General features: G+C 66.7%; 51 protein-coding genes (1 of these 51 cut by a window edge). 17 read left to right on the top strand and 34 right to left on the bottom strand.

The window, feature by feature from the left end:
* The 19 genes from U9J39_RS23560 to U9J39_RS23650 all read right to left on the bottom strand — a co-directional run.
* Window positions 1-109, bottom strand: a 109-nt coding sequence (locus U9J39_RS23560) for a hypothetical protein (RefSeq protein ID WP_326348282.1), incomplete at its 3' end; no start/stop codon positions are given.
* Between the two features lie 16 nt (window positions 110-125).
* A complete protein-coding gene (locus U9J39_RS23565; protein WP_326348220.1) occupies window positions 126-905 on the bottom strand; it encodes an SDR family NAD(P)-dependent oxidoreductase in 780 nt (259 codons plus the stop codon).
* A 28-nt stretch (window positions 906-933) separates the two neighbouring features.
* Window positions 934-2,010, bottom strand: coding sequence for a phosphotransferase (locus tag U9J39_RS23570; protein WP_326348221.1), 1,077 nt, complete (start codon window positions 2,008-2,010; stop codon window positions 934-936).
* 14 nt (window positions 2,011-2,024) lie between these two features.
* Window positions 2,025-2,693 carry a hypothetical protein gene (locus U9J39_RS23575; RefSeq protein WP_326348222.1) on the bottom strand — a complete coding sequence of 223 codons (669 nt, stop codon included), beginning with the start codon at window positions 2,691-2,693 and terminating at the stop codon, window positions 2,025-2,027.
* Window positions 2,694-2,727: 34 nt separating this feature from the next.
* Entirely contained in the window at window positions 2,728-3,384 is a 657-nt protein-coding gene (locus U9J39_RS23580; RefSeq protein ID WP_326348223.1) for a c-type cytochrome, read from the bottom strand.
* 9 nt (window positions 3,385-3,393) lie between these two features.
* A complete protein-coding gene (locus tag U9J39_RS23585; protein ID WP_326348224.1) occupies window positions 3,394-4,866 on the bottom strand; it encodes a flavin monoamine oxidase family protein in 1,473 nt (490 codons plus the stop codon).
* Between the two features lie 4 nt (window positions 4,867-4,870).
* Window positions 4,871-5,239: a hypothetical protein gene (locus tag U9J39_RS23590; protein WP_211983453.1), complete on the bottom strand. Its 369-nt coding sequence runs from the start codon at window positions 5,237-5,239 to the stop codon at window positions 4,871-4,873.
* Window positions 5,240-5,337: 98 nt separating this feature from the next.
* Window positions 5,338-6,627, bottom strand: coding sequence for an acyl-CoA dehydrogenase family protein (locus tag U9J39_RS23595; protein ID WP_326348225.1), 1,290 nt, complete (start codon window positions 6,625-6,627; stop codon window positions 5,338-5,340).
* A gap of 162 nt (window positions 6,628-6,789) precedes the next feature.
* Window positions 6,790-7,476 carry a TetR/AcrR family transcriptional regulator gene (locus tag U9J39_RS23600; RefSeq protein WP_326348226.1) on the bottom strand — a complete coding sequence of 229 codons (687 nt, stop codon included), beginning with the start codon at window positions 7,474-7,476 and terminating at the stop codon, window positions 6,790-6,792.
* A 168-nt stretch (window positions 7,477-7,644) separates the two neighbouring features.
* Window positions 7,645-8,994, bottom strand: coding sequence for an NAD(P)/FAD-dependent oxidoreductase (locus tag U9J39_RS23605; protein WP_326348227.1), 1,350 nt, complete (start codon window positions 8,992-8,994; stop codon window positions 7,645-7,647).
* An 11-nt stretch (window positions 8,995-9,005) separates the two neighbouring features.
* Complete coding sequence (locus U9J39_RS23610) at window positions 9,006-10,247, bottom strand: thiolase family protein (protein ID WP_326348228.1); 1,242 nt, start codon at window positions 10,245-10,247, stop codon at window positions 9,006-9,008.
* A 25-nt stretch (window positions 10,248-10,272) separates the two neighbouring features.
* Window positions 10,273-11,829 (bottom strand): AMP-binding protein, encoded by a 1,557-nt coding sequence (locus U9J39_RS23615; protein ID WP_326348229.1) that lies wholly within the window; start codon window positions 11,827-11,829, stop codon window positions 10,273-10,275.
* A gap of 104 nt (window positions 11,830-11,933) precedes the next feature.
* On the bottom strand, window positions 11,934-13,064 hold the full coding sequence (locus U9J39_RS23620; protein WP_326348230.1) for a saccharopine dehydrogenase family protein: 1,131 nt from the start codon (window positions 13,062-13,064) through the stop codon (window positions 11,934-11,936).
* Window positions 13,065-13,143: 79 nt separating this feature from the next.
* Window positions 13,144-14,136 carry a WD40/YVTN/BNR-like repeat-containing protein gene (locus U9J39_RS23625; RefSeq protein ID WP_326348231.1) on the bottom strand — a complete coding sequence of 331 codons (993 nt, stop codon included), beginning with the start codon at window positions 14,134-14,136 and terminating at the stop codon, window positions 13,144-13,146.
* A 9-nt stretch (window positions 14,137-14,145) separates the two neighbouring features.
* Complete coding sequence (locus U9J39_RS23630; RefSeq protein WP_326348232.1) at window positions 14,146-16,524, bottom strand: efflux RND transporter permease subunit; 2,379 nt, start codon at window positions 16,522-16,524, stop codon at window positions 14,146-14,148.
* Window positions 16,524-18,497, bottom strand: a complete 1,974-nt coding sequence (locus tag U9J39_RS23635) for a DUF1302 domain-containing protein (RefSeq protein WP_326348233.1) — start codon at window positions 18,495-18,497, stop codon at window positions 16,524-16,526. The genes U9J39_RS23630 and U9J39_RS23635 overlap by 1 nt, the downstream gene beginning before the upstream one ends.
* Window positions 18,498-18,525: 28 nt before the next feature.
* Window positions 18,526-19,890: a DUF1329 domain-containing protein gene (locus U9J39_RS23640; protein ID WP_326348234.1), complete on the bottom strand. Its 1,365-nt coding sequence runs from the start codon at window positions 19,888-19,890 to the stop codon at window positions 18,526-18,528.
* Between the two features lie 129 nt (window positions 19,891-20,019).
* On the bottom strand, window positions 20,020-20,436 hold the full coding sequence (locus U9J39_RS23645) for a RidA family protein (RefSeq protein WP_442784922.1): 417 nt from the start codon (window positions 20,434-20,436) through the stop codon (window positions 20,020-20,022).
* Window positions 20,437-20,454: 18 nt separating this feature from the next.
* Window positions 20,455-21,288 (bottom strand): phytanoyl-CoA dioxygenase family protein, encoded by an 834-nt coding sequence (locus tag U9J39_RS23650; protein ID WP_326348236.1) that lies wholly within the window; start codon window positions 21,286-21,288, stop codon window positions 20,455-20,457.
* A 362-nt stretch (window positions 21,289-21,650) separates the two neighbouring features.
* Here U9J39_RS23650 and U9J39_RS23655 point away from each other — a divergent pair, with 362 nt between their 5' ends.
* Window positions 21,651-23,078 (top strand): flavin monoamine oxidase family protein, encoded by a 1,428-nt coding sequence (locus U9J39_RS23655; protein ID WP_326348237.1) that lies wholly within the window; start codon window positions 21,651-21,653, stop codon window positions 23,076-23,078.
* 6 nt (window positions 23,079-23,084) lie between these two features.
* Window positions 23,085-23,723: a c-type cytochrome gene (locus U9J39_RS23660; RefSeq protein WP_326348283.1), complete on the top strand. Its 639-nt coding sequence runs from the start codon at window positions 23,085-23,087 to the stop codon at window positions 23,721-23,723.
* A 210-nt stretch (window positions 23,724-23,933) separates the two neighbouring features.
* Here the strand turns inward: U9J39_RS23660 and U9J39_RS23665 are convergent, their stop codons facing one another.
* Together U9J39_RS23665 and U9J39_RS23670 are read right to left on the bottom strand one after the other, a co-directional pair.
* The gene (locus tag U9J39_RS23665) at window positions 23,934-25,148 is read right to left on the bottom strand and encodes a M20 aminoacylase family protein (protein WP_326348238.1); all 1,215 of its coding nucleotides are present in this window, start codon (window positions 25,146-25,148) and stop codon (window positions 23,934-23,936) included.
* Between the two features lie 8 nt (window positions 25,149-25,156).
* Window positions 25,157-26,161: a Bug family tripartite tricarboxylate transporter substrate binding protein gene (locus U9J39_RS23670; protein ID WP_326348239.1), complete on the bottom strand. Its 1,005-nt coding sequence runs from the start codon at window positions 26,159-26,161 to the stop codon at window positions 25,157-25,159.
* Window positions 26,162-26,286: 125 nt separating this feature from the next.
* Here U9J39_RS23670 and U9J39_RS23675 point away from each other — a divergent pair, with 125 nt between their 5' ends.
* From U9J39_RS23675 to U9J39_RS23685, 3 genes are all read left to right on the top strand, one after another.
* A complete protein-coding gene (locus U9J39_RS23675) occupies window positions 26,287-27,198 on the top strand; it encodes a LysR family transcriptional regulator (protein ID WP_115683398.1) in 912 nt (303 codons plus the stop codon).
* A gap of 359 nt (window positions 27,199-27,557) precedes the next feature.
* A complete protein-coding gene (locus U9J39_RS23680; protein ID WP_115683399.1) occupies window positions 27,558-28,571 on the top strand; it encodes a 1-aminocyclopropane-1-carboxylate deaminase in 1,014 nt (337 codons plus the stop codon).
* Window positions 28,572-28,984: 413 nt separating this feature from the next.
* A complete protein-coding gene (locus U9J39_RS23685) occupies window positions 28,985-29,215 on the top strand; it encodes a DUF1484 family protein (protein WP_326348240.1) in 231 nt (76 codons plus the stop codon).
* On the opposite strand, the gene U9J39_RS23690 is transcribed toward U9J39_RS23685, so the two are convergent.
* Together U9J39_RS23690 and U9J39_RS23695 are read right to left on the bottom strand one after the other, a co-directional pair.
* Window positions 29,210-31,282 (bottom strand): sensor histidine kinase, encoded by a 2,073-nt coding sequence (locus U9J39_RS23690; protein WP_326348241.1) that lies wholly within the window; start codon window positions 31,280-31,282, stop codon window positions 29,210-29,212. The genes U9J39_RS23685 and U9J39_RS23690 overlap by 6 nt on opposite strands.
* Entirely contained in the window at window positions 31,255-32,646 is a 1,392-nt protein-coding gene (locus U9J39_RS23695; RefSeq protein ID WP_116314137.1) for a sigma-54-dependent transcriptional regulator, read from the bottom strand. Before U9J39_RS23695 ends, U9J39_RS23690 begins: the two co-directional genes overlap by 28 nt.
* A 309-nt stretch (window positions 32,647-32,955) precedes the next feature.
* Here U9J39_RS23695 and U9J39_RS23700 point away from each other — a divergent pair, with 309 nt between their 5' ends.
* The 9 genes from U9J39_RS23700 to moaA all read left to right on the top strand — a co-directional run bounded on the left by U9J39_RS23700 (window position 32,956) and on the right by moaA (window position 41,797).
* A complete protein-coding gene (locus U9J39_RS23700; RefSeq protein WP_326348242.1) occupies window positions 32,956-34,383 on the top strand; it encodes an L-lactate MFS transporter in 1,428 nt (475 codons plus the stop codon).
* Between the two features lie 35 nt (window positions 34,384-34,418).
* Window positions 34,419-34,541, top strand: coding sequence for an MFS transporter small subunit (locus U9J39_RS23705; protein ID WP_258400839.1), 123 nt, complete (start codon window positions 34,419-34,421; stop codon window positions 34,539-34,541).
* A 313-nt stretch (window positions 34,542-34,854) separates the two neighbouring features.
* Window positions 34,855-36,309 (top strand): cytochrome ubiquinol oxidase subunit I, encoded by a 1,455-nt coding sequence (locus U9J39_RS23710; protein ID WP_326348243.1) that lies wholly within the window; start codon window positions 34,855-34,857, stop codon window positions 36,307-36,309.
* Window positions 36,310-36,322: 13 nt separating this feature from the next.
* Complete coding sequence (cydB, locus tag U9J39_RS23715) at window positions 36,323-37,330, top strand: cytochrome d ubiquinol oxidase subunit II (RefSeq protein WP_116314763.1); 1,008 nt, start codon at window positions 36,323-36,325, stop codon at window positions 37,328-37,330.
* Window positions 37,330-37,479: a DUF2474 family protein gene (locus U9J39_RS23720; RefSeq protein WP_115683403.1), complete on the top strand. Its 150-nt coding sequence runs from the start codon at window positions 37,330-37,332 to the stop codon at window positions 37,477-37,479. Before cydB ends, U9J39_RS23720 begins: the two co-directional genes overlap by 1 nt.
* Before the next feature lie 4 nt (window positions 37,480-37,483).
* Window positions 37,484-39,556, top strand: a complete 2,073-nt coding sequence (locus U9J39_RS23725; protein WP_442784923.1) for an FUSC family protein — start codon at window positions 37,484-37,486, stop codon at window positions 39,554-39,556.
* Window positions 39,543-39,755, top strand: coding sequence for a DUF1656 domain-containing protein (locus U9J39_RS23730; protein ID WP_326348244.1), 213 nt, complete (start codon window positions 39,543-39,545; stop codon window positions 39,753-39,755). The genes U9J39_RS23725 and U9J39_RS23730 overlap by 14 nt, the downstream gene beginning before the upstream one ends.
* The gene (locus U9J39_RS23735) at window positions 39,752-40,573 is read left to right on the top strand and encodes an HlyD family secretion protein (RefSeq protein WP_326348245.1); all 822 of its coding nucleotides are present in this window, start codon (window positions 39,752-39,754) and stop codon (window positions 40,571-40,573) included. Before U9J39_RS23730 ends, U9J39_RS23735 begins: the two co-directional genes overlap by 4 nt.
* 111 nt (window positions 40,574-40,684) lie before the next feature.
* Window positions 40,685-41,797, top strand: a complete 1,113-nt coding sequence (moaA, locus tag U9J39_RS23740; RefSeq protein ID WP_116314131.1) for a GTP 3',8-cyclase MoaA — start codon at window positions 40,685-40,687, stop codon at window positions 41,795-41,797.
* Window positions 41,798-41,823: 26 nt separating this feature from the next.
* On the opposite strand, the gene U9J39_RS23745 is transcribed toward moaA, so the two are convergent.
* From U9J39_RS23745 to U9J39_RS23780, 8 genes are all read right to left on the bottom strand, one after another.
* A complete protein-coding gene (locus U9J39_RS23745) occupies window positions 41,824-42,084 on the bottom strand; it encodes a helix-turn-helix domain-containing protein (protein WP_115683408.1) in 261 nt (86 codons plus the stop codon).
* A gap of 1 nt (window position 42,085) precedes the next feature.
* Window positions 42,086-43,531 carry an aminotransferase-like domain-containing protein gene (locus U9J39_RS23750; RefSeq protein WP_115714280.1) on the bottom strand — a complete coding sequence of 482 codons (1,446 nt, stop codon included), beginning with the start codon at window positions 43,529-43,531 and terminating at the stop codon, window positions 42,086-42,088.
* Window positions 43,532-43,602: 71 nt separating this feature from the next.
* Window positions 43,603-44,814, bottom strand: a complete 1,212-nt coding sequence (locus tag U9J39_RS23755; protein ID WP_115713685.1) for a molybdopterin molybdotransferase MoeA — start codon at window positions 44,812-44,814, stop codon at window positions 43,603-43,605.
* The gene (gene fdhD, locus U9J39_RS23760) at window positions 44,808-45,653 is read right to left on the bottom strand and encodes a formate dehydrogenase accessory sulfurtransferase FdhD (RefSeq protein ID WP_116314130.1); all 846 of its coding nucleotides are present in this window, start codon (window positions 45,651-45,653) and stop codon (window positions 44,808-44,810) included. The genes U9J39_RS23755 and fdhD overlap by 7 nt, the downstream gene beginning before the upstream one ends.
* A 126-nt stretch (window positions 45,654-45,779) precedes the next feature.
* Entirely contained in the window at window positions 45,780-48,107 is a 2,328-nt protein-coding gene (locus tag U9J39_RS23765; RefSeq protein ID WP_326348246.1) for an FdhF/YdeP family oxidoreductase, read from the bottom strand.
* 191 nt (window positions 48,108-48,298) lie between these two features.
* Window positions 48,299-48,979, bottom strand: coding sequence for a carboxymuconolactone decarboxylase family protein (locus tag U9J39_RS23770; protein ID WP_326348247.1), 681 nt, complete (start codon window positions 48,977-48,979; stop codon window positions 48,299-48,301).
* A gap of 100 nt (window positions 48,980-49,079) precedes the next feature.
* Window positions 49,080-49,580: a (R)-mandelonitrile lyase gene (locus U9J39_RS23775; protein WP_115713689.1), complete on the bottom strand. Its 501-nt coding sequence runs from the start codon at window positions 49,578-49,580 to the stop codon at window positions 49,080-49,082.
* Between the two features lie 77 nt (window positions 49,581-49,657).
* Window positions 49,658-50,011 carry a cyclophilin-like fold protein gene (locus tag U9J39_RS23780; protein WP_326348248.1) on the bottom strand — a complete coding sequence of 118 codons (354 nt, stop codon included), beginning with the start codon at window positions 50,009-50,011 and terminating at the stop codon, window positions 49,658-49,660.
* A gap of 529 nt (window positions 50,012-50,540) precedes the next feature.
* Here U9J39_RS23780 and U9J39_RS23785 point away from each other — a divergent pair.
* Both U9J39_RS23785 and U9J39_RS23790 read left to right on the top strand, forming a co-directional pair.
* Entirely contained in the window at window positions 50,541-51,488 is a 948-nt protein-coding gene (locus U9J39_RS23785; protein ID WP_326348249.1) for a lactate/malate family dehydrogenase, read from the top strand.
* A gap of 56 nt (window positions 51,489-51,544) precedes the next feature.
* Window positions 51,545-53,023, top strand: coding sequence for a DASS family sodium-coupled anion symporter (locus U9J39_RS23790; RefSeq protein WP_326348250.1), 1,479 nt, complete (start codon window positions 51,545-51,547; stop codon window positions 53,021-53,023).
* A gap of 72 nt (window positions 53,024-53,095) precedes the next feature.
* On the opposite strand, the gene U9J39_RS23795 is transcribed toward U9J39_RS23790, so the two are convergent.
* Entirely contained in the window at window positions 53,096-54,637 is a 1,542-nt protein-coding gene (locus tag U9J39_RS23795) for a transglycosylase SLT domain-containing protein (RefSeq protein WP_326348251.1), read from the bottom strand.
* A gap of 165 nt (window positions 54,638-54,802) precedes the next feature.
* On the opposite strand from U9J39_RS23795, the gene U9J39_RS23800 reads away from it, so the two are divergent.
* Window positions 54,803-55,354 (top strand): GNAT family N-acetyltransferase, encoded by a 552-nt coding sequence (locus U9J39_RS23800; protein WP_326348252.1) that lies wholly within the window; start codon window positions 54,803-54,805, stop codon window positions 55,352-55,354.
* A 30-nt stretch (window positions 55,355-55,384) separates the two neighbouring features.
* Here U9J39_RS23800 and fabI read toward each other — a convergent pair whose 3' ends face one another.
* A complete protein-coding gene (gene fabI / locus U9J39_RS23805) occupies window positions 55,385-56,167 on the bottom strand; it encodes an enoyl-ACP reductase FabI (RefSeq protein WP_326348253.1) in 783 nt (260 codons plus the stop codon).
* 77 nt (window positions 56,168-56,244) lie between these two features.
* Window positions 56,245-56,737: the 3' portion of an acetate/propionate family kinase gene (locus U9J39_RS23810; protein ID WP_326348254.1), read on the bottom strand. Its footprint extends 698 nt past the window's final position; 493 of the gene's 1,191 nt are visible here — the last part of the coding sequence; its start codon lies off the right edge, out of view; its stop codon occupies window positions 56,245-56,247.

The following is a 56,737-nucleotide window of genomic DNA, read 5'->3' on the forward strand; positions in this document are numbered from 1 at the left end:
CCTGGATCACCACCTTGTGGCCCTGGGCGACGTATTTCTTGACGGTCTCCGGGGTGGCGGCGACGCGAGTCTCGCCGCGGAGTGTTTCCCGTGGAATACCAATTTGCATATTCGATTCCCTTGTGTCAGGCCAGCGTCAGCCCGCCGTCGACAAGCAGCGTCTCACCAACCATATAGGAGGCCAACGGCGAGGCCAGGAAAACGGCGACTCCGGCGATCTCGTGCGGCAAGCCCATGCGGCCCAGGGGCACGCGCGAAAGCGTTGCATCGAGCCGCGCCGGCGAAGCCGTGGTGACCTTGGTGAGCTTGGTATCGACCAGTCCCGGGGCAATGCCGTTGACGCGAATACCTTCGGCTGCCCAGGCTTCGCCCAGCGTGCGGGTCAGACCCACCACGCCTGACTTGGATGCGGCGTAGGCCGGGTTTCCGCGCACGGACCGGAAGCCCGCGATCGAGCTGAGCGTAACCAGGGAACCCTGGCTCTCGCGGAGCATCGGCCGGAACTTGACCGCGCACGCCATCACGCTGGACAGGTTGACGCTCAGCACCCTGTCAAAGGCTTCCATCTCGAACTCGGCCCGCTTGTACAGGATGGTGCCCTGTGACAGCACCAGCGCATCCAGGCGCTGGAAGGCGGGCTGCACGGCGTGGATGGCGGCCTGGTCGGAGACATCTACCTGCGCATAATGCAGACCGCAGAGGTCAGAGCCGTCGTCGGCGCTGTAGTCGGCCGCGCGGGCACGCGTGCCCCATGCGTGGACCTCTGCGCCGAGTTGCCGGAATGCCTGGGCAATGCCGTTGCCGATGCCGCTGGAGCCTCCCACCACCAGCACCGTCTTGCCGGTGAAGTCCAGGAATCCGGCAAGGCCGGGCTGCGCGATAGGGGTCGGTGTTGAATTCGCCATGATGCTGTGATGTTGGAAGAAGTGCCGGTCAGCGCGAATGCATTTGCAGATGCTTCCAGGCCATTGCCGCGACCGGCCTGGCCAGTTTCCCGGTTTCGAGCGCACGCGTGGAAGTCGCGGTGCCATCCGACGCCCGCTTCATGATGCCTTGCAGGATGCCCGCGGTGCGAAACATGCTGAAGGCGAGGTAGAAGTGCCAGTCCTGCGCAATCTTGCGTCCGGTACGTTGCTCATAGGCACGCCGATAGGCCTTCTCGTCCGGGATACCCAGGCTGGCGGCGTGAACGCCTGCCATGCCCCGGAGCGGGCCCGGTTCGATATGCCAGCTCATGCAGTGATAGCTGAAGTCCGCCATCGGATGGCCGAGGGTCGAGAGTTCCCAGTCGAGCAGCGCAAGGACACGAGGCTCGGTCGGATGGAAGATGAGGTTGTCGAGCCGGTAATCACCGTGAACGATGCAGACCTGCTCCTCCGCTTCGTGCGGGATGTGCCGGGGCAGGCATGACATCAGCGCATCCATCGCCGGAATGGACTCGGTCTGGGAAGACTTGTACTGCCTGCTCCACCGCTCGATCTGGCGGGAGAAATAGTTGCCTGGCTTGCCATAGTCGCCCAGGCCGACAGCCTTGCAGTCGACGCTGTGCAGCGCCGCGATGACCCGGTTCATCTCGTCGTAGATGGCCGCGCGCTCGTGCGGGGCCATGCCGGGCAGCGCCGGGTCCCACAGCACGCGCCCTTCGACATGCTCCATGATGTAGAAGGCGCGGCCGATCACTGCCTCGTCCTCGCACATGGCATAGGTCCTCGCAACCGGCACGTCCGTACCGGCAAGCGCTGCCATCACGCGGAACTCGCGCTCGATGGCATGCGCCGATGGCAGCAGCCTTGCCCGCGGCCCGGGCCTGGCACGCATGACATAGGTCTGATCCGGCGTGACCAGCTTGAAGGTGGGATTGGACTGGCCGCCGTTGAACTGCTCGATCGCCAGCGGGCCGGCGAAGCCCTCCACGTGCTGCGTCATCCAGTCCTGCAGTGCAGCGGGATCGAAGCCGATGGCTTCGGTCACCGGGCGCGTGCCGGCGAACGCGGAGAAGTCCATGCTCATGGGAGTCGCCGGGTTCATGGTGCCGCCAGCATCGACGACAGCGATGCCTCGTTCTTCTCCGCGCGCTCCAGCGCACCATAGGCGTAATACATCACGACGCACATGAGCGACCACGCCAGGCACGCGAGCACATAGAAGATGGCCTGCTCGTCATCGCCGGGGATCTTGTAAAAGTCGTAGATGGTGGCGACGGCCTGAGACGTCAGCAGGACTACGAGCACGCCGAGTGCAAGCAGACCCTCCCCGGCGCTCAGCAATCTCCAGGCAAAGTAGGCGAGGTACACCGAGAATGCGGACCACATCGCTACGTAGAAGTACGGCCGGGGCTGCGCCATGAAATCGGCCGACACCAGGACCCCCGTTGCCGCGATAGCGGCGGCAAATAACAGGACATCCGACAGGATGGACGGCTTGTAGCGATGCGTGACGCCCATCAGTCCGGCAGTGGCGATCACCGGAATACCGAAGCCCCGGGAGAACGCGTCCAGGAAGTAAGAGATGCGATAGGAGAATTCCACACCGCCCAGGAAATAGAGCAGGAAGTTCGATGCCGAGAACGTCACGACCAGCCACTCGAACCCGAGAAGATGGTTGCGCTTGCCCAGAAACTTCAGGCCGAAGATCAAGGACGTTGCCACCAGAGTGGCGATCGAAAGGCAGAGAATGTAGAAGCTGAGTTCCATTACGACTCCAGGTATATGTTTTCGGGCAGCTTCGTCACTTCTGCGGGGCGAGGCTGGCGAGGTAGCTCGCCATCGCCTTGCGGTCCTGCGCTGAAGCCGCCATGGCAATGCGTTTCATCATTCCGGTCGGATCGCCGCGCGTGCCGTCGGCGAACGCGTCGAACTGCGCAAGCAGGTAGTCATAACCCTGGCCGGCAAGGCGCGGAAACTGGTCGCGCCCCATCAACTGGCCGCCGTGGCAAGCGATGCAGTTGCCCGATGCCACCAGTTGCCTGCCCCGCTCCCGCAACACGGCATCCGGCGTGAAAGTCCGGTTGGCGACGGCCAGTTGCCTGGCAAAGTGATCGGCCAGATGGTTGATCTCGGTCTCGCTCATGGTCATCGCCAGCGGGCCCATGGTAGGGTTGTGCCGCTCGCCGCTTGCGAACTTGTGGAGCTGGGCCGCCACGTACGGGGCCGGCTGGCTTGCCAGGCTCGGATAACCCTGATGCATCGAATTGCCCCTGACGCCGTGGCACGCGATGCAAGCGTCCGTCACGTGAGGCCAGGGTCCGCTATTGGTCTCGTAGGCCGCCGCGGACGCGGAGATGTAGCGGTCAAGCCGATAGAGTCCGACGAGGTCGGGCCCCAACCAGGCCAGCAGTCCGGCAATGATGGCGCCGGCGGCGCCCAGCAATATCCGTTTCTTCATCCCTGCCTCCTACGCGCGACGCAGCGCGTTGAGCGCCTGGAGCGCGGCGTGGTGACCCGATCGCACGGCGCCGTCCATGTAGCCGGCCCAGATCTCGGCCGTCTCGGTGCCGGACCAGATCAGCTTCCCGCACGGTGGGCGCAAGGCCTCGCCGTGGGTGCTCCAGAAGCCCGGCGGGATCGCGGAAACGCAGGTGATCGTCCATGGATCAGCGCGGCCCCAGTCGTGATCGTGATATGACACCGGGGACAGCGCTTCGCGGCCAAAGGCACGGGCGTACAGCGCCGTCAGGAATTGCTGCGCGGCCTTGGGTTCCGACGGGACCTGCGCGTTCGAGATAAAGGCGTTGATGACGCCGATCTCCCCGCCTGGCGGAGAGTTGTCGAAAGCCCACAGGATGGGGCCGTTCACCTGGAAGATATGTCCGTTCAAGCCCTTGTCGCGCCAGAACGGCCGGGAATAGACCATGGCCGTCTTCCGCGCCGGCGAGTGGGCGGGCCAGGCCCGTTGCAGCGCGGCACGCTTTGCCGGGAGCGGGGGATCGAACCGGATCTGCTGGCACAAGGGTGGGCTCAGGGCCATGATGACCTGCCGGGCGCGCATCTCGCCATGGTCCGTGTGCAGCGTGACGATGTCGCGGTCCCATCCGGAGATGCGTCGCACCGGGCTCGACAGTCGCACCTTCCCGCCCAACGCCTGCGCCATCCGGTTGCTCAGTACCTGCGACCCGCCGACGAAGCGCGTTTCCTGCGCGCTATGCTTGATGCTGTCGAGCTGCATGTAGTCGCAGGCGGCCGAATTGATCATCGAGAGGAAATGCAGCAGTCCCATCTTGGCCGGCATCACGCCGCCTGAGAGCGCGAGGCTCGCATTCCAGCCGGTGCGGTCCTCCGGCTTGATGTTCTGTCGCGCCAGCCAGTCGCCGACCGAGAGCTTGTCCAGTTCGGCTGCCTTCGGTGACTTCCATGGCGCGCCGGCGGGAACTTCGCGCGAGAGCTCGCTGAGCTTGCTCCCGATCGCCTCGTCACTGCCGAACGTGCCCTTGAGGTCCATTTCCAGGCGGCCGTCGCCGCCGAGAATGACGGTGTTGCCCTTGTAGAAGCTCGGGAACGTGCCGACGTCCAGTTCACGCGCAAGGTCGGCCACGGCGGTCTGGCCAGGGCCGATCCACTGGCCGCCGACCTCGGACACTTGCCCGGAACCCACGTCGCAGTTCAGCGTCCGCCCGCCAACGCGATCACGCGCTTCGAGCACGACCAATGACTCGCAGCCGGCATGGCTCAGGTCCCGTGCCGCCGTCAGGCCCGCCAGGCCCGCGCCGACAATAACGACGTCGAGGACGTCCCCCGGCTTGCCGGCATGCGCCGGCCCAGGGCTCAGGCTGCCCATACTGCCTACCGCAGTCGAGATGCCAGCCAGCTTGAGCAGCTGCCTGCGCTGCGTGTTGATTGAAGGCTTCACCATGTTGTTTCGCAGTTTCATTGCCTCACTGCGGGTCGAGCGCAAACCTGCGCGCGCCCTTCCCGCTTCTCATGCTTCTGTGCCGGACAGCCCAGACCAGTCCGCGCAGCGCCTGCTGGTCAGCCTGTTGCACGGCTGCCGTACATTGCTCCAGGACCTCTGGTTCCGGGAACAACATCAGTTCTGCCGCGCTCCCGAGCACCAGCGCGATCTCGAACGGCGAGCCCGCCGCGAGCGCGTGGCGCAGGAGGGTCGACAAGAGGCGTTCGATGCCGGCGCCGTTTGCCGCATCCACGCGAATGCGCGCCACCGAGGCGCGGATCCGGTGCAGCAGCTCGCTGGAGCCGGGCTGCTGCCCCCATGCGGCTGCGCTCGCGCTGGAACATGTCGTCATGACTGCTTCTCACTGCAAAGGGCTGCTTTGTCCGTTGCGCTGCGCCGGCCGCCGCGACGGCCGGTGTCTGGCGCATGGCCGGACGCATGCCGATACGCTTACTCGCGCGCCCAACCATTCTGGTAAAGCCGCCCGGCCAGCACCCCCAGGCGCGAGGCGAGCACGTAGTTCTCGCCGTCCTCGATCAGTGCGGAGCGCACATCGCGGAAGAGCTTCTCGATCGGGAACTCGCGCGTGGTGCCGTTGGCACCGAAGAGCTGGAAGGCCTCGTGCGTGATCTTCATCGCCTCTTCGGTCACGCTGACCTTGGCTTGCGCGGTCGCATAGGGATGGCTCTGCGGCGACAAGCGCGCGAATGCCAGGCTGCGGCGTGCGATGGCGCGCGCCATCTCCAGCCGGCGCAGCATCTCGCCGACGCGCAAGTGGGTCATCTGGTGGTCCATCAGCAGCGCCCCACCCTGCTTGCGTTCGTGGCAATAGGCCAGCGCCAGCTCGAAGGCCGCACGCGCCACGCCGACGAAGACCTGGCACATGTGGGTGCCCGCGAACGACCAGGTCGAGGCCAGGTTGCCAAGGTAGTCGTCCTTCAGCGCAATGGCGAAGCGCTTCGGCACCCTGACGTTGTCGAAATAGATCTCCCCCTGGGGCAGGGAACGCTGGCCGATCTTGTCCAGCGGCTTGCCGCGCGAGATTCCTGGCAGGTCGAGCGGCAGGATCAGGCCAAGGCCGTTGGTGAACCCGCCCTGCTCCCCAGTGCCATGGAAGCCCTCGCCGTAGTCCGCCGCCATGTAGGCCAGCGCGACCTGCGCCACCGATCCGTTCGACACCCAGGCCGAGCTCTGGCCGTTGATGACGATCTCATCGGCACCGACCTTTGCGGTGACGTTGCCCACCGGCTGCTTGCCGCCGGCGCTCAGTTCCTCGCGGTACAGGATCGCGGCATCGGAACCGCGGTCGGGCTGTGTATTCATCCAGCAGCCGATCTTGCCCGCACACATCTCGACCAGTTCCTGGTTGCCGAGCGATTGCGCCATCGTCAGCGGCATGGTCGCGACGCCCAGCGAGACGGCCAGGCCGGCATCGCCCCACCCGAGCTCCTCACCGATCAGCGATTCGATGCGAACGGCAACCTCAGGCGGAAACTGCGCGATCAGCTGCGGGTCGAGCCCCAGCTTCGCGCTTTCCATCATCGCCACCCAATACGGCGACCCCGGGGCGATGACCTCCTCCGGCGTCATGCGGTCAAGCTCGCGGCCAACCGGCCGCAGTACCTCGCGAGCGAAACGATGAACGGTCTGCTGGATCGCGTTCTCCTCTTCGCTCAACGGCGTCTCGAATCCGGTCAGGCCGACTGCGGGCAGGGCCGTGGTCTGGTTCAGGCGAATCATCTCTGTCTCCTTTGTTCGTGGACAAACCGGGCGGCTGTCGGGACCAGTCGCTCATTTATTAGAACACTATACAAAACATAGGTCATGTTGCCAAACATACAAGCATAAAAAAAGACAGGGTAATCCCTGTCTTTCCGCATCCGGGCACCGACGTTGTGACGCCTAGCCGGCCTCTTCGGTCGACCGCTCGCCCAGCACGAGATGATTGACGCTGGCACGAAAGGCCTTGTTGAGGCCGCCGTGGTACGCACGCTTGCGTCGTCCCGCACCGAGCTGCAGGGCGAGTCCATCGGCCATGGCGATCAGCAGCGAGGCGACATGCAGACTTTCTGCCGTCTTCAGTTCAGGATTCACGGCTCGCGCCAGTTCAGCAATGCCGCGCGTGAGCGTGTCATACCACTCGTCGAACATGCGCGCACACTCGGGATCGGTGGAGGCCAGCGAAACGAAGTGCCACCACAACGCCGACTCCTTGTGGCTGCTGGCGTCTGTGAGCGCCTTATCCAGCAGCGTGTCGAGCGCCTCCCGCGGTGCCATGCGGCTGTCCAGCGCGCGCTTCAGGTCTTCGAGGTAGGCGTCGATGATCGGCGCCATGATGGCGCGCAGCACGGCCTGCCTGGTCGGGAAGTAGTACTGGAGGTTGCTGATGCTGATACCGGCGCCAAGGGCCACGGCGCGCAGCGAGAATTCCAGGCTGCCGCCTTCGAGCAGCAGCTTCCGCGCGACGCGGATGATGGCATTGCGCGTGCGCAGGCCCTGGGCCCGCAGTCCTTCGGGGTCTGCTCCGGTGGACGCTGCGGTCGTGGTGCGCCGCTTCCTGGTGGTGCGCGGTTCCGTAGGCACGGTCATCTCTTCTGCCTTGAATCAGGGCCTTTCGGCACTGGGGAAAGGATCGCGCCAGCGGGTCGCTGGGCGGGCGTCATTATAGCTGACGCCCGTCGGCGCGCATGGCGCCAGAGTCGCTTCGGCGGCGGGTCCCTCCTTGAAGATAGCAGTGAAATAGCATGCTGCCGCACCTTACCGGCGCGCGGCGTCCCTCGCCTTGCGGTTCACCCGGTGGTCCAGCCTGTTGGCCACGCCCAGCGCGGCATTGACCGCGCACCACTGCAGCGGTTCGGGCAGCGTCAGCGGCGTCTTGTGGCGCAACGCCGCAAGCAGCGGATTTTCCACGCCGCAGATCCGCTCGGCCAGCAGCAGCCCCATCAGCGACTGGGTGCCGACGCCATGTCCCGAACAACCGGCGGCATAGAGGACGTTGCGCTGTGCGCCGGCTTCGCCGACCACGGGCAGCGCGTCGTAGGCGAAACTGATATAGCCGCTCCAGCATGACCGGATGGCCAGGTCCCCCAGCATCGGGAAGCGCTGGTGCAGCCCGTTCGCCAGCGCCCGATAGGCTGCCTCGTCCGGCACATTCGGCGTCTGCCTGCCGTAGACGTAGTGCAGCCGCTTCGTCGTTGTCACAAGCGTGTTGCGCGCGGTCAGGCGATGGCTTTCCATGGTCCAGTGCGCCGTCACGATGCCTTCGCGCCGTGGCCAGCCGAGCGACGCCAGTTGTGCCGCGGACAGCGGCTCGGTCTCGAGCGCCGACACCCGCAACGGGATCACCTTGTTGCCCAGCAGGCCAAGCTGCGGCGTATAGGCATTGGTGGCAAGCACCAGGAATGGCGCGTGCGCGCGGCCCCGTTCGGTCTGCACCGTGACGGTTGGGCCGTCGGTCCAGGACAGCACCTTCGTGTTCTCGCAGATCCTCACCCCGGCACGCAGCGCCGCGCGCCGCAAGCCCATGACATATTTGCCCGGATCGAGCGTGCCACCGCCTGGCAGGTAGCAACCGAACAGGAATGCCGGCGGTATGCCGCGCGCGCGCATCGCGGCGTAATCAAGGAACTCCCCCGGCGAGCCGAGTGCCACGCCGGTCCGCAGGCTCTTGCGCAGCTTCTTCTCCTGCGAAGGATGAACCCCCGCACGGATAATGCCCGAGGCGTTGTAGTCGCAATCGATGCCGAGCTCGGCAAGCTTCCGCTCCACGTAATCCACGCCGTCATCGTAGAAGCGGATGATCTGCTTCGCCTGCGCGTGACCCACGCGCCTGAGGAACAGATCGTACTCGAGCCCTTGCCCGCCCGCGAGATAGCCCGCGTTGCGACCGCTCGCGCCAAATCCGGCGAACTCGCGCTCGAGGACGATCACTTTTGCGCCGCGCACGGCCAGCTCCAGCGCGGTGGAGAGGCCGGCAAAGCCGGCGCCGACAACGATCACGTCCGCGGCCGCCTCGCCCTCCAGTTCCGGCTGCTGGTCATCCGGCGCCTCCACCCAGCCGCCGAGCGGGCGATACACCTGCCTGCCCTGCCTGTCGAACCCAGCCATGCCTGTCTCCTTCAATCCTTGCGCAGAATATGGATGGCGAGCGCCGCTTCCTCGACGCCCTGCAAGCCCCCGCCGTTCTCCTGGATCGCGTGACGCGCGCCCTGCACCTGCCGCACGCCGGCTTCCCCGCGCAACTGGGTGACCAGTTCATAGAGCTGGCCAATGCCGGTCGCGCCCAAGGGATGACCCTTGGATTCGAGCCCGCCCGAGGTGTTGATGGGGATCCGTCCGCCCAGCGTGAACTCGCCGCGCTCGGCAGCCGGCCCGCCCTCCCCGATTGGCACCAGGCCGAGGTTCTCGGCCTGGATGATTTCACCCATCGCCGAGGCGTCATGGACTTCCGCGACGTGCATGTCCTGCGGGCCCAGGCCGGCCTGTTCATACGCCTGGCGTGCGGCCAGGTAGCCGATGTTGCGTTCCGGCGCATCGATGGGCCGGTGCGTGAAGCTGCGGATCACGCTCGCCGCAACCCGGATGCATCGGCCGCGGTCCGCGCCGATGCGCCGCAGGCCTGCCTCGGTGCAAAGAATGGCGGCCGCCGCGCCGTCCGAGACCGGCGCGCACATCGGCAGCGTGATCGGATACGTGATCGGCGGCGCGGCAAGCACCTCGTCGAGCGTGAACGGCCGGCGGAACTGCGAGTGCGGGTTATGCACCGAATGCCCATGGTTCTTCGCCGACACAGCCGCGATCTGGCGCTGTGTGGTGCCGTAGGTCTTCATGTGATACCGGCACAGCGCGGCATAGATCTTCATGAAACGGCTGTAGGGCTTGTCGGACTCCGATCCGGGCGGTGGCTCGATCCCTTCGCCCAGCCGTGCCAGCGTCGCGAAATTCTCCTCGACCCTGGACACGTCCCACCCCCCTTCGAACAGCGCAAATGACCTGGCCTTGTCCGGAACGTTCATCTTCTCGGCGCCGATGGCCAGCGCCACGTCGCACGCTCCGGCCCTGAGGTGCTGCACCGCCAGGTGAACGGCGGTGCTGCCCGAGGCGCAGGCGTTCTCGACGTTGAACACCGGAATGCCCTCGACCCCGGTCTTGCTGAAGACAACTTGTCCGGGGACCGACAACTGGCCCTGCAGCGCGCCATTGGTGATGCCGGAGTAGAACGCCGCGCCAACGGCGCCGGCGGTGCAGCCGGCGTCCGCCAGCGCGCCGCGCAGCGCCTCGCCGGCAAGGTCCTCGATGCTGCGCTCGGGATGCCGGCCGAATACGGTCATGGCGATGCCGGCGATGTAGATATTGCTCATAGCTTGTCGTTCCCCGAAAACCCGATCAGATCTTGCGTTGCAGGCCTTGCCAGTATTGCTCGCGCAGGTCTTTCTTCAGGACTTTGCCGACCGGGCTGCGCGGCAGCGCGGCGACGAAATCCACGCTCTTGGGCGCCTTCACCGAGCCTAGCTTCTGCTTGCACAGGCCGACCAGTTCGTCCGCACTGACGCTATGGCCCGCGTTCAGTTCCACCACCGCCTTCACCGCCTCGCCCCACGTCTCGTCGGGCACGCCGATCACCGCGCAGTCCTGCACCGCCGGATGCGCCCAGATGACCTGTTCGACTTCGCTGGGATACACGTTGAAACCACCGCTGATGATCATGTCCTTCTTGCGGTCGGTGATATGCAGATAGCCGTCCGCGTCGAGATGGCCGATGTCGCCGGTGTGCAGCCAGCCGTCGACAATGGTCTCGGCCGTCTTGTCGGGCGCCTTGTAGTAACCCTTCATGACGAGGTCCCCGCGCACGCAGATCTCGCCGCTCTCGCCCTGGGGCAGCACCTCGCCACGGTCGTTCAGGATCTCCACGCGAATCAGCGGGTTCGGCCGGCCCACCGAGGACAGCCGCTCGTCCGATGCCAGCCGTCCGCCGACGAAATGCTCGGCCGGTGTCAGGTAGGAGATCGACGCCGGCGCCTCGGTCTGGCCGTAGCCGCCCGCCATGACCGGGCCAAACACTTCGAGCGCGCGCTTGAGCTTCTCGACCGACATCGGCGCGGCGCCATAAAGGAAGCACTTGAGCGAGGAGAAGTCCTGCTTCGAGATGCCGGGGATGTCGAGCAGACGATAGATGACCGTGGGCGGCAGGAAGAACTCCGTCACCCGGTGCCGCGCAATCGCGCCCAGCACGGCCGCGGGATCGGGCTTGGGCAGGACCACCACGGTGCCGCCCCGAGCGGTGCAAGGCAGCGACAGCATCCCGGCCGTATGCGTCATCGGCGCGGCGGCGAGGTTCACGGGGCGCTCCTCGCCCTGGTAGGGGAACGCCGTCATGAACTGCGCGAAATAGGTCTGGTAGGCGCGGTGCGTGTTCATCACGCCCTTGGGCCGGCCCGTGGTGCCGCCCGTGGCCGACAGGGTCACGACATCGTCCATGTCGTAGTCGACCACCGGTGCGCTCGACGGCTGGCCCGCGCTCCACGTCGCGAGGGACGGCGCCCACGGCAGGTCGGCGTCGATGCACACCCAGAGCTTCACCTTCGGCAGCCCGCCACGCAACGCATCGATCACCGATGCGAACGCCTGCTGGAAGAACAGCACCTTGCAGTCGAAGGCGTCGAGGATGAACTGGTTCTCGTCGGGCGAATTGCGCCCGTTGACGGGGATATACGCCATCCCCGCGCGCCATAGCCCCAGCGCACAGCCCCAGGCCGTGACATCGTTGTCCGCCCAGACCGCACCCTTGGTCTCCCTGGCGAGTCCTTCAGCGAGCAGCCCGTTGGCGATGCGGCACGACAGTTCGCCGATCTCCCGGAACGTAAAGCTGCGCTCGTCCTGGATATAGGCGATGCCGTGCGGATTGATGCGCAGGCCGCGGTCAAAAAAATCAATGATTGCCATGTCAGGCGTTCCTTACTCTCAGCGTGTTCTGACGAATTCTGTGAAACTAATCTGCGCAGCTATTCCCCGCCCTGAGGCGGGCAAGGAATAGCCGGACCGGCGAGTTAAAGGCTGGTCACCGTGGCGCGGGCCAGCCCGCGCTGCTCGAGGAAGCCGAGCAGGTACCGATGGCCGAAGGCCTTCGAGCCCGAGGCAAAGCCGACGCGTGCCGTGTCGCCGTCAAGCAGCTTGATGACCTCGGCCGCCTGGATCGCACCGGTGGCGATGTAGGGCGTGATGCCGTGCACGGTCGCGCGCACCGATGCGAGCTGGCCGCGACCGATGGCAAAGTCCACCGTGCGCTGCAGCGTGGTGCGTTCGCGCGGCGGCATGGCCGGCGTGGTCGAATCGACCAGCTGCTTGAGTACTGCGTCCTGCTGCTCGGGCGAGAGGTGCTTGTATTCGGACTCCCACTTTTGTCCGATCGCATGCACCATGCGCATGGCGTTGTTGTCATAGAACCCCACGCAGGACGTACAGCTGCGCACGCGCGGATCGTGCTCGAAGTAGACCGGCAGCGAGGTGCCGCCCCACGGCAGGCAGAACACCGGCTGCATGAACGCCGGGTCGACGATGTTGAACGATGCATCCGGCGCATGGCGTTCCAGCTTCTTCTCCCACAGGAAGCACGCTTCCTGGCGGTAGCCTTCGAAGATGGTCGCGGTCGAGCCGACGCTGACGCCGGCGCCGCCGCGCGGGCCGCGGCACAGCGCAGCGGTCTCGAGCGCGTCAACGCCCGGCGTCTCCAGCGCGAGTTCCGCCGCGATCTCCGAGAACGTATACATGTACGCGTTCGACGGGGACACCAGCAGCCCGGCCTGGCGATACTGCTCGCCGAACTCGTCGCGAACCTGGCGGATGTAGTGCTGCTCGCCGGCCGGGTCGAGGTAGTGGCATCCGGCCTTGAGCGCCGCCTCGACGGCTACCATGCCGAAGCGGAAGAACGGCCCGACGGTGCTGCACACCACCCTGGCGCCGCGGAAGGCCTTGGTGAGCGAGTCGACGTCGTGTTCCGCCTCGATGATCTCGTACTCCGCCGCTTCGAGGCGGACGACGCGCTGCGCCATCATTTCCTTGGTCCGCGCTGCATTGCGCGCGACGGCGGTGAAGGGAATGTTCTGGTCGATCAGCCAGTCCATGATCAGCATGCCGGTGTAGCCGCTTGCGCCATAGATGACGACGGGGTGCTTTGCCATGATTGTCTCCTTGAGAGTATGGGCAGGTTGGTTCTGCTCGGTGAATGAAGGTGTTGCAGTGCCGCGTGTGCGCGAAGGTCTATCGCTGCGCCGGGCCGGACGCCACCAACGGGCCGGTCATCGACACCGGCAGCGCGCGCGCGCCGTCAGCAAGCACCGCTGTCAGCGCCTCTTGCCCGGCGCGCTCCGAGCGCGCAAAGGTCTTGCCGTGGTCCGTGCTCGCGAGCACGGTGCCGCCCATGCCGACGATGGTCACGCTGCCGTCGGCGAGCTCCGCGATGCCGGTCAGCGACTGGGTGGTATGCGCGTCGACGGCTTGCCACGTCTTGCCGTCGTCGCTGCTGCGATAGAGGTGGCCGCGCATGCCGCAGACGAGCAGCGTGCCGTCCAAAAGCGCAAGGCCGTGCCAGAGCGAGCCCTTGCCTGCAGTGGTCGTCGGTTCCCATGACTTGCCCCGGTCGGTCGAGCGGTAAATCGTCCCGCCCTCGCCGACGACGAACAGCGAGCCGCGGGCGGTAGCGAATATGTGCAGCAGATGCCGGTCGGCACTTTCGCCTGACGCGATCGCCAGGTCGGTCCAGGTCCGGCCTGCGTCGTGTGTCTCGATCGCCCAACCGTACAGGCCCACGGCGATGCCATGCCCGAGGCTGTCGAAGTGCATCGCCAGGATCGGCTGCTCGACGCCGGGCGTAGCGCGCAGCAAGCTCCAGGTCTCGCCCCCGTCCTGCGTCGCCAGCACCACGCCATCGTGGCCCGCCGCATAGCCGTGGCGGGCGTCGACGAACTGGACCGTGGTCAGCAGCGTACGGACCGGGACGGCTTTCGCCTGCCGGAAGCTGACGCCGTCATCCGAAAGCAGGATCACGCCGTGGTCGCCGACCGCGACAAGGCGCTTCCCGGCGCGCGCGGCCGCCAGCAGTGGCGCGGCGGCCGCGTTCGAAACCTGGCGGGCCGGTTCCATGGTCGGCCAGGGCGCGGCCGTGGTTCCGGCCGCGGTCGCGGGCAACGACAGGCCCGCCATCAGCGCAGCAAAGGGCAGGTATCGGAGCGGGCTCATAAAAAGGGGGCTCATCGTTGTGTCCTAGTGCTTCAGAATTTCCGGCATGTACACCGGTCCGCGCCGCGGGAAGAACTTCTCGAGCATCGCCGCGAAGGCGGGCAGCAGCGTGATGGCCATCACCATGTTCACGATGAACATGAAGGTCAGCAGCGCGCCCATGTCGGCCTGGAACTTGAGGCTCGAGAACGTCCACGTGGCCACGCCGACCGACAGCGTGATGGCGGTGAATACGGTGGCAAGCCCGGTCTCCTTCATCGCCAGCTCGAGTGCCCGGGTGAACTCCAGACCGTGCGCAAGCTGCACCTGCAGGCGGTTGTAGATGTAGAAGGCGTAGTCCACGCCGACGCCGACCGCGAGCACCATCACCGGCAGCGTGGCCACGGTCAGGCCGATCTCCAACTGCTTCATGAACCAGTAGCCGATCCACGTCGCGACGGTCAGCGGCAGGCAGCAGGCGATCATCGCGCGCCAGTCGCGGTAGACCAGGAACACCAGGATCAGGATGGCGGCGTAGACGTAGAGCATCATCGGCAGCTCGCTTGCCTCCAGCACCTCGTTGGTGGCGGCCTGCACGCCCGCGTTGCCGCTCGCCAGCCGCACGTGCACCCCGTCGATCCGGTTGGCGTCGCGGAAGTCCTTCACCGCCTCCACCACGCCCTTGATGGTCGGGGCGCGGTGGTCCGGCAGGTAGAGGTTGACGCCCTGCACGCGGCAGTCGATCGACGACAGGCCGGCGATGCGGTTGTTCACGCCCTGGAACTGCGAGCCAAGGCCGCGCGGGTCGCGCGTCACGGTCGCCATCTTGGGGCTGCCTTCGTTCATGCCGACGTTGTAGAGCTTGAGCTGCGCGGCCAGCGAGTCGGTCGACACGACCCCAGGCACGCTGCCCATGCGCCAGGCAAAGTCGTCGATGAACAGCAGCTCGTCGGCGCGGGAACAGACTTCGCCTTTGTGCTCCGGTCTCGCCTCGAACACGACGGTCAGCCAGTCCAGGCCCACGTCGAAGCGGTCGACGATCGCCGCCACGTCAAGGTTGTAGCGCGAGTCCGCGCTCAGTTCCGGCGCTCCCGCCTGCAGGCTGCCGATGTGGCGCCCCTGGCTCTGCCATAGCGCCAGGCCGAAGACCACCGCGCCGGCAAGCGTCACCAGCGCGGCGTTGCGCGGCCGCGCGATGCGGGCGATGGCTTCCAGCCACACGTTATGGCGCTCGCGCCGAGCCAGTGACCGGCGCGCGAACTCCGGCGAAAAGCGGAAGTACGACGCGGCCACCGGCAGCATCATCAGGTTGGTGACGATCTTGTAGCCCACCCCGATCGCCGCGGTCAGCGCCAGCTCGCGGATCATCGGAATCGGGATCAGGAGCAGCGTGACGAAGCTGACCAGCGCGGTGATCAGCGCAAGCGAGCCGGGAATCAGCAAGCCCGTGAAGCTGCGCCGCGCGGCCATGGCGGAATCGGTGCCTTGCGCAACTTCACGCACGATGAAGTTGATCTGCTGGATACCGTGCGAGACGCCGATGGCGAACACCAGGAACGGCACCAGGATCGCCAGCGGATCAAGCCCGTATCCGAGCAGGCGCAGCGTGCCGAACTGCCACACCAGCGACACCAGCGAGCACGCGAGCGGCAGCAGCGTCAGCCGGAGCGAGCGGCAGTACCAGTACACGGCGAGCCCGGTGAGCAGGAAGGCGATGGCGAAGAAGCGAGCCACGTCCGCAGCGCGGTCGGCGATGTCGCCGGTCTGCTTGGCAAACCCGATGATCTGGATCTCGACCTTGTCATTCTCGAACGGGCGCCGGATCTTCTCCTCCAGCAAGCGGTTGAACTGGATATAGTCGAGCTTCCTGCCCGTGGCCGGGTCGACATCACCAAGCTCCGCCGTGATCAGCGCGCTGGTCTGGTCGCGCGCGACCAGCGTGCCGATATGGCCGCCGGCGGTGGCACGCTGGCGGACCATCCCGATGACCTCGGCCGAGAGCTTCTCCGGCACGACGTCTCCGCCGGTCACCGCCTCGGCGCGGAAGCCGTCTTCGGTGATCTCGGTGAAGAAGACGTTCGGCGTCCACAGCGAAGTCACGCTCGCCCGGTCCACGCCGGGCAGGTAGGTGACGGCTTCTGTCACCTTGAGCACCTGGGTCAGCGCCTGCGCGTTCCAGATGTCGCCGTCGCGGGCATGGACGGCGATGGTCAGCCGGTTGGCGCCGAACAGCTGGTGGCGGTACTGCTCGAAGGTCTTGATGTATTCATGGCCCTGCGGCAGCTGCTTTTCGAAGCCGGCTTCGAGTTCGAGCTTCGCCCCCAGCACGCCCATGACGGCCGTGAAGCCCGCCAGCAGCAGCAGGAATGGAAGGCGATGCCCGAACAGGGCAGCTTCTAGACGGGTTAACAGGCGTGCAAGCATCAGAATGCGGTGGTCATGCTGAGGGAAAAGAAGTCACGGTCGCGCAGCAGATTGCTGCCGCTACCGCCCCAGTTGTGGGTGTAATCCAGGCGCAGCCTGGTTTCCGGCTTTGTCTTGAAATCGATGGTCGCGCCGATCACCGCGGCGCCCGCGCCCTGGATGAAGCCCGGCAGCGCCGTTGCCGAATAGCCACCGATGCCCTGCATCACGGCGATATCCGGCGACAGCGACGCCCTCGTGCCGAAGATGTTGGGATAGGTCACCGACGCCGCCAGCACCATGCCCGCCGAAAGCTTCGTCGGCAGCTTGTAGTCGGCGGTGACCGCATACGGGATGCCGGCGTTGAGCTTCAGCTTCGGGTAGTACGCCAGCGCACCCTCGGCGGTGAGCGTGCCCTCGCTGGCGCCCAGCGCGCGCAGCAGCCAGCCGAACGACCCCGATGGCGACATGATGTGGATGCCGGTCAGGTGCAGCTGGTAGTGCTGCGTGTCGACCCAGCCCTTGCAGCTGCTGCCGACCGGCTTCACGGTGAAATCGGCGAGCGCATTGCAGTAGTACGGATTGCCCGGATCGATCACCGTGGTGGGGTCGATCGCGACGCCATCGCGCGGCCGATAGGAAAGCTCCGTGCCGATCACCCATTCGCCCGCCTGGAAGTTGTACGACAGGCCGAACAGGTCGCGGTTCTTGCCGTAGTCGAGCGACGCCTGCCAGCCGAAGGGGTTGGCCGTGGTGGTGCCCACCTGGTAGCTGACGAATGGCACCTTGTCGCTGTAGTGCTGGTAGTAGAAGCCGAGCTCGTTGCCGCTATCGGGGAACTTGTAGCGCAGCGCGAGCCCGCCCTGACCGGCATTGGTCGGCTTGTTGTCCGGGCCGCGCGGGACGAACGTGCCGGCGCCAAGCAGCGGCCCCACCGGGTTGGCGCCAGGGTCAGCCAGCTCGCCGGCGCTCAGGGGGCGGTTGTAGGGCAACCCGGTCGCGGGATTGATGCCGACGATCCGGGTGCCGTTGTCGCCGATGGTGGCGCGCGGAAACGGCGGCAAGCCCGCGGCGCCCAGCGCCGCATTGAGCGTCGAGGTCGGGATATAGAGGCCGCGCCCGCCACTGCCGACGAAGTCGCTGGTGGAAAAGAACGTCCCCGGCGCGTCGAACACGAAGCTGTTCCACTTCCACTGGTAGAAGGCTTCGATGCCCAGGTCCGGACCCAGCGACGAACTGGCCGAGACCATCGGCGATGGGATGAACAGATTCTTCAGCGGCGTGCCGGGCTGGTGCGCCGACGGCAGGTAGATCGGGTTGATCGAGTTCACGCCGCCCGGGATGTAGAGGTTCTCACCCCAGCTCAGCACCTGGCTGCCGACGCGCACGCGCGCCTGCTGGTCGCCGACCTCGAACTCCTTGGTCACGTAGGCGTCGAGCAGGCGCGGGTTGCTGGTGGCGAAGTTGCGCGCCGACGGGTCGAGGTCGCTGCGCCGGGTATGGTCGACCGCGAAGTCGTAGTTGACGACACCGCGCAGCAGCCCGCTCCAGCCGTCTGAAGCCTTGACGTACAGGTCGCTGGTCCACTGCGCATTGGCGGAGACCGGCTGCCAGCGCTTGTAGTTCAGGTTGCCGTCGTCCTGGTTCACGCGCAGCACGTCCTGGCTCGACGAGAACACGGCCGGGTTGCTCTGCTGCAGCGGCGTCGACGCGTCGCCGACGCAACCGCCGTTGTCATTGCCGACGAAGCTGCAGTTCGCTTTCGACGTGCGCACCGCCACGCCGAACGACACCGTCGAGTCGAAGGCCACCTGCCAGCCGTTGTCGAGCGTCCATTGCGCGGCGCGGGCCGCTCCTGCATTGGCCCCGGCCAGCACGCCGACGATCGCGGTGCAGACCAGCTTCCGGTCCAGTTTCCTTGCGCGTGCACATGCATTCGCACTCGCCCTGCCGATCGCCCCGGCGACCGGTCCCGCGTGATCACGCAGTTTCATGATGGCCTCTCCGTACCCTTGTGATCGCTTAGCGCGTGGTGAATCGGCGCAGGCCGTCCGGCTCGAAAGTCTTCTCCTTCAGGCGTCCTTCGCGCGTGGCCAGCCAGTCCGGCTCCTTGCGGCCCGCGACCACGCGGTCGAGCACCGCGCGCCGGGTCTGGTGGTCATAGCTGGTGTTCGCCGCCCACACGCAGGCCGGGATTTCCCAGGCCATGTACGGGCCCATCTCGGTCGTGCGCCAGACCTTGCCCTGCGCGTCGTACATGTCTTCCACCAGGATGGTCCAGGTGTCCTCGTCGAGATAGAACACGCGCTTGGGGAAGGTATGGCGCATGCCGGACTTGAGCGTGGCCTCCACCACCCACATGCGGTGCAGCTCGTAGCGCGTGTGGTCGCGGCTGAGGAACTTTGGCTTGACGACATCCTCGACCTTGTTCGCGGAAGAGTTGAGGCGATAGGTGTTGTACGGAACGTACATCTCCTTCTTGCCGACCAGCTTCCAGTCGTAGCGGTCCAGCGGACCGTTGAACTGCATGTACTGGTCGACCGTCAGCAAATTCTCCGTATTGAGCTGCGGCGCGTCGTACTGGTACGTCGGCGCCCGGCGTACGCGGCGCTGGCTGGCGAAGTACAGCCAGACGTCGTTGGCCTCGGCGAACTTGTACTGCGTGAGCGTGGCATCCCCGGCGATCGACGGCGGGCTGGTGAAGGTGTTGAGGTACAGGCTTTCGATGCCGCGCGCGTCGGCGACGCCCTTGTTCGACGGCGACCACATCGGCGACGTCTGCCATTCCTCCTGGCCGAGCGGCTCGCCGATGCTGTCGCCGCCTTTGGGCGGGATATAGCCGGCGTAGCTCATCTGGAAGCCCTCGCCCTTCCAGTGCAGCTTGTGGTTCCACATCGCTTCGACGCCGCTTTGCGGGATCGGGAAAGGCACGCCGGCACCGAGCGCCTCGGCCAGGTTCTGGCCGTTGTCGGCAAGCCTGGCGCTCGCCGCATTCTTCTTCGTGCGCTCGTAGTAGAAGTCGGGGAAGCCACAGGAACGGCGCGTCGTATAGACGTCCATGCGGTAGCCCGGGATCGTCTTCACCATCTCGACCTGCCCGGGGGCGAGCTTGTCCTTGTAGCGGTCGACATTGGACGCGTCGATCGACAGCAGGCGCTTGTCGTTCGCATAGGGATCGGGGCGCGGCGTGCCGGGCTTCCAGCCGCCTGGCGCCTTCATGTCGCCACCGGTCCATTCCGGAATGGACCCGTCCTTGTTGCCGGCACGCTCGGCACCCACCGGGGTAAGGTCCTTGCCAAGCCGGGCCATGTCCTGCTCGGGAGCGGCGGCGTAAGCTGCGCCGCCGAGCGCCACGGTCGCGCTGATCAACCACGTCGTGTATTTCATCTGTGTCTCCTACCACCAGGTTCAACCGGTTACTGTCCCGGCTTCTTTTTATACAGAGTGCCTAACATAGGACACTATGACAAACATAGGCGCCAAAAAATGGTAGTTGTCGCCCACCAGCTACCAGGCTCAGGTTTCGCCGCTGCCCACTACCGCAACCGCCTGGATCTCGATGCACAGCCCGGGCAGCGCCAGCTCGGTCACGCCGACCGCAGTCCAGGAGGGATAGCGGTTAGGGATGTACTCGTCCTTCACCTTGGTGAATTCGGCGAGCTCGCTGCGAAAGCGGGTGTGGTAGGTCGTCAGTTCGACCACGTCGGCAAGGCTGGCACCGGCGGTCGCCAGGACGCCCTTCAGCGCTTCGAAGGCGAGCCGCGCCTGCGCCTCCATGCCTTCTGCCGGTGTCATGGTGGCGTCGACGCCGACTTGCCCGGAAACCCAGATGGTGTCGCCAACGCGGGTCGCGGGAGAGAAATGGAGGGCGTCGTACAGCGCCTCGGTGCCGTGCGGAATGATGGACTGTCGGGTCATGGGGGGAGTCGTCATGTCAGGGATGGCCTTGGCTTAGAAGATTTGACGGAAGCAGGAAGCGCGGAACGGGTCGCCCGCCTTCAGCGATGCCAGTTCTTCAACAAACAGGACGCCCGCCGGCGTGAAACCCGCATCGCTGTGCTCTGGCAGCGGACTGAAAACCGCATCGTCGCCGAAGAAACGCATCACCAGCGTGTGGCGATTCGGGAAGTCGGCGTCGACGGCGCCGCCCCCGTGCAGCACGCCGGGATGCAGTAGCAGCACGTCGCCGGGCCGGGTCGCCCAGGAGATGATGTTGTAGGCATCGGGGTTGGCATGGCGCTCGGCCTCGATGTTCGGCAGCCGAGGCCAGACGCCGCCACCGTGCAAGGGCTCGGTGGGATCGTCCGGGTTCTGGAAGGTGCTGCCGTCGTGACGCGTGCCGAGATGCGAGCCGCGGACGATCTCCAGCGCGTTGCGCTTGGGAACCGCCTCGAAACTGATCCAGGCATTGGCAAAGTGCTTGCCGGCCCAGGGCAGGTAGGAGGTGTCCTGGTGCCACGGCGAGCGCCCTGCGTTGCCGCCGGCCTTCAGGAACAGTTCCTCGGCGAAATACCAGACGTGCTCGGAGCCCCACAGGTCGGCAAACAACCTGCCAAAGGGCAGCGCGACGGCCAGTTCATCCAGCCTGCCCTTGGCAAAGGGATTTGCGTTGTCGACATGCGACTTCTGCACCGAGCCCTCGAACAGGCTGTGCGCATTGGGACCGGGATTCTCGATGCCCCAGTCGAACGCCTGCCGGCACAGCGCCAGCTGTTCTGCATTGAGACAGCCTTCGATAAGGACGGCCCCGTCCTCCGCGAAAGCCTTGCGCTTGGATTGATCCATGGGTGAACTCCTGTCGTTCCGTGGCCGACTCGTTAATAGGCCAACACACCAAAGTTAGGTAACTATGACAAACTTAGAAAGAAGAAAAAAGACAGGGTATTCCCTTCCCTGACTTGTCCGTCATGGGGTGAAGCGATGCCGAAACCACCTACCTCGCGGTCTTTTGACTTGTTTGTCTTTTCGTCCTATATTTGAACTCATATACTACTTTTGGCTTTCACCGAACAATGAGCGAGCAGACAAGGCGCCGGGATGGCGCGGCACGGGTCGAGGGGATACAGAACAGGGCGCCCGGCTCCGCGCCGGACTCACACACACGGCGCCGGCTGCTCGGCATTGCGGCAGCGGCGGCGGCCGCATCGTTGGCGGTAGCCGCACCGCATGCCGCCAGCGCCGCACCCCTGCGCGCGGGCGCTGCACGCGCACAGCGCGACGTGCTGGACGTGGCCATCCTCGGCGCCGGCCTGGCCGGACTGACCGCCGCGCGCGACCTGCAGCGCGCCGGCTGCCAGTCCTTCGTGGTGCTGGAGGCCCGCAACCGCGTCGGTGGCCGCACCTACAACCACGACCTCGGCAACAGCGTGGTCTCCGAAGCGGGCGGCCAGTGGATCGGCCCCGGCCAGACCGCCATTGCCGACCTGGCGCGCGAGCTCGGCGTCGAGACCTTCGGCACCTATTACGCCGGCAAGACCGTATTCCTCGCCGACAACATCCGCGTAACCCAGGACCTGCATGGGGGCATCGGTGCCCAGGGACAGGTGGCCGCCAGGCTCAGCGAGATGGCGCGCGGCGTGCCCAGCGGCGCGCCATGGAAGGCGTCGAAAGCAGCGGAATACGACAAGCTGACGCTTGGCGACTGGCTGGCGCGGCAAGGCCTGAGCAACGAGGAGAAATTCTCCTTCGGCATGGCGGCGACCCTGTCGCTCGGCGCGCCGCCCGCACAACTCGGGCTGTTGCACTATCTGTCGGTGATCAACAGCGCGAACAGTGACTACGACACGCTCGAGAAGATCAAGGACGGCGCACAGGAAACCCGCTTCGTCGGCGGCTCGCAGATTCTCAGCATCCGGATGGCGCAAGACCTCGGCGACAAGGTCCGGCTGTCCTGCCCGGTGCGCAAGATCGTCGGCTGGGACCGCGAGATCGTCGAACTGCACACCGATCACGGCGTGGTGCGGGCGCGTCACGTGATTGCCGCGCTGAACCCGGCGCTGTGCCAGCAGATTGTGTTCGATCCCCCGCTGCCGCCCGGCCGGGCACAGTTGCACCGGGCCTGGCCTGCCCATGCGCCCATGCGCAAGGCCGCACATGTCTACCCACGGCCGTTCTGGAGGGAGAAAGGCTTCAACGGTCAGGTGGTGCCGCTCGACGGCCCGCTGATCTGGTCGGTCGACAACTCGCCGCCGGACGGCTCGGTCGGCGTGCTCAGCGCCTTCGTCAAACCCGGCTACCTGCCGGCCGACCCGAACGCCGCCGAGCCCATCCTGTCCGCCATCTATGCCAGGGCATTCGGAGACCAGGCGCTGAAGCCCACGCAATACCACGACCTTGACTGGGGCAAGGTCGACCCCTGGTCGATGAGCTGCATCAACCCGATGCCCGCCGGCTTCTGGACCAAGCTGGGCCAACACCTGCATCCACCGCTGGGCCGGCTGATCTGGTCGGGGACCGAGACGGCCGACATCTGGGCCGGCGCCATGGACGGCGCCGTGCGCTCGGGCCACCGTGCCGCCCTGCAGGCACTCGGCGCGCTGCAAGCGGCGCTGCCCTCTCCCGTCCCGGAGGCATAAATGAAGATGAAGCGCATGGTGCTCGCGACGGCTGCAGTAGTGGCGGCAGCGGCCGCATTCCTCGTTCCCGAACTGGTGGACTACCACCGGTTCGGCACGGCACTGGACAACCAGGCCCGGGCAAGCCAGGCCAATGGTGGCGCATGGCCACAGTTTTCGGAGACCTGCTTCGCCTGCCATGGTCCGTACGGGCAATCCCGGAACGCGGAGTACCCGGCCCTGGCCGGGCAGCCGGCAGCGTATCTCGAGGCGCAGCTGCGCGCGTTCGCCAGCGGGCAGCGCGACAACCCGACCATGGGGCCACTTGCCAGGAGCCTGACCGCCGAGCAGATCCGGTCACTGGCAGCCTACTACGCAAGGCAGGCACCGGCCGATAGCACGGACGCGACAGAGAGCGCCGCGCTCGAGGCGCGCGGCAAGGCCGTGGTCCAGGCCCGCAGCTGCCAGGCCTGCCATGGGGAAGCACTGACGGGCAAGGAGCTGGCACCGCGTCTCGCCGGCCAGGGAGAGCATTACCTCGCGCACCAACTTGCGGCGTTCAAGAGCGGCAAGCGCCATGACGCTACCGGCGCGATGGACGGCATTGCCGCCACCTTGTCGAACGAAGATATCCCGGCCGTGGCCCGCTATCTCGCCAGGATGTAGTGGCATCCAGCCTCGGTTGAGTTGGCCGGAGTGGTGCACTATCGACTTGCGAGTGGATCAGCAACTTCACCGCGCCGGCCGGTTTGCACCGGCAGTGGCCGGGCGTATTCTTTCCCCTGAGACACGGATTCCGGCCGGCCTGCCATCGCCGCTTGCATGCAGGCGCCAGCCCGCGGACTGCGGGGGTAGAGCGTCCCACACTCGGCTAGCCTAGGCACTTGTCCGGGCGTCCGCCGCGTGGCCCGGCCATGGCTGGTCCACCAGGAAGCGCTCGCATAGCAGCGCCCAGTAAGCCGCGCCCACCGGAATATTCGCGTCGTTGAAGTCATAGCCTGGGTTGTGCACCATGCAGCCGCCCTCGCCCCCCTCGCCATTGCCAATCCACAGGTAGCAACCAGGCACCGCGTCGAGCATGAAGGCGAAGTCCTCGCTCGCCGCGATCGGTGGTGCCTGGCAGTTGACGTGAGCGGGCCCCAGCAGTTCCAGCGCAACCTGGCCAGCAAACGCCGTTTCCGCCGGCGTGTTCACCAGCACCGGATAACCGCGCTCGTAGTCGATCTGCGCCGCCACGCCGTAGCTTTGCGCCTGAGCAGTGACCAGTTCGCAGATGCGCTGCTCGACCCGATCGCGTACCTGGCGATCCAGCGCGCGCACACTCAGCCTGAGCACGGCCTGCGCAGGGATGATGTTGGAAACGGTGCCCGCCTGGAAAGCGCCCACCGTGATCACCGCCGTTTGCAGCGGATCGACATTGCGCGCCACGATGGTCTGCAAGGCCATCACAATCGAAGCGCCGGCCACGACCGGATCGGCCGCGTTGTGCGGGAACGCCGCATGGCCGCCGATGCCTGTAAGCGTGATGGTCACGTTGTCGGCCGAAGCCTGCGCCGCGCCCTGGCGCATCAGCAGCCGGCCCGGCGCCGAGCCGGGGACGTTGTGCATGGCGAAGATAGCATCGCAAGGGTACTTGTCGAATAGCCCCGCTTCCATCATCCGCCTGGCCCCACCCAGGCCCTCCTCCGCCGGCTGGAAGATCAGGTTCAGCGTGCCGCTGAAATTACCATGCAGTGCGAGATGCCTGGCCGCGCAAAGCAGCATGGCGGTATGCCCGTCGTGCCCGCAGGCATGCATTACGCCGGGATGGGTGCTGGCATAGGGCAGCCCGGTGGCTTCGGCCATCGGCAGCGCGTCCATGTCGGCGCGGATGCCGAGACTGCCGCTGCCGCTGCCGCGCCGCAGCCGGCCAACGACGCCGGTGGTGCCGAGCCCGCGTTCCACCTCGTAGCCCCATTCGGCGAGCAGGCGCGCCACGATCTCGCTGGTGCGGTGCTCCTCGAAGCCGAGTTCCGGATGGCGATGGATGTCGCGGCGGATGGCAACGAACGCTTCCGTGCTGTCCCGCAGCGCTGCCAGGAGGGGATGCATGGCGTCCTTCATTGCGGCTGCAGGCCGATGGCACGGGCGATGCCGCGGTACTGGTCGATGCTCTGCTGGTAGGCCTTCTGGCTCTCCGCCAGCGATGCCGGACGGGATGCGGGCAGGTTCGCGGCATCCAGGCTGGCACGTACCGCGGGGTCGGCCAGCGTCTGCGCCAGCGCCTTGTGCAGCGCCTGCACGACCGGCTCGGCGGTGTCCTTCTTCACGAAGACGCCGGCCCAGGTCGAGTAGTTGAAGCCGCGCAGCGCCCTGCTTTCATTGACGCTCGGCACGGACCTGACCGCGTCGAGCCGCGTGGGTGACAGCACCGCCAGCATCCTGACCTGACCGGTGCGCATGCGCTCGATGTCGGGCTTGCCGAACGGCGAGATAAAGATATCGACGATGCCGCCCACCAGGTCCTGGATCACGGGCGCGCCGCCCTTGTAGGGCACGTGCGTCATCGGCGCGCCGATGGTCTGCGACAGGTGCGCTCCGAGCAGGTGGTAGAGCGAGCCGATGCCGACGCTGGCATAGGTCAGCGGCTTGCCCGCGCGGGCCGCCTGCGCGGCATGGGCCGCGAGTTCATCGACATCCTTCACCGGCAGGTCCTTGCGCACCAGGATGGCCAGGTCGACCGCGCCGACCATGTGTACCAGCCGGAAGTCCTCGCTCTTGTACTTGATGGCGGCATTCGCCAGCGGCGTCGTGATCAGTTCGCCGGGGCCGGCCTGCAACAGCAGGTGCCCGTCGGCCGGCGCATGCAGGACCTTCTGCGCGGCGATCGCGCCGCCGGCCCCGCCCAGGTTCTCGACGATGACCGGCTGGCCGAACTGCCGGCCCAGCGGCGCATTGAGGTTGCGGGCGACCACGTCCGACAGCCCGCCTGCCGGGAACGGCACCAGCAGCGTGACGGGCCGCTCGGGATAGGCGTAGGCCGGCGCCAGGCCCACGGACAGCAGGCCGGCCGCCGCGCCGCGCAGCAGCCGGCGGGCAATGTTCTGGAATCGGATTCGGGTCATGGCAGTCTCCTCGCGCCTTGCGTCGCTTTGTGTGTTGTGCGACGAATCGTATCGGCCCAGCCTGCTATGTGTCCAATGCATTACTCGTCTAAAATTTATTCATAAAACTCATTCACGAGGCATCGATGCACCTCAAGCACCTGCGGCACCTGCTCATGGTCGCGGACGCGGAATCGTTCAGCCGCGCCGCGCAACGGCTGCACCTGACCCAGTCGGCGCTAAGCCGCAGCATCCAGGCGCTGGAGGACGAGCTCGGCGGCAAGCTGATCGACCGCCATGGCCGGCGCAATGTACTGACCCCGCTGGGCGAACTGATCGCCGAGCGGGCCCGGCGCATGCTGTTCGAGGAAGCCGAGCTGCATCGCAGCGTCGAACTGTTCCACCGCCATCACCTCGGCGCCATCCGTGTCGGGCTGGGCGCGGGCCCCGGCGCGGTGCTGATGACGCCGTTTCTGCGCCACATGGCCATGCATCACCCTGGGATCCAGGCGGCGGTGTCACTCGGCACTTCCGACGCGCTGATGATCCAGCTGCGCCAGCGCACGCTGGACGCGGTGATCGTCGAGGTCACCAGCGTGGCGCCGGCCACCGATCTGCGCCACGAACTGCTGGCGCAGCTTCAGGGCCGCTTCATCTGCCGCGCGGGCCACCCGTTGCTGCTGCAGGCCGCCGCCGGCGAGGCCGTGACCTTCGACGATGTCATGCGCTATCCGCTGGCGTCGGCTCCGCTGAGCCCGGAAGTCGCGCGCGGGCTGGTAAAGCGCTTCGGCCCGCGCGCCGACCCAGAGCATTGCCTGAGCCTGCGCTGCGAGAACGTGCGCAGCCTGGTGGAGGCCGTGCTGGTTTCGGACGCGATCCTGTTCAGCATCGTCGCGGCGGTGCGGACGGAAATCGCCGAAGGGAAGCTGTGCCAACTTGCGACCACGCCGGCGGTCGACGACGGCCCCCGCTATGCGTTCTTCACGCTGGCGGGCCGGACCGAGGCGCCGAGCATGGCGCTGTTCCGGCGCTTCGTGGACGAGCACCTGCACGACTGACGGGGCTTTGGGCGACGCGATTTGAAAGTGTTACCGGCGAGAGCCTGTCCGAGTGGCTTTCGATGCCATCCGTTGGCACGTCCGGTTTGCGCGACCGTTCAGGCGCTATCACTTGCCGAATGCTGCGTGGCAGCAGCGTCTCAGTTCGGCCATGCGGCGTCGTTCGACCGCCTATGGACTGAGACGCTCAGCCGACCGCCAATTGGAAACAGCCAGTCGGCCACCGACTATGCAGGTCGAATCATCGGCCATCGCTGCCACTCCATGTGACGAAGATAGGCCGGTGTAGCCCCAAGCCCTTCCATTAATCTCCTAATCTAGAGTCACTCTTCCCCCCATTCTTCAACAGGGAGTTCGCCATGGCGCTTGATCTCGAAAATCGCTTCGGCCGCATCTCGCTTGGCTTCTTCCCATCGCCGATTCATCGGCTCAATCGCCTGTCCGATGTGCTCGGCATTTCGGTGTGGGCAAAGCGCGACGATGTGTCGTCCGGGCTCGCGTTTGGCGGCAACAAGATTCGCAAGCTTGAGTGGCTCGCCGCTGACGCAGTGAAACAAGGCGCCGACACGCTCGTTTCCATCGGCAACATTCAGTCGAATCACACGCGCCAGGTTGCGGCCGTCGCGGCGGTGCTCGGCATGCGCTGCCGGCTAGTGCAGGAGGAGTGGACACACTGGGACGATCCGGTCTACGACAAGGTCGGCAATATCTTGCTGTCGCGGCTGATGGGCGCCGAGACGCTGCTGGAGGGAGAGGGCTACTCGACCGAGGTGAAGGAGACGTGGTCGCGCGCCCTCGAGCAGGTGCACCGGGAAGGCGGCAAGCCTTACGCGATTCCGGCGGGTGCATCCGATCATCGCCTTGGTGGCCTCGGCTATGCGAACTTCACCGATGAACTCGCGCGTCAGGAACAGGAAATGGGCGTATTCTTCGACACCGTGATCACCGCGACCTGCACCGGCTCGACACAGGGCGGCATGGTCGCAGGCTTCAAAGCGCAGGACAGACCACGCCGCCTGATTGGCATCGATACCGCATGCAACGAGGCGATGACGCGCCGCGCCGTGGCGAAGAGCGCGCGACAGACGGCGGAACTGATCGGCATCGGCAAGCCAATCGACGACGCCGACGTGATCGTCGATCCTCGTTTCGCGGGTCCGGACTATGGCCTGCCCGACGATCGGACGATCGATGCGATCCGCACGGCAGCGCGGCTTGAGGCGATGCTCACCGATCCGGTGTACGAGGGCAAATCGATGGCGGGCCTGATCGCGATGGCGAAGGCGGGTGAGATTCCGAAGGGAACGAACGTGCTGTACGTGCATCTGGGCGGCGCGCCCGCTCTCAACGCGTATCACAAGGCGTTCGCATGATCGGCTTGCACAAGATCGTATGAGCCCCGCGATCACTCAGTCATTCGAACGTCGAGTCTCGCCATGACTCCCATAACGCGCCTGCCTTGTTCCCACCACACCAACTTCAAGTACTTGGCCGCCTCCATTGCGAATCGTCTGATCGCCATCCCCCACCGAGAAGGCAAAACTAAGCCTATCACCGAAACAACGGTGATCGGGCGTCGCAACCCGCTATTCTCTCTGACGGATGGTCGCTCATGTGACCATCCCACACGCACGCGCGCGTCGCTTCACTATGGCGGGCCGGGTGGGGCAGCCATAAGGCTGGCCGGTGTTCGTCAGAGAGCCGGTATTGCGACCCCCGCTGTCAGGCCCGCCACCCTCTTCCGATTGCGTCAGGCGGGTCTCCCAACCTTCTTCAGGAGAACGCAATGCAAGAGAAAACCCATCCGCAGCACGAAACCATTTTCATTGGCATACCGTCAGAAACCCTGGAATCGCTCGACCGCGTCCAGGCCGGCATGGTGAGCGCCCTGTCGCTGCTGGAAATTGAAAGCGAACGCTCGGAAGGCTGCCACGGCGTCCATTGCCTGCTGACGATGATCAGGATGCAGCTTGATCAGGTGGCAGAGGCGTTGAGCCCCGAGGCTGAGGCGTCATGACACCTGCTGATCCGGCTCAGCCCCGGCCCCGTCTTCGCGCAGCCAGACGCTAAATTCCGCGCCCTGCCCGACCGTACTTTCCACGGTAATGCGGCCACCATAACGCTCGACCAGCGCGTAGCTGATGGACAGGCCGAGCCCGGTCCCCTTCTGCTTCTTGGTGGTGAAAAACGGATTGAACAGGTTGGGCAGGTCTTCCGCGCGGATGCCGCGGCCGGTGTCGCGCACATGCAATGTCACACCGTGCTCGTCCCAGTCGCGCGTGGCCAGCGTCAGGGTGCCGCCTTCAGGCATGGCATGGATGGCATTGGTCAAAAGGTTGACGATGACCTGCTGCAGTTCGCTGCGGCTAATGCGCACCTGGCGCGTGGCGGTGAAGGCCAGTTCGACGCGGATGGCCGCGTCCTTCAGCATATGCCGGACCAGGTCGACGCAGCCGCCCGCAACCTCGCCCAGGTCCAGGCGCTCGGTATTGCCGGCGTATGCCTCGGGCCGGACAAACTGCAGCAGCCGGTTGGTCAGCAGGTAGATGCGCCGAACCTGCTCATCGATCAGGCGCAATTCATGCCGGACCGGCTCCGCCGCCGGGCCGAGGATATCGCGGGCCACGTCGAGGTTGCCCTGGATCACCGCGATCGGATTGTTGATTTCATGGGCCACGCCAGCGGTCAGCTGCCCGGCAAGCGCGAGCTTTTCCGAGGTAATCAGTTGCTGCCGGGTTGCGCGCAGCACGGCGTTCGCATCTTCCAGCTCGCGGGTCCGCTCGGCAACCTTGCGGTCGAGCGCGTCGCCCCAGTCCCTGAGTTCGGCATTGCGCTGCTGCAGGTCTGACAGCAGCTGATCGAACTGGCGGGCCAGCTGGCCCAGTTCATCCTCGCTGCGCACTGGGCCGACGCGCGCATGATCGTTGCCGGCCTTGAGCGCGCGCATGGTGCCGACCATGCGCGTCATCGGCGTGAATACGCGCCTGGCCCACAGCAGCGAGAACAGCGCGCCCGCCACGGCCAGCAGCACGAACAGGCTCACCAGCACGCCCAGCGCCAGGTTCTTGGCCTGGCTGATGGGCCTGGCCAGGTAGCCGACGTAGAGCATGCCGATGCGCTGGCCCCGGCTGTCGACGATGGGCTCGTAGGCGCTCATGTAGCGGTCGTTGACGACGAAGGCCAGGTCCAGCCATTTTTCGCCGCGCAGCAGCACCTGGTCGCGCACCTCGCGCGAGACGCGCGTGCCCAGGGCGCGCTCGCCATGGAACAGCCGCACGTTGGTGGCGATGCGGGTGTCGTCCAGGAACAGGGTCGCGGTGCCCTGGCTGCCGCGGGGCAGGGATTCTGGCTGGTAGACCAGGGCGTTGATGGTGTCGATAAAGCCGAGGTTGTGGTTGAGCAGCGTGCCGCCGTGCAGCACGGCCACCAGCTTGCCCGCGGCATCGAACACCGGCGCCGCCGCGTGCACCACCATGCCGCGGGTTTCGATGGTGCGGTCGGTCGGCGCCGCATTGGCGGTGGCGCGCAGCGTGACCGGAGCGCGCCGGGCAAGGTCGGCGGAGACGGCGGCCAGCCGCGCGGCGGACCAGGCGTCGGTGGCGGCGTCGGCGCGGCCAGCCGCGGCGCTTTCCACCACGCGCCAGGCGGCATAGCCGGTATCCGCTGCACCAGCCGGCGCAGCGGCAAGCAGCCGCCCTTTGGGATCGAGCAATTGCAGGAAATCAAGGCCGTGCGTGCGCCGCGCCTCCGCCAGGATGGCGGGCATGGTGCTGCTACGGCCAAGCGCGTCCACCAGCCCGTGCGACCGGGCCTCCTGCAGAACCCGGTCCTTCACACCGCCGACCATGTGCTCGAAATACTCGTGGGCGACCAGCAGGTCGCTGTTGACCTTGTAGGCCAGCAACGCCTGGAAGGTGCGGTTGCCCCACAGCGCCATCAGCAGCAGCAACGCGACCAGCGCCACCAGCAAGGGCGCAATCACGATCGACACCAGTTTGGCGCGCAGCGACGCGCGATAGCGGCGCACCAGCGCCCAGCCGCGCGGGTCGCGCGTGGTCAAGGACGCAGCCCCCACTGCAGGCATTTGCGGTCCAGCGTGCGCCGCGAAATGCCGAGCCGGCGCGCCGCTTCGGCGCGGTTGCCGCCCTCGGACGCCAGCACCTGGAGGATGTGCCGGCGCTCCACCGATTCCAGCAGCACGGCGTCGTCTGCCGGCGCATGCTCATCGGCTGCCGCGTGCGCGGCTGGCGCGGGTTCGCCATGCGCCAGCAGCTCGACCGGGTACTCGCCCAGAATCAGGGCCCGCTCCACCAGGTTGCGCAGCTCGCGCGCATTGCCCGGCCAGTCATAGGCTTCAAGCAGGCGCACCAGCGACGGCGACAGCGGCACCACGGGCAGCCCCAGCTGGGCCGACAGCTGCTCCGAGAAATGCCCGGCCAGCGGCACGATGTCTTCCGGCCGCGTGCGCAGCGGCGGAATCGCGATCGAGACCACGTCGAGCCGGTAATACAGGTCCTGGCGGAAGCGCCCGGCCGCCACCTCCTGGGCCAGGCTGCGGTTGCAGGCCGCGACGATGCGCACGTCCACCACCATCTCGCGCTCGGTGCCGAGCGGACGGATGCGCCGGTCTTCGATCACCCGCAGCAGCTTGGCCTGCATCGGCAGCGGCAGTTCTGAGATCTCGTCCAGGAACAGCGTGCCGCCGTCGGCATAGAGGAACAGGCCATGGCGCGCGCCCGCGGCGCCGGTGAAGGCGCCGCGGGCATGGCCGAACAGCTCGCTTTCGATCAGCTCCGGCGCCATCGCGCCGCAGTTCAGCGGCACGAACTGGCCCTGCCGTCCGCTCAGGCGGTGCAGCTCGCGCGCCACCACTTCCTTGCCGGTGCCGGATTCGCCCGTGACCAGTACCGTCGACGGCATCGGCGCGACGCGCGCGACCAGCGCCATCACCTTGCGCATGGCCTCGGAGTTGCCGACCACATGCTTGTGGATGGTGTACTGGTCCAGCTCGCGGCGCAGCAGGTAGTTCTCGCGCGCCAGGCGCGCACGGTCGAAGCAGCGCCGGATCGCGTTGAGCATCTGGTCGACGCGGAACGGCTTGACGATGAAGTCCGCCGCGCCCGAGCGCAACGCCTCGATGGCGGTCTCCATGTCGGCGAAGGCGGTCATCAGGATCACGTCGGCGGGGTTGCCGGCGGCTCGCAGCGCCTTGAGCCATTCCACGCCGCTGGCGCCCGGCAACGCCACGTCGAGGAGGATCAGGTCGACATGGCGCTGCTCCAGCAGCGCAGCGCCGGCTTCGGCGCTGTCGGCGGTCAGCACGGCATCGACCTTGCCTTCCAGCGCGCGCGACAGGAACGAACGCATGCCGGCCTCGTCGTCCACCACCAGGATGGTGCGGCGCTGCCAGTTGTCGGTATCGGCCGCATTGCTTTGTCGTTCGCTCATCACTTTGGTTGTTGCGGGGCGGAGAGACGGAGAGTGCAAGAGTCTAGCGACAGTCGGTGCAAGCGCTGTATTGGGAGTTAAACCGAGGCCGAGCCGGCCAACCCGCAGCGGATGGACATTTTGGCCGGGACACCGGGCCGGCGCGCGGACATTTTGTCCAACGCATCGCGCCCGCAAGCGGGCCATTCGGCGTCATGCGTTGATGGCAAAGGGCTTGAACCTTGGGCACAGGACTTGCTGGACGACGCGCTCCAGCCCGCCGCGCCCCGCGCAACAAGAGGCTGCCACTTCCAGGTAGGAGACAACTTCATGCCATATCCCGCGCCAGCGCAGACGCCCTCGTCCACCCCGCGCATCCCCACCAACACGAGCACCGCGCGGCCCTCGCGCTTCTCCAAGGAGGCCATCATCGCCCGGCCCGGCTTCAACCGCTGGATGGTGCCCCCGGCCGCGCTGGCGGTGCATCTGTGCATCGGCCAGGCCTACGCCTTCTCGGTGTTCAACGAGCCGCTGACCCGCATCCTCGGCGTCACGCAATCCGCGCCCGGCGACTGGCAGCTGACCACGCTGGGCTGGGTGTTCTCGCTGGCAATCTTCTTCCTCGGCATCTCGGCCGCGTTTGCCGGCAAGTGGCTGGAGAAGGTCGGCCCGCGGCGCACCATGTTCACCGCGGCCTGCTGTTTCGGCGGCGGCTTCGTGGTCTCGGCGCTCGGCATCTGGCTGCACCAGATCTGGCTTCTCTACCTGGGCTACGGCGTATTGGGCGGCATCGGCCTGGGGTTGGGCTACGTCTCGCCGGTGTCGACGCTGATCCGCTGGTTCCCGGACCGGCGCGGCATGGCCACGGGGATGGCGATCATGGGCTTCGGCGGCGGCGCGATGATCGGCGCGCCGCTGTCGGTGGCGCTGATGAACCATTTCAAGAGCGCCACCAGCGCGGGGGTGGCGGAGACCTTCCTGGTGATGGGCGTGATCTACTTCATCTCGATGTCGATCGGCGCGCTCGCGATTCGCATCCCGGCCCCGGTATGGACGCCGCCTGGCTACGTCCCCCCGGCCAGGCCGAGCAAGATGGTGACACACGCCAACGTGCATATCGACCAGGCCCTGAAGACGCCGCAGTTCTACCTGCTGTGGCTGATCCTGTTCCTCAACATCACGGCCGGCATCGGCGTGCTGGGCCAGGCCGCGGTGATGATCCAGGAAACCTTCAAGGGCACCATCACCGCCGCGGCCGCGGCGGGCTTTGTCGGCCTGCTCAGCATCGGCAACATGACCGGACGCTTCCTGTGGAGCTCCGCCAGCGACTACTTCGGCCGCAAGCTTACCTACGCCATCTTCTTCGCCTTCGGCGCGGCGCTCTACATGGCGGTGCCGGCGGTGGGCGCATCCGGCAACGTGGCCCTGTTCGTGGCCTGCTACTTCCTGATCCTGACCATGTATGGCGGCGGCTTCAGCACCATCCCGGCCTACCTGGCGGACATGTTCGGCACCGCCTACGTCGGCGGCATCCATGGCCGCCTGCTGACCGCCTGGGCCGCCGCGGGCATTGCCGGGCCGGCGCTGGTCAACTACATCCGCGAGTACAAGCTCGCACTAGGTGTGCCAAGGTCGGAGGTCTATGTCGATACCCTGCATATCATGGCCGGCCTGCTGGTGGTGGGCTTCGCGTGCAACCTGCTGATGCGGCCCGTGCATGCGCGGCATCATCTGCGCGAAGCCGCCGGCGCGGTTTGAGCGGCTTCCCCTCATCTATCGCACGGAGATTCGCCATGCAAGACGATCGCACCTTCGGCAAGGCCCTGCTGTTGTTCGCGTTCTGGGCTTATGTATTGATTCCGCTCGGCACCGGCATCTGGTCCACCCTGGGCAAGGCGCTGGCGCTGTTCAGCTGAGCGCATTTGCCACTGCCGATTGGGTACTCCCTCTCCCTCTGGGAGAGGGTTGGGGTGAGGGCCGGGCGCTGCCACGAAGCACATGCCCTTGCTATTGCCAGCGCCGGCCCTCACCCCCGCCCCTCTCCCGCAAGCGGGAAAGGGGAGAAAAACAGTCGGGATTCGTGGGCCATCAAGTCTCGGCCTCGACAACTGAGCTTGCACAGATCCCCAAAAACTGTATCCCTGCCAGCCACGCCGTCATCCCTACCCTTGTCCGTAGTGTCGCGCGACATGCCGTCGTGCCGGCGGCAACCCCACGGAGAGCACATCGATGCACGGACTCACAGCGCTGGACCTTGCCCGGATCCAGTTCGGATTCACGGTTTCCTTTCATATCCTGTTTCCCGCCATCACCATCGGGCTGGCGTGTTTCCTGGCCTTCCTGGAGGCTCGCTGGCTCTACACCAAAGACCCGGTGTACCGGTCCTTGTACCAGTTCTGGATCAAGATCTTCGCGCTGAACTTCGGCATGGGCGTCGTTTCCGGCCTGGTCATGGCTTATGAGTTCGGCACCAACTGGTCCGGCTTCTCGCAGTTCGCCGGCAGCATCACCGGCCCGCTGCTGACCTACGAAGTGCTGACGGCGTTCTTCCTGGAAGCCGGCTTTCTCGGCGTGATGCTGTTTGGCTGGAACCGCGTCGGGCCGGGGCTGCACTTCTTCGCGACCGTGATGGTGGCGCTGGGCACGCTGATCTCGTCGACCTGGATCCTGGCCTCCAACAGCTGGATGCATACGCCGGCGGGCTACGTCGTCGTCGCCGGCAAGGTGGTGCCGACCGACTGGCTCGAGGTGATCTTCAACCCGTCGTTCCCTTACCGCCTCGCGCACATGGTGATTGCGGCGCTGCTGTCCACGGCGCTGTTCGTGGCGGCGGCGTCGGCCTGGCAGCTGCTGCATGGCCGCGCCGTGCCCGCCGCGCGCAAGATGCTGTCGATGGCGCTGTGGATGGTGCTGGTGGCCGCGCCGCTGCAAGCGGTGGTGGGCGACGCGCATGGGCTTAACACGCTGGCGCACCAGCCCGCCAAGATCGCGGCGATGGAGGGGCACTGGAATACCGCGCCCAGCGGCGACAAGGGCGGCTTCCCGCTGATCGTCTTCGGCATTCCCGACATGGAGCGCGAGGAAACCCGCTACGCCATCGAGATCCCGCGCCTGGGCAGCCTGATCCTGACGCACAGCCTGGACGGCCAGATCCGCGGGCTCAAGGACTTCCCCAAAGCGGACCGTCCCAACGCCACCGTGGTGTTCTTCACCTTCCGCGCCATGGTGGGCCTGGGCGTGGCGATGATCCTGTTCGGCCTGCTCGGCTGGATCCTGCGCCGCAATGGCGCGGTGTACCGCTCGCGCGCATTCCTGCGTCTGGCGGTGGCGATGGGGCCCACCGGCCTGATCGCATTGCTGGCGGGCTGGATGACCACGGAGATCGGACGCCAGCCATGGGTGGTCTATGGACTGCTGCGCACCCACGATGCCGTGTCCGCGCATCAGGCGGGGCCGGTGGCGCTGTCGCTGGCGCTGTTCGTGGTTGTCTATTTCGTCTGCTTCGGCGTGGGCATCCGCTACATGCTCAGGCTGGCCAGCGCCGGCCCGGCGCCGGATACGCACCACCCGCACCCCCATCCGGACGACCGGCCGTCCTACGGCCCCGGCAGCGTCGTTCCCGCCGCCCTCGCCGCCGCTTCCACTCCCAACGCGATGGCCCCGCACGGCCGCCGCGAATCCTGAACAGGTGATCGACATGGGTATCAACCTTCCCGTTATCTGGGCTGCGCTGATCTTCTTCGGCGTGATGATGTACGTCATCATGGACGGATTCGACCTCGGCATCGGCATCCTCTTCCCCTTCGTCGGCGACCGCCATGACCGCGACGTGATGATGAATACGGTCGCGCCGGTGTGGGACGGCAACGAAACCTGGCTGGTGCTGGGCGGCGCGGCGCTGCTGGGCGCCTTCCCGCTGGCGTATTCGGTGCTGCTCAGCGCCTTCTACCTGCCGCTGGTGTTCATGCTGCTGGGGCTGATCTTCCGCGGCGTCGCCTTCGAATTCCGCTTCAAGGCCAGCGACCGCAGCCGCCCGTACTGGGACGCCGCGTTCACCTGGGGCTCGGTGGTCGCTGCCTTCTTCCAGGGCGTGACGCTGGGCGCCTATATCGACGGCATCGCCATGGACGGCACCACCTTCAGCGGCGGCGCGCTCGACTGGCTGGCGCCGTTTCCGCTGTTCTGCGGCGTTGGCGTGGTGATCACTTACGCGTTCCTCGGCGTCACCTGGCTCATCATGAAGACCGAGGGCCGGCTGCAGTGGACCATGCTGCGCGTGACCAACGTACTGACCGGCGTGATGCTGGCGATGGTGGGCGCGGTCAGTATCTGGACGCCGCTGACCCACCCGGAGATCGCGCAGCGCTGGTTCGCGCTGCCCAACCTGCTGTTCTTCCTGCCGGTGCCGCTGCTGGTGCTGGGCTCGGCCTGGGGCATCTACCGGTCGCTGCGCCGGCAGCCCAATGTGTCGCCGTTCCTGTATGCGCTGCTGATGGTCTTCATGGGCTATACCGGGCTGGCCATCAGCATCTGGCCCAACATCATCCCGCCGTCGGTGTCGATCTTCGATGCCTCGTCGCCGCCGCAAAGCCAGGGCTTCGCGCTGGTCGGCACGCTCTTCATCGTGCCGATCATCCTGGCCTACACCTCGTGGTCGTACTACGTGTTCCGCGGCAAGGTCCGGCGCGGCGAGGGGTACCACTGATGGCCAGGACTCCGCATAAGACGCCGAGCGCACCGCTGGCGACCCGACTGGGCTGGCTGCTGGCGCTGTGGCTGGCTGGGGTCGGCACGGTGTTCGCCTGCGCCAGCCTGATGAAGCTGCTGATGCGCGCCGCGGGCCTCGCGCACTGACGCCATGTCCGCTTCCCGCCCGCTTTCTCCCGTCACGCCACGGCCACGCCCTGCCGGGATGGCCAGCGCGTTCGCCGCGGCGTGGGCGGGCGCCCCTGACCTTGCGCCCTGGCTGCATTCCCTCAAGGTGTTCGGCGCGGCGATGCTGGCGCTCGGCACGGCGCTGGCGCTGGGCCTGCCGCGGCCCTACTGGGCCATGGCGACGGTCTACCTGGTGTCCAGCCCGCTCGCCGGCGCGACGCATGCCAAGGGCGCCTACCGCGTCGTCGGCACGCTGCTGGGGGCCATCGGCGCGGTCGCGCTGGTGCCCTGTCTGGTTGATCAGCCCGTGCTGCTGATGGCGGCGATCGCCTGCTGGACCGGCACCCTGCTCTACCTGTCCTTGCTGGAGCCGGCACCGCGCAACTACATTTGCCTGCTGGCCGCCTATACGCTGCCGATCGTGGCGCTGCCGACCGTGACCCACCCCGGCACGGTGTTCGACGTCGCGCTGACGCGGATCGAGGAGATCGTGATCGGCATCGTCTGCGCCAGCGTGGTCAGCGCGGTGGTGTTTCCATCGCGCACCGCGCCGGCGCTGGCCGCGCGCGCGGCGGCATGGATGGAGCACGCCTCGCGCTGGAGCGTCGACATGCTGGCCGGCGGCGCCAGCGCGGGGCAACGCCACGACAGCTTCAGCACGCTCGCCGCCGATATCCTCGCGCTGGAAACCCAGATGGCCCAGCTCGCCTATGAATCCGGCAACGCGCACAAGCTGCGGCGCGCACGCGCGCTGCACCAGCGCATGACCGCGCTGCTGCCGCTGGTGCTGGCGCTGGCCGATGCCGCAAACGCGCTGCGCCGGCATCGCGCCGGCATGCCGGACCACGTCGCGCAGCGCCTGCGTGCCATGCTGGACTGGATCGCCGGTGCGGCCGGCGCGTCGCGCCCGCCGCCGTCGTGGTACCCGGCGGGCACGGCGCCGACCGCGCCCGCCGACTGGCACGCGCGGCTGGTCGCGGCGACCTTCGACTACCTCGATGAACTAGGCGACCTCTGGCAGGACTGCCGCCTGCTGCAGGCCAGCCTGCGCCAGCGCGGCAGCGAGCCCGCGGCGCTGCGTTACCGCGTGGAGCCGGCCGGCCAGGCGCGGCATCATGACCACGCGCAGCTATTGTTCCGCGCCGCCACAGCGGGCTCGGCGACGCTGGTGGCCGGCCTGCTGTGGATGGCATCCGGCTGGGTGGACGGCGCCGTGCCGGTCGGCCTGGCGGCGCTGGCCAGCTGCTTCATCGCCTGCACGCCCGAGCCGCGGCTGGTGGCTGGCCGCGTGATCGCGTGGAGCGTGGCCTGCGCGCTGCTGTCCTGGTACTACCAGTTCGTGGTGCTGCAGCTGGCCCATGACTTCGGCTCGCTCGCCGCGCTGCTGTTCGGGCCTTACCTGGTGATCGGCGCGATGACCACGCAGCCGCGCTTCGCGTTGTTCGGCGTGCTGCTGGCCGTGACCGCGGCGTCGTTCCCGGGGCCGCAGGACCTGGGAAAGGCGAGTTTTGCCGGCATTTTCAACGGCAGCCTGGCAAGCCTGGCGGCACTGGTGTTCGCCGCGCTGTGGGCGGTGCTGATGCAGCCGTTTGGCCAGCAGCTGGTGGCATACCGGCTGGCGCGCGCCAACTGGAAAGAGATCGCGCTGGCCGCCCATCCGCGCGCGCCGGTCAATAGCGCGCGGCTGCGCGGCCGCCTGCTCGACCGCCTGCTGCGCCAGTGGCCGCCGCTGACGCGCCGCAACCATGCCAGCCATGAGCAGGCGGCCAATGCGCTGGCCGACTTCCTGGTCGAAGTTGCCGTGCTGGCGCTGCGGCGCGCCACGGATCGCGCAGTCGCCCGCGTGCTTGCCGGGGTCGCGCGGCACTACCGCCACTGCGCGCGTGCCGGCCATGCCATCCCGCCCGCGCCGGCGCTGGCTGCGCAGATCGACGCGGCCTTCGCGGCGCTGGCCACGTCCGCGCACGGCAGCTCCCGCTCCACGCTGACGGCGCTCGCCACGCTGCGCCTTGCTCTCTATCCCCATGACCAGGAAAGACGCCATGCACGCCACTGAGTTCGACCTGTATGGCGTGTTCGTGCCCGCCACCGTGGTGTGGATGCTGGCCGCGTTCGCGGTCGCCGCCGCACTGCGTGCCGTGCTGGTCCGGGTCGGCTTCTACCGCATCGTGTGGCACCGGTCCTTGTTCAACCTCTCGCTGTACATCCTCGTATTGGGCGCCATCGTCGCGCTCGTCTGGCAGGCCCCATCATGATTCGCAAGCTCTCGCTGCTCGTCCCGGTTGCTGTGACCCTGGCCGCGGTGGCCGCCGCGGCGATGACCGCCTGGCACCTCTGGCAGTACTACACCGCGGCGCCATGGACCCGCGACGGCCACGTGCGCGCCGCGGTGATCCAGGTCGCGCCCGATGTCTCGGGTCCCGTCACGGCCGTGCTGATCAGCGACAACGCGCGGGTGCAACGCGGCCAGGTGCTGTTCGAGGTGGATCCGGAGCGCTTCCGCCTGCGCCTGGAGCAGGCGCAGGCCGAAGCCGCGTCGGCACGCGCGGCGCTGGCGCTGGCGCGGCGGCTCCGCAACGCGGCCGCCGTAGCCGCCGCACAGGCGCGCGTCGACCAGGCTCGGGCCGCGGTCGACGTCGCCGCGCTGGACCTGGCGCGTTGCCGCGTCACCAGCCCGGTCGACGGCCAGGTCAGTGACCGCCTGCCGCGCGCAGGCGACTTCGCCACCCGCGGCAAGCCGGCCCTGTCGGTGGTGGCAAGCGGCTCGCAATACGTCGAGGGCTATTTCGAGGAGACCAAGCTGCCCGCGATCCGGATCGGCAGCGCCGCCGAAGTGCATGTCATGGGGCAGCGCGCGCCGCTGCACGGACAGGTGCAGAGCATCGCGCCCGGCATCGAGGACCAGGACCGCGCACTCGGCCCGAACCTGCTGCCGAGCGTCAACCCGACCTTCAACTGGGTGCGGCTGGCGCAGCGGATACCGGTGCGCATCGCGCTCGATCCGGTCCCGGAAGGCGTCCAGCTGATTGCCGGCCAGACCGCCACGGTACGCATCCGCGAGCCGCACCCCTGACGCCGCAGCGCTCGGGCCGCAACTGTTCTGCTTGCACGCCGGCCGCTTTGTACGCCTGCGGCGCGGTCGCCGGCACCTACGATGGACCGCATACGCTTATGGAGACTCCCCATGCAAGCAGCGCCTGTGCAAGCCTTGCCGGCCACGTCCGGCCATCCCGCCGCCGCGCCGGGCCCCGTCACGCCCGCCGTGCTCGACCAGCTTGGTCGCCCGCTGCGCGACCTGCGCCTGTCGGTGATCGACCAGTGCAATTTCCGCTGCACCTACTGCATGCCCAAGTCGCGCTTCGGGCGCGACTATCCGTTCCTCACGCCCGCGCAGCGCCTATCCGACGACGAACTGCTGCGCATCGTGCGCGCCTTTGTCGGCCTGGGCGTCGAGAAGGTGCGCCTGACCGGCGGCGAGCCGCTGCTGCGCAAGGGCATCGAGTCACTGGTCGAACGGATTGCCGCGATGCGCACGCGCGAGGGGAAGCCGGTGGCAGTGGCGATGACCACCAACGGCAGCCTGCTGGCGCGCAAGGCCCGCGCACTGCGCGACGCGGGGCTGGACCGGGTCACGGTCAGCCTCGACAGCCTGGACGACGGCATCTTCCGCGCCATGAACGATGTGGAAGTTCCGGTTGGCCGCGTGCTGGAGGGCATCGACGCAGCCCGCGCCGCCGGCCTGGCCCCGGTCAAGGTCAACTGCGTGGTCGAGCGCGGCACCAATGACGGCCAGGTGCTGCCGCTGGTCGAACACTTTCGCGGCAGCGGCGTCACGCTGCGCTTTATCGAGTATATGGACGTGGAAGGTCCCAGCGGCTGGTCGCAAGCGCGCGTAGTGCCGTCGGAGGAATTGCGCGCTGCGATCGAGCGCGCGCATGCGCTGCTGCCGCTCGCCAGGCGCGCTGGCGAGACCGCCAGCAATTTCTTGCTGGCCGATGGCAGCCTGAAGCTGGGCTTTATCTCCAGCGTGTCGCAGCCGTTCTGCGGCGATTGCACCCGCGCCCGCGTGTCGGTCGATGGCCGGCTGCACCTGTGCCTGTTTGCCACCCGGTCGGTCGACCTGCGCCAGCATCTGGGCGCCGCGTGCCCGGAGCAAGACCTGGCGCAGGCGATCCGGCAGGCATGGCAGGCGCGCGGCGACCGTTATTCGGAGCTGCGCGCCGGAATACGCGCGGAAAGGTTTGCCAGCGGCAAACGGCAATATCCCACGGTACGCATGTCGCTGGTGGGCGGCTGAGCCGCGGCCCCGGAGCCGGCACGATGTCAGGCTTCGGGGAAAACCTGTGCGGCGAGCTCAGCGCCGGCCGGGGTCAGGCTCGCATGGCCGCGACCCGCTTCGTCGATCGACATGTCGGCCAGTCCGGCCGCCTGCAGCTGCGTCAGCACGCGCCGCAGCACGCTCATCGGCAGGCCGGAACGCTTGGCGATCCGGGCAAGCGACCAGGGGCCGCCGCCGTCGCGGCCGGCCTGGCACAGCACCTGGAGCACCGCAACGATGGCGGGATCGATGTCGGCGTCCTGCATGCTAGCGTTCATCCTCACTTTGCTCGCGGCTGCGCGCCAGCAGGTGCTGCGCGATCTTGCCCAGCGTCTGCACGGCGGATTCGATGCCGGGCGACCATTCCCCGCTGTAATTCAGCCGGATGCAGTGCCGATAGGTGGCGCCCGGCGCAAACATATGCCCCGGCGCCACGGTGATGCGGTGCTCCAGCGCGGCGTGGTACATCTCCATCGCGTCGATGCCCGCGGGCAGCTGCACCCACAGCACGTAGCCCCCCGCCGGTTGCGAGGTGGTGGTGCCATCCGGGAAGAACCGGCGCACCGTGGCCGCCATGATGCTGGCCTGCTGCGCATAGGCCTTGCGCACGCGCCGCAGGTGGAAATCGTAGCCGTCGTTCTTCAGGAACTCGGCGATCGCCAGTTGCGGAATCGCCGGCGTGGTCAGCGTATTGAGGAACTTGAGCCGTTCCACCGCCTCGCGGTAGCGCCCCGGCAGCGCCCAGCCGATGCGGTAGGCATTGGTCAGGGTCTTGGAGAACGAGGAGCAATGCAACACGATGCCGGCCTCGTCATAGGCCTTCAATGAACTGGGATGGGCCTCGCCGTAATAAAGTTCGCCGTAGACGTCGTTCTCGATGACCGGTATGTCCTTCGCGGTCAGCATCGTCACCAGCGCGCGCTTGTTCTGGTCCGGCATCTGGAAGCCGAGCGGGTTCTGGAAGTTGGGCATCACCATGCAGGCGGCCACGCCCTTTTCATCGATCAGCCGCGCCAGCGCATCGATGTCGATGCCATCGGCGGGATCGGTCGCCACCTCGATGGCGCGCATGCCCAGCCGTTCGATGGCATGGAGCATGGCGTAGTAGGTCGGTGACTCCACCGCGATGGTATCGCCGGGCCTGGCCACCGCCTGCAGGCACAGGTTGATCGCCTCGGTCGCGCCGATGGTGACGATGACCTCGTTCGGGTCGATGGCGTAGCCGTTCTCGAGATAGCGGCGCGAGATCTGCCGGATCAGCTCGGGGCTGCCGGGCGGCAGGTCGTCCAGCATGGTCCACTTGGCATAGCGGCGCGCGATATTGTTGGCGTACTGGTTGATGCGCTGCCACGGGAACAGCGAAGGATCCGGATAGGGAGAACCCAGCGGCACGGCCTCGTCCGAACGGATCGAGCGCAGCGTCGACAGCACCAGCGCGCTGACATCCACCGCCGAAGGCTTGGCGCTGGGCCGCGACGGGCGCAGCGCGGCCACCGGCTCGCCCGCCCGCGCGCGCACGAAGTAGCCGGACTGCGGCCGGCTTTCGATGATGCCGCGGCTCTCCAGCAGCACGTAGGCGCGGATCACGGTGGTAATGCTCATGCGGTGGTGCTGGCTGGTCTGCCGCACCGAGGGAATCCGCTCGCCGGGCAGCAGCACGCCCTGTTGCACCAGGGCCTCGATATCCGCAGCCAGCTTTTCATAGAGTTTCACGCCGCGCTCCCCTTGCTTGCCGTCCGCTGCGGCCCCGGCCCGCTGCCTGCGCCGGCCACGCGCCGCCGGCATCAGCTGAGCCAACGCTGGAGATCATAGTACGGCAGCGGCACGTTTTGCAGGGATCCGGCGCATTGGGGTTCCACCCGCACGAAGCCGCACGCCTGGCCGAGCGCGGATACGGACGCCGCGCCCTGCTGTGCATTGACCTGCACGAAGCTGTCGCGCCCCCCGAAATTGCCGATCTCGCCCACGCGCCAGAAGGCATCGCCGCGGTGCGGTCGCGTTCCGGCCAATGCCGCCCTGACCCGGCCGACTGGCGGAAATAGCTCCGACCGTCCTTGCAGGCGGCGCAGCAAGGGCGTCACCAGCAGCGCGAAGGTGGCATAGGCGGCAGCGGGATTACCCGGCAGGCACACCACGGGCTTGCCGCGCAGGCGCCCCACCGTGACCGGCTTGCCGGGCTTCATGTTGACGCCCCGGCAAAGCAGTTCGCCACCGGCGGAAGCCAGCGCCGCCGCCACCAGGTCGCGCTGCCCGACCGAGGCCCCGCCGGTGACCAGCACCAGGTCGGCGGCGCCGGCCAGCTCGCGCAGCATGTCGTGCAGCGCGCGCTCGTCGTCGCGCACATGGCGGTGGCAGCTGACCACCGCACCCATCGCCTGCACCAGCGATTCCAGCATGGGGCCGTTGACGTCATGCACCTGGTACACGTCGCTCGGCTCGTCGTGCACGGCGACCTCGTCGCCGGAAGTCAGGATCGCCACCTCGACCAGCCGGCAGACTTCGGCCTCGGCCACGCCCTGGGATGCCAGCGCGGCAATATGGCCGGCATGCAGCAAGGTGCCTGCCGACAGCAGCTGGTCCCCCCGGCGCGCATCCTCGCCCTGGCGGCGGATATGCTGGCCGGGCAGCGGCGGGCGCGCGCACACCATACCCTGGTAAGTCTCGTCGGCATCCTCCAGCGCGACCACGGCGTCGGCGCCGGGCGGGATCACGCCGCCGGTGTAGATGCGGATGGCATGGCCGGGCAGCAGCGGCTGCGGCCGGGTGCCGGCATAGACCACCTGCTGCAGCGGCAGGCAGGCATCGGCGCGGCAGTCCGCGCAGCGCACCGCATAGCCATCCATGGCGCTGCGGTCGGCCGCCGGCGTATCGATCACCGCGGCCACGTCGCGGGCCAGCACGCGGCCGGTCAGCAGGCCCAGCCACACGGTCTCGGTCTCGCGCACCGGCTGCGCGCACATTGCGAAGACGGCCTGGGCCTCGTCGAAGTTCAGCATGCCGCGTCTCCGCGCGTGCCTTGCATAGACGCACTGGTGTAGTCGACGTAACCGTCCTGCCGGCAGAAGCTGAGCAGGCGCACACCGGCCTGCTCGGCGATGCGGATGGCCAGCGCGGTCGGTGCCGAGATCGTCGCCAGCATCTGGATGTTCATGCGCGCGACCTTGCGCACCAGTTCATAGCTGGCGCGGCTGGACAGCAGCACGAAACCGTCCGCCATGTCCACGCGCTGGATCGCCAGGTGGCCGATCAGCTTGTCCAGGCCATTGTGGCGGCCGACATCCTCGAACACATGGAGGATCTCGCCGCCGGCATCGCACCAGGCCGCGGCATGGACGCCACCGGTGGCCTGCATCAGCCGCTGGCGCGACGGCAGCGCGGCGACGGCGCGCTCGATCATGGCGCGCGACGGCGCGATCCGGGCGGCCGGCTCGGGCATGCGCGCCGGCTCCAGGTCCAGCAGCGCGATGCTTTCGAGACCGCACACGCCGCAGCCGGTGCGTCCGGCCAGCGCGCGCCGGCGCGCGCGCATGGTGGCGAAGGCGTGTTCGCTGATCTCCATCTGCACTTCGGCGCCGTGCGCATGCATGCGCACCTCGAGATCGTGGATCTCGGCGTTGCGTGCGACGATGCCCTCGGTCAGCGAGAAGCCGACCGCGAAGGCCTCGAGGTCCAGCGGCGTGCACATCATCACCGCATGCGAGATGCCGTTGTACACCAGCGCCACCGGCAGCTCCTCGGCGACGTTGTCGGTGGCCGGCTGGGTCTCGCAGCGCTTGTGCCGCACGATGTCACGCGTTTCAAAGCCGGTGTGTCCGGCCAGTTCGGTGGATTCCATTGGGGTGTCTTGAAGAAAACTGATGCAGCGCTTGCGGTAGCTCCACCCCTCTCCCGCGCTGCGGGAGAGGGGTGCGTTCACCAGGGGCGTCGGTCGCTTGATGAGTGGTCTTGCGCGGGCGCGGGATCAGCTCGGCGCGGTTTGCTGGTGCCGTGAGGGTGTCAGCAGCACCGGCACCGACTTGGACGTGGGCGTGCCGCAGCCATCGCCTGTGCTCTCCAGCGGCACCAGGGGATTGGTCTCGGGGTAGTACGCCCCGACGCACCCTTGCGGGATGTCGTATTCGACCAGCACGAAGTCCTCGACCCGGCGTTGTACGCCGTCGTCCCAGACGCTGGTGATGTCGACGTGTTGCCCCGCCTCCAGGCCCAGCCGCGCCAGGTCCGCGGCGTTGATGAAGACCACCCGGCGCAGGCCGAACACCCCGCGGTAGCGGTCGTCCAGGCCATAGATCGTGGTGTTGTACTGGTCGTGCGAGCGCGTGGTCATCATCACCATCAGCCGGTCGCCATACTGCTGGCGCGCACGGTTGATGGGGGTGTCCTTGTCGATGCGGTTGACCAGGAACTGCGCCTTGCCCGATGGCGTATGCCAGACCCGGTGGCACGCCGGCGGGGTCAGGTGGAAGCCGCCCGGCACCGCCACGCGCTCGTTATAGCTGTCGAAGCCGTCGATCACCTGCTCGATGGCATCGCGGATGCGGGCGTAGTCCTGCGCATACCAGAGCCAGTCGATCGTCTCCGAGCCCAGCGTGGCCGCCGCCATGCGCGCGACGATGGCGATCTCCGACAACAGGTGCGGCGATGCCGGCGCGTTCATGCCGAAGGAGATATGGACCATGCAGACCGAGTCCTCGACCGTCACGCCCTGCGCCACGCCGTCCTGCTGGTCGATCTCGGTGCGGCCCAGCGTCGGCAGGATCAGGGCTTCCTTGCCGTGCACCAGGTGGCTGCGGTTGAGCTTGGTGGCAATGTGCACGGTCAGGTCGCACTGGCGCAGCGCCGCGAAGGTGCGCGGCGTATCCGGCGTGGCGGTGGAGAAGTTGCCGCCCAGCCCGACAAAGACCTTGACCTTGCCCGCCAGCATCGCCGAGATGGTGTGCACCACGTCATAGCCATGCTGGCGCGGCGGCTCGAAGCCGAAGGCGGCCTGCAGGCGATCGAGGAATTCCGGCTCGGGCTTCTCCTCGATCCCCACCGTGCGGTCGCCCTGCACGTTGGAATGCCCGCGCACCGGCAGCAGCCCGGCTCCCGGGCGGCCGATATTGCCGCGCATCATCATCAGGTTGGACAGGATCTGCACCGTCGGCACCGAATGCTTGTGTTGCGTCAGCCCCATGCCCCAGCAGGCGATCACGCGCTTGCCGCGCGCATAGACCTGCGTGAGCGCGTCGATATCCTGCTGCGGCACGCCCGACTCGGCAACGATGTCGGCCCAGCTTTCGGCACGCAGGTCATCGACAAAGTCGCTGAAACCGACGGTGTGCTCGCGCACGAAGTCCACGTCGATCAGGCGCTCGCGGCCGTGACGGATGGCCTCGTCGTCCAACTCGAGCAGGCGCTTGGCCATGCCCTTGATCAGCGCAAAGTCGCCGCCCAGCCGGGGCTGCACGAACATCGACGCGATCTTGGTGCTGGACCCGGTCAGCATCTCCACCGGGTGCTGCGGGCTGGTGAAGCGCTCCACGCCGCGCTCGCGCAGCGGATTGATCGACACGATGGTGGCGCCGCGCCGGGCGCATTCGCGCAGTTCGCCCAGCATGCGCGGATGGTTGGTGGCCGCGTTGTGGCCGAACAGCAGGATAGTGTCGGCATGCTCGAAGTCATCCAGCACCACGGTGGCCTTGCCCACGCCGATGGTCTGCGGCAGGCCACGGCTAGTGGCCTCGTGGCACATATTGGAGCAGTCGGGAAAGTTGTTGGTGCCATAGGCGCGCACGAACAGCTGGTACAGGAACGCGGCCTCGTTGCTGGCGCGGCCCGAGGTATAGAACGCGGCCTGGTTCGGATCCGGCAACGCGCGCAGGTGGCGCGCGATCAGCGCAAAGGCCTCGTCCCAGGCGATCGGCCGGTACTTGTCGGTCTGCGCATCGTAGGCCATCGGCTGCGTCAGGCGCCCGTGCTGCTCCAGCTCATAGTCCGTCTGCGCCATCAGCGACGTCACCGTGTGCTGCGCGAAAAACTCCGGGGTCACGCGCATGCTGGTCGACTCGGCCGCCACCGCCTTGACGCCGTTTTCGCAGAACTCGAAGGTCGAGGCATGCTGCCGGTCCGGCCAGGCACAGCCGGGGCAGTCGAAGCCGTCGGCCTGGTTCTGCTTGAACAGCATCTTGTAGTTGCCGCCGGCCACCTTCTCCTTGATCAGGTTGATGGCAACGTACTTCAGCGCGCCCCAGCCGGCGGCGGGATGGGTATAGGGGGCGATGTGGCCTGTTTCAGGCTTGGGGGTGCTCATTGGCTTGGTGTCCTGTAACGGGGCGCCGCCCGGCCCGTCCTGTCTTGCGGAGCCAGGACGGCCGGAGCGTTGCGGTGACACCAGAGTAGATTTCCGGCGGCCTGGCCGGTGTGTACAAAGCGGAGGGCGGGCAGGGAGTACAGTTTTGTGGTGTGCCCCGAAGCGGCCGCGACGCAGCCGCGGCAACCGTTCTACTTCGCGCCAGGGGCAGTGGCCAGATGCCGCGCCAGGGCTCCGCCGGCCCTTCGGGCGCTGTCGGCATCCACGCGTTCGGCAAGTACGCGGGTAAGCTGCCGCAGTTGAGCGGCCGTGAGGCCGACGTTCAGGCTGATACGCATATGCGCCTGCAGCTGCGACTCGGCGCCGGGCAGCGCCGACAGCATGCCGAGCGTGGCCAGTTCGCGGCTTTGCCAGTCGAGGTTGTCGCGCTCGAAGATATCGCCGAACAAGTGGGTCTTCAGGTAGTCATCGATGGCCGGGGCGAAGTCAAACAACGCGCCCTTGACCGGCGCGCCGGACAAGCGGGTCTGGTTGGCCGTTCCCGCGGCCAGCAGCGCGTCGCCCTGCGGCGGGGGGCGGCTGGGCAAGGTGCCGGCTGCGTCCTGGATGCCGCGCTGCCTGCGCCCTTCCACCACCTTCATCAGTTCGGCCAGCGCATTGAGGCTGCGCGGAAAGCCGGCGTACGCGTATAGCTGGACCAGGACTTCCTTCACCTCATTGACCGTCAGGCCGGCATCCAGCCCCTGGTTCAAGGCACCGTTCAGCCTGGCGATGTCGCCCGCTGCACCCAGCGCGCCGATCGGCACGATGGCCTGCTGGCGCGCGGTCAGGGTTTCAGCTGGGCTAGGTGCGGCTGCTGGCGTGCTGGTCATGTTGCGGGACTCCTCCGCTGCCGGGGCAGCACGGCTCGCGGCGACAAGGCCGCAGCCGATAACCAGTGCGATCACGCCGGCCCGCAAACCCCGGCGCAGCCTAGCGGGCGTTGTATTGCGCATCGGTGACCTTCTCCATCCATGTGACGTTCTTTCCTTCCACGGTGCCGGTGACGGCCAGGTGGGTCATCGCGGTGGAGGGCGCAGCGCCGTGCCAGTGCTTGACACCGGGGGGACACCAGACTACATCGCCGGGACGGATCTCCTGCACCGGCTTGCCCCATTCCTGCGTGAGTCCCACGCCCGATATCACCACCAGTCGCTGCCCGGCCGGGTGCGTGTGCCAGGCCGAGCGCGCGCCGGGCTCGAACGTCACCAGCCCGCCGGAGGCGTTGATATGCGGGTCGGCCGGCCAGACCGGATCGATCCGAGCCCGGCCGGTAAAGTAGTCGGCGGGACCGGCCATCGACGGCTGGCTGCCGGCGCGTGCGATCTGCTGGGCGGGTGCGCCCGGCGGCGAACTTGCCTGCGGACCTGCTGCGCAGGCGACTGCGCATGGCAGCGCGGTGGCACACAGGGCCAGGGTCTTGAGGTCGTGCATGAGCCTCCTTGATGGATTAAAACCGGGGCGGTGGCCAATGACACGGGCCACACGGCCTCTACGTCGCGCGGCACGCGTCAGGGTTCAACCCGCTCGATCCGTACCTGGTATGGCCCCGGCTGTGCCAGGATGGGCAAGCCTTCGTTCACCTTGCCAAGCGGCAGCAGGCTGCGCGCATAGGACCGGCCCTGGATGAAAATCGCCAGGTTGCCCCACGGTGCGTAATGGGTCAGCTCGCCGGCCACGGGAGCCATGCCATCAGGCGCGCCCTGCGTGGACAGCTTGCGCGGCAGGCCGGCGACGCGTTCGATGGTGGCGTAGTCCTCCATCGTCAGCGATAGCGGCAGCAATGCGGCGAAATCGCGCGCGGTAGCGTTGTCGTACAGCGTGGCGGTGGCGCTCTGGCCGTTGACGGTCAGGCGAATCTTCATGAGGGTCTGGTTCGAACTGGACTGCGGCAACCAGGCCATGGCCTGGGTCGGCAAGCAAGCTGCCAGGGCAAGCAGCGCACTGGCGAGCAGCCGCGGCGCCCGGCGCTGCAAAGGGGTCCAGGGAGCAAATCGACGCGTTGTCATCCGCTGCATCTTCGCGGATTCATGCCGGACTGAGTAGCAAATGGATGCTTAAAGGCTTTATAAGCCGGGCTAATCAATGGCCGCGCGCCGACTGGCTGATACGCGGGACGAATCAGAGCTCCCGTGAGTGCGCGGACCGGCTGTGAGGTGGGGTTGAAAATGGTGCATGGTTGCCCTAGTGTTCATACGGCGAATTCGACAGCTACGCCTCCCTTGCGTCTGGCGCAACCAGCAAGACTTAACATCGAGCGGCATATCCGTCCATCCCGGCCATACCATGTCAATGCAATTTAGGGGCATTCGCGCGCCGTGGCATCTTCACCACTGAAAGGCGTGGATGCCGATAAGTCGGGCCGTTGAATACATGTCCCAACGGAGGCATGCGATGCGTCAGCCCAAGATTGTCATTGTTGGGGCGGGCCTGGTGGGCGGCTCAGCGGCACTATTTACGGCTCTGGCCATTCCAAGCGCAGAGATCGTCGTCATCGACCTCGCGCGAGTCCGGGCGGAAGGACAGGTGCTCGACCTGGCCCATGCCGCGGCGTTCTGGGGGCACAATCGCTTCCACGCTGGTGAATACGAAGACGCCCGCGACGCAGATATCATCGCGATAACGGCCGGCGTCGGTGTGAAACCGGGCCAGACACGCCTGGACCTGGCCAAGACGAATGCGGAAGTCGCGCTCGAAATTGTCGATCGGGTGGCCGGGCTCGCACCCAATGCAATTTACGTCATTGCCGCCAACCCCTGCGACGTTCTTGCCGCTGTCGTATTTGACCGCCTCGGTTGCGCGCGGGCGCGTGTCATTAGTACTGGCACCTCGCTCGATACGGGGCGACTGCGCTCGCTGCTCTCCGAGCGCCTGGGCGTCGTCGCACCGGCGATTCATGCGTACGTCCTGGGCGAACACGGCGAGTCCGCACTGATCGCCTGGTCCGGGGCGACGGTTTCCGGGATGCCCCTCGACGCATTCCTGACCAAGACCGGCAAGGAGCTCGGGCCTGCCAGCCGCGATCTGATCCTGCGTTCCGTCCACGAAGCAGCCAAGCTGATCAAGGAAGGAAAAGGTGCCACCCACTATGGCATCGCCAGTGCGATCGGCCGCATCTGCGAGGCTCTCGTGCACAACACCGACCTGATCATCACGGTCGGTATTGTGCATGCCGAAATCGAAGGAATTTCCGAGGTATGTCTGTCGCTGCCGCTGGTGCTCAATAGCACCGGCGCCCAACTGCTGGCCTACCCGGACCTTGACGCCATTGAGCGTACGTCCCTGCAACGCAGCGCAAGCATCGTCAAAGCGGCAACCGACAGCGTCCGGGCAGCCCTGTAGATGCATGGCTTCAGGCTGGAAACTCGTCAAAATACAATGCCATCAGGAGGCAAATCATGGCTCTGTCTCATGCCAAGAAAACGCCGCCGTCGAGTACTCCCGCGACGAAGCCAACGCTTCCCGCCAGTCAACTTGGCAAGACCTGGAAATTCCTGGTCCCGCTTGGCATCGGCATTATTTTGTGGTTCCTTCCGCCGCCGGCCGGGCTAGAGCTAAAAGCGTGGCACATGTTTGCAGTATTCGTTGCCACCATTGCCGGCATCATGACAGCACCGCTGCCGATGGCGGCAGTCGCCATCATTGGCGCAACCGCAGGCGTGCTGGTTGGGGTCGTGTCTTTTGCAGACGTGACCAGATCCACGGGTACCGATTTGGTCTGGCTCGTGCTGCTCGCCTTCTTCATTTCCCGCGGCGTAATCAAGACCGGTCTGGGGCGTCGGATCGCGTTGCTCTTCATGCGACTATTGGGCAAGCGGACAGTGGGCTTGGGTTACGGACTGGCCATGACCGAACTGCTGATTTCGCCCGCCATGCCAAGCATCACCGCCCGCGCCGGCGGAGTCATGCTGCCGATTACCCGTGCGATCGCAGAAGTGCTTGGCAGCCATGCCGGCGATCCCGAATCCCGGGGCAAGGTAGGAAGCTATCTGATCCTTTGTGCCTTCCACGCGAATATCATTACGGCGGGGATGTTCGTCACCGCGATGGCAGGTAATCCGCTTTCCGTCAAGCTGGCCGCAGACCAGGGGGTCTCGATCAGCTGGCTTGAGTGGGCGGTGGCTGCGTCCGTCCCCGGGTTGCTATGCCTGGCGATCATTCCCCTGGCCATGCTGTGGATTGCCCCGCCGGAGATCCGGAAAACGCCCGATGCGACGGCGCTGGCGCAGAGAGAGCTTGCTGCGATGGGGAGCATCTCCTCCAAGGAGATCATCATGGGCACGATCTTCATCGGCTTGCTGGTCCTCTGGATTTTTGGCGAGTACCTGAAGATCAGTGCGACGCTCGCCGCTGCCATCGGTGTCTCGCTGCTTTTCATCACCGGTGTGCTGACCTGGCAGGACGCCCTCGACGAGAAGTCAGCGTGGGACACCATGATCTGGATTGGCTTGCTTATCATGCTTGCGTCCAAGCTCAACGAATACGGCATGGTCAAGTGGTTCGGCAAGGAATTCGGCGCCTATCTCGAGGGCTTCCCAAGGCTGGCTGTCTATATGCTGGTGGCGGCAATCTACTGCTACATACACTACTTTTTCGCCAGCGCCACGGCACATATCAGCGCTCTGTTTCCACTGTCGATGGCACTGATGGTTGCCGCTGGCATCCCTCCCTTCACCGCAGCCGTGGCCCTTGGCATTCTGAGCAACATCAACGGTTGTCTGACGCAATACGGCATCGGTTCCGGTCCCGTAATGTTTGGCGCTGGCCATGTTTCGCAAGGAGATTGGTGGAAGGCCGGGTTCTTCATGAGCCTGATCTACATGGTCATCTGGCTGGTCGTGGGTCCGCTTTGGTGGAAGTTGCTCGGGCATGTCTGAGGCGCAGCCCTCTTGCCAGCAACGGTCCCGCAGGTAGTTGCCAGGAGGCCCTCTATGGTTTGGCTGCCGCCGCTATTTCTGCACCTGCCTGATCGCGCGCTCGCGCGACGCCTGCATGTCCTGCATCAGCCGGTACGCCGCGTAGTACTTGAAGATATTGCGCACATAGGTGGTGGTCTCGATGCCGATCTTCTCCGCCACCACGATCTCGACGTTGTTGAACCACTTGTCGGGATCCAGTCCGCGCGCCGCCGCTTCCTTGCGCATCTTGGCGATATTGCCCGGCCCGGCGTTATAGCTGGCGAAGGCGAACAGCGGCCGGTCCGCTTCCGAGAAATGCGCGTCGGGAAAGTACTTCGTCATCAGCCGGTCCATGTACTTGGCGCCGGCGTGGACGTTGGCCTCGGCCATCCGGATATTGCCGACATTCAGTTCCTTGCCGGTGGCCGGCATGATCTGCATGATGCCGACCGCGCCCACATGGCTGCGCGCCTCCTGGTTCAGCTGTGATTCCTGGAAACCCTGCGCGGCCAGCATCAGCGGGTCGAAGCCATAGTCCTTGCCGTACTTCTCGAAAAAGGCGATGGTCTGCTGGAAGCGCTTGTACTCGGCATCGTCGGTATTGTTCTTGATCTGCTTGATGCGCAGCATGGTCTGCTTTAGCCGGTACTCCGCTCCGCCCTGCTTCTTGACGACATTGAGGTAGAAGTCCTCGATTGCCTGCCGCAGCTGCGGGCTGTTCTTGCGGTAGGCCCAGCCGGTATAGCTACCATCGCGCACGGCCAGGTCATCGCGCACCTTGACGTTCGGCAGGATCTGCGCCCACGTCGCAGCCTTCCAGTCATCGACCACCAGGATCTGCAGCACGCCCGCGTTGAGCATCTCGAGCGCGTCTTCGTCCTCGAGCGCGTCGGGCAGCATGACCAGCTTGACCGGCGCCTTGCCGGCGCGGCGCAGGCCGTCGTTCAGCACGGTCAGGCTTTCGAAATAGCTGCTGGCGCGACGGACATGCACGGTCTTTCCGGCAAGATCGTCGAGGCGCTGCAACGGCGGCGCCTTTGGCCCCGTGACCACCAGCTCGCGCACCGGCTTGCGGTCGCGCGGCGCGGTGAAGTCCACCTGCCTGAGCCTGCTTTCGGTCTCGGTGAGGTTGCCGGCGGCGATATCGCCAAGCCCCGCCATCAGGTCGGGCAGCAGCCGGTCGCGCGTGGTCGGGATGATGACGATGGTCAGCGGGCGCTTGCCGAGCTGGTCGGCGTATTTCTTGTTCAGGTAACGCTCGAAGTCACGCACCAGCTCGGCGGTCAGTCCGCGCTCGCGGCCCTTGTCGCTGAAGTAAAGCGTGCGGCTGTACGGCACCAGCACGCGAATGACGCGGCTCTTGAGCATCACGTCGAAGTCGCCGGTACGGGGCTTGTTGGCAAGGTTCAGGCCGCGCGGCGTGGCGGGAGTGGCCTGGCCGGTCGCGGCGGTGGCGGCAGGGGACGACGCTGGCGGATTTGGCGATGGCGGAGCTTGCTGGGCTGCGGCAGCGGGTCCGCAAAGGCTGAGCGCGCCCATCAGGCCGTACAGAAGAAGGCCTGCCAGCCAACGGGAAGGGCGGACAGCGGACATGGCGGGATCGCAAGCCGTGCAAGCAAGCGCGCGGGTTGCTCATATGGAGTCTAGGCATGAAATGGGGAGTTGCAAGCGTGTGCCGGCACCGGCATTGCGCATCAACTACTATGAACTGGATCTGCCCAGGTTATTCCCTGCTCACCTCATCTATCTTCACTGCCCATGCAAGAGCGCGATCCGGCAACCGTATTTGCACCATTCAACGTCACCGTGCGCGACGGTCGCGAGCTCCTGGTGCGGGAGATCGGCGAACGTGACAAGGCCGGCCTGCTGGCCGCGTTCAACCAGCTGTCCGCCGATGCGCGGTATACCCGCTTCATGGCGGCCATGCGGCAACTGCCGGAGGCAATGCTCGAGCAGGCGACGCATCCGTCGCCGGAGCGCGAGTTTGCCCTGGTGGCGATCGCCACGGAGAACGACGCGCCCGCCATCGTCGGCGGCGCCCGCTATGCTGCCGCACCGGGCAGCGACGCTTGCGAGTTCGCCGTGACGGTCAGTGACGACTGGCATGGGCTGGGCCTCGCCAGCCAGTTGCTGCGGGTACTGATCGATGTTGCCAGGCGCCGCGGCTATCGGCGCATGGACGGCTATGTGCTGTCGTCGAATACCGCCATGCGACGCCTGGCGAAGCGCCTGGGATTTGCCGACACACCGTGCCCCGACGACGCCACGCTACGTGTCGTCACGCTGGCGTTGCAGGCCAGCGGGCAATAACTGGCGCGGGCGCCCGGTCACACCCGGCGCTCAGGCCATGATGTTGACGCCCCCATCGACATACAGGGTTTCACCCGACAGCCGCCGGGCGTACGGCGTGGCCAGGAACGCGCAGGTGTAGCCCACGTCCATGATGTCGACCAGTTCGCCGAGCGGCGCGCGCTGCACCGCGTCGGCGAGCATCAGGTCGAAATCCTTCAGGCCCGATGCGGCGCGGGTCTGGAGCGGCCCGGGCGAGATCGCATGCACGCGGATACCCTGCGGGCCAAGTTCGTACGCCAGGTAGCGCGACACCGCTTCGAGCGCCGCTTTCACGGGTCCCATGACGTTATAGTTCGGCACCACCTTGTTGGCGCCGTGATAGCTCATGGTGAACATCGTGCCGCCATCGCGCATCAGCGGCGCCGCCAGGCGGGCCATGCGTATGAAAGAGTGACAGGAAACGTCCATGGCCCGGGCGAAGCCTTCCGCCGAACAATTGAGCAGGCCGCCCTGCAGGTCGTCCTTCGGGGCCCAGGCCACCGAATGCAACAGGATATCGAGCTTTCCCCACTGGTCCCGGATCCGCGTGAACAGCGCATCCATTTCCGCCTCGCTGGTCACATCCAGCGGAAGGAAGATCGGGGCGGAAAGTTCCTCTGCCACCGGCTCGACATATTGACGGGCTTTTTCGCCGGCATAGGTGATGGCAACTTCCGCGCCCAGTTCGTGGAAGGCCCTGGCGCAACCGTAGGCAATGGAATGCGTGTTCGCAATCCCGCAGACGAGTGCCCTGGTATTGGCGAGAATCGGCTGTCTGTTCTCGGGTGTCATGTCGCGTCCCCTGAAGGTTCATTGCTGACGCGGCGCCCATCGCGCCCCGTCGGTCCACTGCTCTGCCGGTTCGGCGGTCATGGCGCGGGCGTCGCGATGATCTCCCGGGTATGCCTGGCGATCATCAACTCCTCGTCGGTCGGGATGACCCAGACGGGTACCTTGCCCGATACCTCGCTGATCCGCGGCCCGTTACGCGCATTGGCCGCGGCATCGATGCTTACGCCCAGCCATGCCGCCTGCCGGCACACGCGCTCGCGAACCGGTGCCGCATGCTCGCCGATGCCCGCGGTAAATACCAGCGCGTCCAGTCCTTGCGCGGCCGCGGCGAGCGAGCCAAGCTCGCGCGCGATGCGGTACGTGTACACCTCGACCGCAAAGCGGGCACGCGCGTCGTCGCTGGCAAGCAGTGCGCGCATATCGCTCGACACGCCGGACATGCCGAGCAACCCCGACCTGCGGTAGATCAGGTCCTCGATGGCCCCGGCATCCATGCCGAGCTCGCCGATCAGGTACAGGATCACGCCCGGATCCATGCTGCCGCAGCGCGTTCCCATGGGCAGCCCGTCC

The sequence above is a fragment of the Cupriavidus sp. SS-3 genome (assembly GCF_035818815.1).
Classification (GTDB): domain Bacteria; phylum Pseudomonadota; class Gammaproteobacteria; order Burkholderiales; family Burkholderiaceae; genus Cupriavidus; species Cupriavidus taiwanensis_C.

Coding starts and splice junctions, on each gene's coding strand:
- U9J39_RS23590 (WP_211983453.1), bottom strand. CDS start 5,239: ATGACGACATGTTCCAGCGCGAGCGCAGCCGCATGGGGGCAGCAGCCC.
- moaA (WP_116314131.1), top strand. CDS start 40,685: ATGCAAGCAGCGCCTGTGCAAGCCTTGCCGGCCACGTCCGGCCATCCC.
- U9J39_RS23745 (WP_115683408.1), bottom strand. CDS start 42,084: ATGCAGGACGCCGACATCGATCCCGCCATCGTTGCGGTGCTCCAGGTG.
- U9J39_RS23595 (WP_326348225.1), bottom strand. CDS start 6,627: ATGATTCGCCTGAACCAGACCACGGCCCTGCCCGCAGTCGGCCTGACC.
- U9J39_RS23710 (WP_326348243.1), top strand. CDS start 34,855: ATGCACGGACTCACAGCGCTGGACCTTGCCCGGATCCAGTTCGGATTC.
- U9J39_RS23775 (WP_115713689.1), bottom strand. CDS start 49,580: ATGCACGACCTCAAGACCCTGGCCCTGTGTGCCACCGCGCTGCCATGC.
- U9J39_RS23695 (WP_116314137.1), bottom strand. CDS start 32,646: ATGAGCGAACGACAAAGCAATGCGGCCGATACCGACAACTGGCAGCGC.
- U9J39_RS23575 (WP_326348222.1), bottom strand. CDS start 2,693: ATGGAACTCAGCTTCTACATTCTCTGCCTTTCGATCGCCACTCTGGTG.
- U9J39_RS23685 (WP_326348240.1), top strand. CDS start 28,985: ATGCAAGAGAAAACCCATCCGCAGCACGAAACCATTTTCATTGGCATA.
- U9J39_RS23665 (WP_326348238.1), bottom strand. CDS start 25,148: ATGCATCCCCTCCTGGCAGCGCTGCGGGACAGCACGGAAGCGTTCGTT.
- U9J39_RS23795 (WP_326348251.1), bottom strand. CDS start 54,637: ATGTCCGCTGTCCGCCCTTCCCGTTGGCTGGCAGGCCTTCTTCTGTAC.
- U9J39_RS23625 (WP_326348231.1), bottom strand. CDS start 14,136: ATGAGCCCCCTTTTTATGAGCCCGCTCCGATACCTGCCCTTTGCTGCG.
- U9J39_RS23785 (WP_326348249.1), top strand. CDS start 50,541: ATGCGTCAGCCCAAGATTGTCATTGTTGGGGCGGGCCTGGTGGGCGGC.
- U9J39_RS23600 (WP_326348226.1), bottom strand. CDS start 7,476: ATGACCGTGCCTACGGAACCGCGCACCACCAGGAAGCGGCGCACCACG.
- U9J39_RS23660 (WP_326348283.1), top strand. CDS start 23,085: ATGAAGCGCATGGTGCTCGCGACGGCTGCAGTAGTGGCGGCAGCGGCC.
- fabI (WP_326348253.1), bottom strand. CDS start 56,167: ATGACACCCGAGAACAGACAGCCGATTCTCGCCAATACCAGGGCACTC.
- U9J39_RS23720 (WP_115683403.1), top strand. CDS start 37,330: ATGGCCAGGACTCCGCATAAGACGCCGAGCGCACCGCTGGCGACCCGA.
- U9J39_RS23570 (WP_326348221.1), bottom strand. CDS start 2,010: ATGAGCATGGACTTCTCCGCGTTCGCCGGCACGCGCCCGGTGACCGAA.
- U9J39_RS23700 (WP_326348242.1), top strand. CDS start 32,956: ATGCCATATCCCGCGCCAGCGCAGACGCCCTCGTCCACCCCGCGCATC.
- U9J39_RS23615 (WP_326348229.1), bottom strand. CDS start 11,829: ATGGCAATCATTGATTTTTTTGACCGCGGCCTGCGCATCAATCCGCAC.
- U9J39_RS23580 (WP_326348223.1), bottom strand. CDS start 3,384: ATGAAGAAACGGATATTGCTGGGCGCCGCCGGCGCCATCATTGCCGGA.
- U9J39_RS23730 (WP_326348244.1), top strand. CDS start 39,543: ATGCACGCCACTGAGTTCGACCTGTATGGCGTGTTCGTGCCCGCCACC.
- U9J39_RS23680 (WP_115683399.1), top strand. CDS start 27,558: ATGGCGCTTGATCTCGAAAATCGCTTCGGCCGCATCTCGCTTGGCTTC.
- U9J39_RS23780 (WP_326348248.1), bottom strand. CDS start 50,011: ATGAAGATTCGCCTGACCGTCAACGGCCAGAGCGCCACCGCCACGCTG.
- U9J39_RS23605 (WP_326348227.1), bottom strand. CDS start 8,994: ATGGCTGGGTTCGACAGGCAGGGCAGGCAGGTGTATCGCCCGCTCGGC.
- U9J39_RS23800 (WP_326348252.1), top strand. CDS start 54,803: ATGCAAGAGCGCGATCCGGCAACCGTATTTGCACCATTCAACGTCACC.
- cydB (WP_116314763.1), top strand. CDS start 36,323: ATGGGTATCAACCTTCCCGTTATCTGGGCTGCGCTGATCTTCTTCGGC.
- U9J39_RS23585 (WP_326348224.1), bottom strand. CDS start 4,866: ATGAAACTGCGAAACAACATGGTGAAGCCTTCAATCAACACGCAGCGC.
- U9J39_RS23790 (WP_326348250.1), top strand. CDS start 51,545: ATGGCTCTGTCTCATGCCAAGAAAACGCCGCCGTCGAGTACTCCCGCG.
- fdhD (WP_116314130.1), bottom strand. CDS start 45,653: ATGGAATCCACCGAACTGGCCGGACACACCGGCTTTGAAACGCGTGAC.
- U9J39_RS23770 (WP_326348247.1), bottom strand. CDS start 48,979: ATGACCAGCACGCCAGCAGCCGCACCTAGCCCAGCTGAAACCCTGACC.
- U9J39_RS23635 (WP_326348233.1), bottom strand. CDS start 18,497: ATGAAACTGCGTGATCACGCGGGACCGGTCGCCGGGGCGATCGGCAGG.
- U9J39_RS23670 (WP_326348239.1), bottom strand. CDS start 26,161: ATGACCCGAATCCGATTCCAGAACATTGCCCGCCGGCTGCTGCGCGGC.
- U9J39_RS23620 (WP_326348230.1), bottom strand. CDS start 13,064: ATGGCAAAGCACCCCGTCGTCATCTATGGCGCAAGCGGCTACACCGGC.
- U9J39_RS23755 (WP_115713685.1), bottom strand. CDS start 44,814: ATGCTGAACTTCGACGAGGCCCAGGCCGTCTTCGCAATGTGCGCGCAG.
- U9J39_RS23650 (WP_326348236.1), bottom strand. CDS start 21,288: ATGGATCAATCCAAGCGCAAGGCTTTCGCGGAGGACGGGGCCGTCCTT.
- U9J39_RS23675 (WP_115683398.1), top strand. CDS start 26,287: ATGCACCTCAAGCACCTGCGGCACCTGCTCATGGTCGCGGACGCGGAA.
- U9J39_RS23610 (WP_326348228.1), bottom strand. CDS start 10,247: ATGAGCAATATCTACATCGCCGGCATCGCCATGACCGTATTCGGCCGG.
- U9J39_RS23565 (WP_326348220.1), bottom strand. CDS start 905: ATGGCGAATTCAACACCGACCCCTATCGCGCAGCCCGGCCTTGCCGGA.
- U9J39_RS23735 (WP_326348245.1), top strand. CDS start 39,752: ATGATTCGCAAGCTCTCGCTGCTCGTCCCGGTTGCTGTGACCCTGGCC.
- U9J39_RS23645 (WP_442784922.1), bottom strand. CDS start 20,436: ATGACGACTCCCCCCATGACCCGACAGTCCATCATTCCGCACGGCACC.
- U9J39_RS23630 (WP_326348232.1), bottom strand. CDS start 16,524: ATGCTTGCACGCCTGTTAACCCGTCTAGAAGCTGCCCTGTTCGGGCAT.
- U9J39_RS23640 (WP_326348234.1), bottom strand. CDS start 19,890: ATGAAATACACGACGTGGTTGATCAGCGCGACCGTGGCGCTCGGCGGC.
- U9J39_RS23705 (WP_258400839.1), top strand. CDS start 34,419: ATGCAAGACGATCGCACCTTCGGCAAGGCCCTGCTGTTGTTCGCGTTC.
- U9J39_RS23690 (WP_326348241.1), bottom strand. CDS start 31,282: ATGCCTGCAGTGGGGGCTGCGTCCTTGACCACGCGCGACCCGCGCGGC.
- U9J39_RS23765 (WP_326348246.1), bottom strand. CDS start 48,107: ATGAGCACCCCCAAGCCTGAAACAGGCCACATCGCCCCCTATACCCAT.
- U9J39_RS23725 (WP_442784923.1), top strand. CDS start 37,484: ATGTCCGCTTCCCGCCCGCTTTCTCCCGTCACGCCACGGCCACGCCCT.